This window comes from Streptomyces sp. NPDC039430 (genome assembly GCF_055639435.1).
The window spans coordinates 395,314-452,320 of record NZ_JBVKAK010000004.1 but is presented as its reverse complement, the minus strand read 5'-3'; the positions used below and the strand labels follow the sequence as shown (position 1 = coordinate 452,320).

The 57,007-nt window shown below is 71.7% G+C and carries 51 protein-coding genes (2 of these 51 running past the window's edge); 29 read left to right on the top strand and 22 right to left on the bottom strand.

All coding sequences use genetic code 11. The features are described 5' to 3' along the window. The 5 genes from ACZ7LS_RS13825 to ACZ7LS_RS13805 all read right to left on the bottom strand — a co-directional run. A protein-coding gene (locus ACZ7LS_RS13825; RefSeq protein ID WP_382530044.1) for an APC family permease crosses the window boundary here: on the bottom strand, positions 1-1,180 show its 5' portion. It extends 428 nt beyond the left edge of the window; only the first 1,180 of its 1,608 coding nucleotides appear in the window; it begins with the start codon at positions 1,178-1,180; its stop codon lies off the left edge, out of view. Continuing rightward, on the bottom strand, positions 1,168-2,637 hold the full coding sequence (locus ACZ7LS_RS13820) for an aldehyde dehydrogenase family protein (protein ID WP_382672627.1): 1,470 nt from the start codon (positions 2,635-2,637) through the stop codon (positions 1,168-1,170). The genes ACZ7LS_RS13825 and ACZ7LS_RS13820 overlap by 13 nt, the downstream gene beginning before the upstream one ends. 190 nt (positions 2,638-2,827) lie before the next feature. After that, positions 2,828-4,087, bottom strand: a complete 1,260-nt coding sequence (locus ACZ7LS_RS13815; RefSeq protein ID WP_385134402.1) for a GAF domain-containing protein — start codon at positions 4,085-4,087, stop codon at positions 2,828-2,830. A 100-nt stretch (positions 4,088-4,187) separates the two neighbouring features. Beyond that, a complete protein-coding gene (locus ACZ7LS_RS13810) occupies positions 4,188-5,552 on the bottom strand; it encodes an SWIM zinc finger family protein (RefSeq protein ID WP_385134399.1) in 1,365 nt (454 codons plus the stop codon). Then, positions 5,549-8,470 (bottom strand): DEAD/DEAH box helicase, encoded by a 2,922-nt coding sequence (locus ACZ7LS_RS13805; RefSeq protein WP_385134396.1) that lies wholly within the window; start codon positions 8,468-8,470, stop codon positions 5,549-5,551. The genes ACZ7LS_RS13810 and ACZ7LS_RS13805 overlap by 4 nt, the downstream gene beginning before the upstream one ends. Before the next feature lie 280 nt (positions 8,471-8,750). Here ACZ7LS_RS13805 and ACZ7LS_RS13800 point away from each other — a divergent pair, with 280 nt between their 5' ends. Continuing rightward, positions 8,751-9,830, top strand: coding sequence for a fatty acid desaturase family protein (locus tag ACZ7LS_RS13800; protein WP_382530034.1), 1,080 nt, complete (start codon positions 8,751-8,753; stop codon positions 9,828-9,830). A gap of 68 nt (positions 9,831-9,898) precedes the next feature. Further along, a complete protein-coding gene (locus ACZ7LS_RS13795) occupies positions 9,899-10,081 on the top strand; it encodes a hypothetical protein (protein WP_129766350.1) in 183 nt (60 codons plus the stop codon). Positions 10,082-10,230: 149 nt separating this feature from the next. On the opposite strand, the gene ACZ7LS_RS13790 is transcribed toward ACZ7LS_RS13795, so the two are convergent. From ACZ7LS_RS13790 to ACZ7LS_RS13780, 3 genes are all read right to left on the bottom strand, one after another. Beyond that, positions 10,231-11,061, bottom strand: coding sequence for a hypothetical protein (locus tag ACZ7LS_RS13790; protein ID WP_382672815.1), 831 nt, complete (start codon positions 11,059-11,061; stop codon positions 10,231-10,233). A 70-nt stretch (positions 11,062-11,131) separates the two neighbouring features. Further along, complete coding sequence (locus tag ACZ7LS_RS13785; RefSeq protein ID WP_382530031.1) at positions 11,132-11,428, bottom strand: hypothetical protein; 297 nt, start codon at positions 11,426-11,428, stop codon at positions 11,132-11,134. A 175-nt stretch (positions 11,429-11,603) separates the two neighbouring features. Continuing rightward, the gene (locus tag ACZ7LS_RS13780) at positions 11,604-12,203 is read right to left on the bottom strand and encodes a class I SAM-dependent methyltransferase (RefSeq protein WP_382968402.1); all 600 of its coding nucleotides are present in this window, start codon (positions 12,201-12,203) and stop codon (positions 11,604-11,606) included. Positions 12,204-12,467: 264 nt separating this feature from the next. On the opposite strand from ACZ7LS_RS13780, the gene ACZ7LS_RS13775 reads away from it, so the two are divergent. Together ACZ7LS_RS13775 and ACZ7LS_RS13770 are read left to right on the top strand one after the other, a co-directional pair. Beyond that, a complete protein-coding gene (locus ACZ7LS_RS13775) occupies positions 12,468-12,869 on the top strand; it encodes a YciI family protein (RefSeq protein WP_382672611.1) in 402 nt (133 codons plus the stop codon). Between the two features lie 27 nt (positions 12,870-12,896). Further along, entirely contained in the window at positions 12,897-14,183 is a 1,287-nt protein-coding gene (locus ACZ7LS_RS13770; RefSeq protein WP_385134390.1) for an RNA polymerase sigma factor, read from the top strand. Here the strand turns inward: ACZ7LS_RS13770 and ACZ7LS_RS13765 are convergent. Next, positions 14,146-14,832, bottom strand: a complete 687-nt coding sequence (locus ACZ7LS_RS13765; protein ID WP_385134387.1) for a CGNR zinc finger domain-containing protein — start codon at positions 14,830-14,832, stop codon at positions 14,146-14,148. The genes ACZ7LS_RS13770 and ACZ7LS_RS13765 overlap by 38 nt on opposite strands. 108 nt (positions 14,833-14,940) lie before the next feature. Between ACZ7LS_RS13765 and ACZ7LS_RS13760 the strand changes: the two genes are divergently transcribed. After that, positions 14,941-15,642 (top strand): SDR family oxidoreductase, encoded by a 702-nt coding sequence (locus tag ACZ7LS_RS13760; protein WP_385134384.1) that lies wholly within the window; start codon positions 14,941-14,943, stop codon positions 15,640-15,642. A 115-nt stretch (positions 15,643-15,757) separates the two neighbouring features. Here ACZ7LS_RS13760 and ACZ7LS_RS13755 read toward each other — a convergent pair whose 3' ends face one another. Next, positions 15,758-16,186, bottom strand: a complete 429-nt coding sequence (locus tag ACZ7LS_RS13755; protein ID WP_382968395.1) for a PPOX class F420-dependent oxidoreductase — start codon at positions 16,184-16,186, stop codon at positions 15,758-15,760. Positions 16,187-16,319: 133 nt separating this feature from the next. Between ACZ7LS_RS13755 and ACZ7LS_RS13750 the strand changes: the two genes are divergently transcribed. Both ACZ7LS_RS13750 and ACZ7LS_RS13745 read left to right on the top strand, forming a co-directional pair. Then, complete coding sequence (locus ACZ7LS_RS13750) at positions 16,320-16,733, top strand: roadblock/LC7 domain-containing protein (protein ID WP_030354287.1); 414 nt, start codon at positions 16,320-16,322, stop codon at positions 16,731-16,733. Positions 16,734-16,913: 180 nt separating this feature from the next. Beyond that, positions 16,914-18,119, top strand: coding sequence for a DUF6397 family protein (locus ACZ7LS_RS13745; protein WP_385129840.1), 1,206 nt, complete (start codon positions 16,914-16,916; stop codon positions 18,117-18,119). 61 nt (positions 18,120-18,180) lie between these two features. Here ACZ7LS_RS13745 and ACZ7LS_RS13740 read toward each other — a convergent pair whose 3' ends face one another. Then, complete coding sequence (locus tag ACZ7LS_RS13740; RefSeq protein ID WP_385129838.1) at positions 18,181-19,155, bottom strand: NADP-dependent oxidoreductase; 975 nt, start codon at positions 19,153-19,155, stop codon at positions 18,181-18,183. A gap of 154 nt (positions 19,156-19,309) precedes the next feature. On the opposite strand from ACZ7LS_RS13740, the gene ACZ7LS_RS13735 reads away from it, so the two are divergent. Then, complete coding sequence (locus ACZ7LS_RS13735; RefSeq protein ID WP_382529339.1) at positions 19,310-19,720, top strand: winged helix-turn-helix transcriptional regulator; 411 nt, start codon at positions 19,310-19,312, stop codon at positions 19,718-19,720. On the opposite strand, the gene ACZ7LS_RS13730 is transcribed toward ACZ7LS_RS13735, so the two are convergent. Both ACZ7LS_RS13730 and ACZ7LS_RS13725 read right to left on the bottom strand, forming a co-directional pair. Next, positions 19,692-20,045 carry a VOC family protein gene (locus tag ACZ7LS_RS13730; RefSeq protein WP_129766339.1) on the bottom strand — a complete coding sequence of 118 codons (354 nt, stop codon included), beginning with the start codon at positions 20,043-20,045 and terminating at the stop codon, positions 19,692-19,694. The genes ACZ7LS_RS13735 and ACZ7LS_RS13730 overlap by 29 nt on opposite strands. A gap of 74 nt (positions 20,046-20,119) precedes the next feature. Next, positions 20,120-21,094, bottom strand: a complete 975-nt coding sequence (locus ACZ7LS_RS13725) for a fibronectin type III domain-containing protein (RefSeq protein ID WP_385129836.1) — start codon at positions 21,092-21,094, stop codon at positions 20,120-20,122. A 220-nt stretch (positions 21,095-21,314) separates the two neighbouring features. Between ACZ7LS_RS13725 and ACZ7LS_RS13720 the strand changes: the two genes are divergently transcribed. Then, positions 21,315-22,109 (top strand): SDR family NAD(P)-dependent oxidoreductase, encoded by a 795-nt coding sequence (locus ACZ7LS_RS13720; RefSeq protein WP_385129834.1) that lies wholly within the window; start codon positions 21,315-21,317, stop codon positions 22,107-22,109. 57 nt (positions 22,110-22,166) lie between these two features. Here the strand turns inward: ACZ7LS_RS13720 and ACZ7LS_RS13715 are convergent, their stop codons facing one another. Continuing rightward, positions 22,167-22,877 (bottom strand): carbonic anhydrase, encoded by a 711-nt coding sequence (locus tag ACZ7LS_RS13715; protein ID WP_382665703.1) that lies wholly within the window; start codon positions 22,875-22,877, stop codon positions 22,167-22,169. A gap of 227 nt (positions 22,878-23,104) precedes the next feature. Here ACZ7LS_RS13715 and ACZ7LS_RS13710 point away from each other — a divergent pair, with 227 nt between their 5' ends. Further along, the gene (locus tag ACZ7LS_RS13710) at positions 23,105-23,635 is read left to right on the top strand and encodes a GNAT family N-acetyltransferase (protein WP_382877620.1); all 531 of its coding nucleotides are present in this window, start codon (positions 23,105-23,107) and stop codon (positions 23,633-23,635) included. 198 nt (positions 23,636-23,833) lie between these two features. On the opposite strand, the gene ACZ7LS_RS13705 is transcribed toward ACZ7LS_RS13710, so the two are convergent. The 4 genes from ACZ7LS_RS13705 to rhaI all read right to left on the bottom strand — a co-directional run bounded on the left by ACZ7LS_RS13705 (position 23,834) and on the right by rhaI (position 29,925). Continuing rightward, positions 23,834-24,856, bottom strand: a complete 1,023-nt coding sequence (locus tag ACZ7LS_RS13705; protein ID WP_382529325.1) for a LacI family DNA-binding transcriptional regulator — start codon at positions 24,854-24,856, stop codon at positions 23,834-23,836. A gap of 143 nt (positions 24,857-24,999) precedes the next feature. Further along, a complete protein-coding gene (locus ACZ7LS_RS13700) occupies positions 25,000-26,502 on the bottom strand; it encodes a rhamnulokinase (RefSeq protein WP_385129831.1) in 1,503 nt (500 codons plus the stop codon). 147 nt (positions 26,503-26,649) lie between these two features. Beyond that, positions 26,650-28,701, bottom strand: a complete 2,052-nt coding sequence (locus ACZ7LS_RS13695) for a bifunctional aldolase/short-chain dehydrogenase (RefSeq protein WP_382665737.1) — start codon at positions 28,699-28,701, stop codon at positions 26,650-26,652. Between the two features lie 54 nt (positions 28,702-28,755). Continuing rightward, positions 28,756-29,925: an L-rhamnose isomerase gene (rhaI, locus tag ACZ7LS_RS13690; protein ID WP_382529321.1), complete on the bottom strand. Its 1,170-nt coding sequence runs from the start codon at positions 29,923-29,925 to the stop codon at positions 28,756-28,758. Between the two features lie 274 nt (positions 29,926-30,199). Between rhaI and ACZ7LS_RS13685 the strand changes: the two genes are divergently transcribed. The 10 genes from ACZ7LS_RS13685 (at position 30,200) to ACZ7LS_RS13640 (ending at position 40,827) form a co-directional block, all read left to right on the top strand. After that, complete coding sequence (locus ACZ7LS_RS13685) at positions 30,200-31,723, top strand: sugar ABC transporter ATP-binding protein (RefSeq protein ID WP_385129829.1); 1,524 nt, start codon at positions 30,200-30,202, stop codon at positions 31,721-31,723. Then, positions 31,720-32,769, top strand: coding sequence for an ABC transporter permease (locus tag ACZ7LS_RS13680; protein WP_382665694.1), 1,050 nt, complete (start codon positions 31,720-31,722; stop codon positions 32,767-32,769). Before ACZ7LS_RS13685 ends, ACZ7LS_RS13680 begins: the two co-directional genes overlap by 4 nt. Further along, positions 32,753-33,823 (top strand): ABC transporter permease, encoded by a 1,071-nt coding sequence (locus ACZ7LS_RS13675; RefSeq protein WP_385129827.1) that lies wholly within the window; start codon positions 32,753-32,755, stop codon positions 33,821-33,823. Before ACZ7LS_RS13680 ends, ACZ7LS_RS13675 begins: the two co-directional genes overlap by 17 nt. 84 nt (positions 33,824-33,907) lie before the next feature. Further along, positions 33,908-34,993 (top strand): rhamnose ABC transporter substrate-binding protein, encoded by a 1,086-nt coding sequence (rhaS, locus tag ACZ7LS_RS13670; protein ID WP_382529351.1) that lies wholly within the window; start codon positions 33,908-33,910, stop codon positions 34,991-34,993. 14 nt (positions 34,994-35,007) lie between these two features. Then, positions 35,008-35,304 (top strand): L-rhamnose mutarotase, encoded by a 297-nt coding sequence (locus ACZ7LS_RS13665; RefSeq protein WP_385129825.1) that lies wholly within the window; start codon positions 35,008-35,010, stop codon positions 35,302-35,304. Between the two features lie 34 nt (positions 35,305-35,338). Next, positions 35,339-36,763 carry an arabinose isomerase gene (locus ACZ7LS_RS13660; RefSeq protein ID WP_382529306.1) on the top strand — a complete coding sequence of 475 codons (1,425 nt, stop codon included), beginning with the start codon at positions 35,339-35,341 and terminating at the stop codon, positions 36,761-36,763. Beyond that, complete coding sequence (locus ACZ7LS_RS13655) at positions 36,763-37,788, top strand: LacI family DNA-binding transcriptional regulator (protein ID WP_385129823.1); 1,026 nt, start codon at positions 36,763-36,765, stop codon at positions 37,786-37,788. The genes ACZ7LS_RS13660 and ACZ7LS_RS13655 overlap by 1 nt, the downstream gene beginning before the upstream one ends. A gap of 210 nt (positions 37,789-37,998) precedes the next feature. Beyond that, the gene (locus tag ACZ7LS_RS13650; RefSeq protein WP_382968385.1) at positions 37,999-39,063 is read left to right on the top strand and encodes a glycoside hydrolase family 19 protein; all 1,065 of its coding nucleotides are present in this window, start codon (positions 37,999-38,001) and stop codon (positions 39,061-39,063) included. 234 nt (positions 39,064-39,297) lie between these two features. Beyond that, on the top strand, positions 39,298-39,912 hold the full coding sequence (locus ACZ7LS_RS13645) for a tyrosinase family oxidase copper chaperone (RefSeq protein ID WP_385129821.1): 615 nt from the start codon (positions 39,298-39,300) through the stop codon (positions 39,910-39,912). A 51-nt stretch (positions 39,913-39,963) separates the two neighbouring features. Continuing rightward, a complete protein-coding gene (locus ACZ7LS_RS13640; protein ID WP_382529294.1) occupies positions 39,964-40,827 on the top strand; it encodes a tyrosinase family protein in 864 nt (287 codons plus the stop codon). Between the two features lie 98 nt (positions 40,828-40,925). Here the strand turns inward: ACZ7LS_RS13640 and ACZ7LS_RS13635 are convergent, their stop codons facing one another. After that, positions 40,926-41,201 (bottom strand): chaplin, encoded by a 276-nt coding sequence (locus ACZ7LS_RS13635; RefSeq protein ID WP_382529291.1) that lies wholly within the window; start codon positions 41,199-41,201, stop codon positions 40,926-40,928. 129 nt (positions 41,202-41,330) lie between these two features. After that, positions 41,331-41,825, bottom strand: coding sequence for a DUF2000 domain-containing protein (locus ACZ7LS_RS13630; protein WP_382529288.1), 495 nt, complete (start codon positions 41,823-41,825; stop codon positions 41,331-41,333). A gap of 94 nt (positions 41,826-41,919) precedes the next feature. Between ACZ7LS_RS13630 and ACZ7LS_RS13625 the strand changes: the two genes are divergently transcribed. Beyond that, entirely contained in the window at positions 41,920-42,414 is a 495-nt protein-coding gene (locus ACZ7LS_RS13625) for an Lrp/AsnC family transcriptional regulator (RefSeq protein WP_382529285.1), read from the top strand. 9 nt (positions 42,415-42,423) lie between these two features. Here the strand turns inward: ACZ7LS_RS13625 and ACZ7LS_RS13620 are convergent, their stop codons facing one another. Next, complete coding sequence (locus ACZ7LS_RS13620) at positions 42,424-44,211, bottom strand: ABC transporter ATP-binding protein (protein ID WP_382665679.1); 1,788 nt, start codon at positions 44,209-44,211, stop codon at positions 42,424-42,426. A gap of 199 nt (positions 44,212-44,410) precedes the next feature. Between ACZ7LS_RS13620 and ACZ7LS_RS13615 the strand changes: the two genes are divergently transcribed. The 3 genes from ACZ7LS_RS13615 (at position 44,411) to ACZ7LS_RS13605 (ending at position 50,322) form a co-directional block, all read left to right on the top strand. After that, positions 44,411-46,087, top strand: coding sequence for a SpoIIE family protein phosphatase (locus ACZ7LS_RS13615; protein ID WP_385129818.1), 1,677 nt, complete (start codon positions 44,411-44,413; stop codon positions 46,085-46,087). Between the two features lie 340 nt (positions 46,088-46,427). Further along, entirely contained in the window at positions 46,428-49,946 is a 3,519-nt protein-coding gene (locus tag ACZ7LS_RS13610; RefSeq protein WP_385129816.1) for a phosphodiester glycosidase family protein, read from the top strand. Between the two features lie 208 nt (positions 49,947-50,154). After that, positions 50,155-50,322, top strand: a complete 168-nt coding sequence (locus ACZ7LS_RS13605) for a hypothetical protein (RefSeq protein ID WP_240045241.1) — start codon at positions 50,155-50,157, stop codon at positions 50,320-50,322. Here the strand turns inward: ACZ7LS_RS13605 and ACZ7LS_RS13600 are convergent. Further along, the gene (locus ACZ7LS_RS13600) at positions 50,319-50,975 is read right to left on the bottom strand and encodes a carboxylesterase family protein (RefSeq protein WP_385129814.1); all 657 of its coding nucleotides are present in this window, start codon (positions 50,973-50,975) and stop codon (positions 50,319-50,321) included. The two genes, ACZ7LS_RS13605 and ACZ7LS_RS13600, sit on opposite strands and share 4 nt — an antisense overlap. A gap of 544 nt (positions 50,976-51,519) precedes the next feature. On the opposite strand from ACZ7LS_RS13600, the gene ACZ7LS_RS13595 reads away from it, so the two are divergent. The 5 genes from ACZ7LS_RS13595 to ACZ7LS_RS13575 all read left to right on the top strand — a co-directional run. Beyond that, positions 51,520-52,713: a M20 family metallopeptidase gene (locus tag ACZ7LS_RS13595; RefSeq protein ID WP_385129812.1), complete on the top strand. Its 1,194-nt coding sequence runs from the start codon at positions 51,520-51,522 to the stop codon at positions 52,711-52,713. Positions 52,714-52,796: 83 nt separating this feature from the next. Then, positions 52,797-53,717, top strand: coding sequence for a GNAT family N-acetyltransferase (locus tag ACZ7LS_RS13590; protein ID WP_385129810.1), 921 nt, complete (start codon positions 52,797-52,799; stop codon positions 53,715-53,717). Further along, positions 53,714-54,820, top strand: a complete 1,107-nt coding sequence (menC, locus tag ACZ7LS_RS13585; RefSeq protein ID WP_385129808.1) for an o-succinylbenzoate synthase — start codon at positions 53,714-53,716, stop codon at positions 54,818-54,820. The genes ACZ7LS_RS13590 and menC overlap by 4 nt, the downstream gene beginning before the upstream one ends. 76 nt (positions 54,821-54,896) lie before the next feature. Continuing rightward, positions 54,897-56,576, top strand: coding sequence for a PucR family transcriptional regulator (locus ACZ7LS_RS13580; protein ID WP_385129806.1), 1,680 nt, complete (start codon positions 54,897-54,899; stop codon positions 56,574-56,576). 303 nt (positions 56,577-56,879) lie between these two features. Beyond that, a protein-coding gene (locus ACZ7LS_RS13575; protein ID WP_382880935.1) for an ABC transporter substrate-binding protein crosses the window boundary here: on the top strand, positions 56,880-57,007 show its beginning. It continues 1,528 nt past the right edge of the window; the window shows 128 of its 1,656 coding nt (coding positions 1-128); it begins with the start codon at positions 56,880-56,882; the stop codon falls past the right edge of the window.

The following is a 57,007-nucleotide window of genomic DNA, read 5'->3' as shown; positions in this document are numbered from 1 at the left end:
CGACGAACCCGATGAAGATGGCGGGCACCACCGGGGTCCCGAACCGCGGGCTGACCCGGGCCACCAGCGAGGACGCGGGCAGGCAGTTGTCGCGCGCCATCGCGAACGCCAGCCGGATACCGGCCGCGTGCACCGCGAGCGCGCATACGGTGATGGCGACGACCACGCACCACAGCACGATCTGGCCGACGGTCGAACCGAGCGTGGAGAGCACCACGTACTGGAGTCCGTCCGCGGCCAGCGCCTTGTTGTGCAGATCGGGCACGGCGAGCAGCGCGAACAGCAGGATGAGCCCGCCGATGAGGAAGGACGCGATGAGGGCCCGCAGGATCGCGCGTGGCGCGTTGCGACGGGGGTTGAGCGACTCCTCGCCCAGCGAGGACGCCGTGTCGAACCCGTACATCACATACGCGGAGGCGAGCGACGCGGTCAGGAAGGCCCCGAAGTAGCCGAGCGGCTGACCGGCGCCGAAACCGCCGGTCGTGACGATCGCGCCGGGGCCGCGGGTGATGTGCGCGGCCAGCAGCCCGATCAGTACGATCGCGGCGATCAGTTCCACCATCACCCCGGCGGAGTTGATGGTGGCCATCAGTTTGACGCCGAAGGCGTTGACCAGCGTGGTGAAGACGATCAGTACCGAGCCGAGCAGTACGGCGTTCTTCGCGGCGTCGGTGGGTCCGCTGCCGTTCCCGACGAACTGGAAGACGCCGGAGATCTGCGGCAGTGTGATCTGGTAGGCGAGGGCGACCGCCGCGAGGGAGACCATGGTGGCGGTCACCATCATCCAGCCGCCCAGCCAGCCGAGATGCGGTCCGCCCAGCTTCTTGGACCAGTTGTAGATCGAACCGGCGACCGGATAGCTGGCGGCCAGCTCGCAGAAGCACAGGGCCACCATCAGCTGGCCGAGGAACACCATCGGCCACGACCACCAGTAGCCGGGCCCGGCGAACTTGACGCCGAAGTAGAAGAGCTGGAAGGTTCCGGTGAGGATCGAGATGTAGCTGATTCCGGCGGCGAAGGTGTGGAAGGTGCCGAGAGTGCGCTTCAGTTCGGGTTTGTAACCGAACGCCTTCAGGGAGTCGTCGTCGTCCTGGCTCTGGATGTCATGGGCGCTGCGGGCATCAGGCGCGGGCTCAGGACCCGACGGTACGCGGCCGGGGCCCGGCGTCACTCGAACCATCCCAGGGGCCGCGGTGCGAGATTGCGCCACACATGTTTCGCCTCCTGGTACTCGGCGAGTCCGGCGGGCCCCAGCTCACGGCCGAAGCCGGACTGTTTCATCCCGCCCCACTCCGCCTGCGGCACATACGGCTGGAAGTCATTGATCCACACGGTGCCCGCGCGCAGCCGGGAGGCCACCCGGTGCGCGCGGCCCACGTCCTGCGACCAGACGGCCCCCGTGAGCCCGTAGACCGTGTCGTTGGCGAGCGCGAGCGCCTCCGTCTCGTCGCGGAACCGCTCGACGGTGAGGACCGGTCCGAACGACTCGTCGCGCACCACGGACATCCCCGGCGTGCACTCGTCCAGCACGGTCGGCAGATAGTAGAAGCCGTCGCGCAGCGCGGGGTCGTCCGGCCGCGCGCCCCCGCACCGCAGCACCGCGCCCTCGGCCAGCCCCGCCGCCACATACGCCTCGACCTTGGCGCGGTGCGCGGCGGAGATCAGCGGTCCGGTACGGGCGTTCTCGTCGAACGGTCCGCCCAGCGGGATCGCGCGCGCCCGCGCCACCACGTCGTCGACGAACGCGTCGTGCAGCTCGTCCTGGACGAGCAGCCGGGCCCCGGCCGAACAGACCTGCCCCGAATGCAGGAACACCGCGGTCAGCGCGTAGTCGACGGCCGCCTCGTACGCGGCGTCGGCGAAGACGATATTGGGGTTCTTGCCGCCCAGCTCCAGAGCGATCCTCTTCACGGTCGGCGCCGCGGCGGCCATGATGCGCCGGCCGGTGACCAGACCGCCGGTGAACGACACCATGTCGACCCGCGGGTCCTCGCTGAGCGGTGCGCCCGCGGTCGGTCCCGCGCCCAGGACGAGATTCGCGACCCCGGCGGGCAGCCCGGCCTCGGTCAGCAGACTCATCAGCATGATGGCGGTGTGCGGGGTCAGTTCGCTGGGCTTGAGGACGAACGTGTTGCCCGCGCCGAGCGCCGGGGCGACCTTCCAGGCGGTCTGGAGCAGCGGATAGTTCCACGGGGTGATCAACGCGCACACACCGACCGGCTCATGCACCACCCGGCTGTCCACGCCGGGGTTGCCGGTGTCGACGATCCTGTCGGTGCCGCCCGCCGCCGTCAGATTGCCGAAGTAGCGGAAGCAGTTGGCGATGTCGTCGATGTCGTAGGCGCTCTCGACGAGCCGCTTCCCGGTGTCCAGGGACTCGGCTCTGGCGAGTGCCGCCTTGTCGCGCTCCAGCAGATCCGCGACGCGCAGCAGCAGCGCGCCGCGCTCGGCGGCCGGGGTGGCGGGCCAGGGACCCCGGTCGAAGGCGTCACGGGCCGCGGCGATCGCCGCGGCGGCGTCCTTCGGCCCGGCCTCGTCGACGGTCGCGACCAGCGTGCCGTCGGCGGGACAGCGGATCTCGCGCGTCTGCCCGCTGACGGCCGCCGTCCATCTGCCGCCGATGAACAGCTCCGGCATGAAGGCTCCTCCGGTTCCGGTCGGGACACCCGGCGGAGTGCGGCCCGTCGCACGGGCGGGTGCCGTGGTGCTCTGTGAACCGACAGTAAGGAGCGAGGAGCGGCTCCGCAGCGCGGGAGGCGCCGAGCGTGGTCAGCCGGCGGAGCGGTTCATCGTATGTACGTTCGCCCGCATGGCCGGGGCGCAGCCGTCACCTCCGCTGCCACGCGTCGAGTTCGCGTACGCGCGCGAGTGCGGCGGGGCGCTGCTGTCCGGGGAGCACGGACGCGAGCGCCCGCCACGCCGGAAGGTCGTCCTCGCCCCAGGGGCTGTACGCCCAGTCCGCCAGCAGCCCCGGGTCACCGCGGGCGATCAGCGCGGCCCGCAGCTGGTCCGCGAGACGCCGGCGCAGCCGTACCACCCTGGGCGCCCGCGAGGCGGGCAGCAGCGGCCCGGCGTACGCGCTCATCGCGGAGGTCACGGATCCGGAGGCCAGCCGCCGCCGCACGGTGTCGTAGTCCGACTCGACGGGCGCGGCCAGCCGGTAGGGCCGCGAACGCAGCAGACCGGGGCCGAGCAGCCCGCGCAGCCGGGAGAGTTCCGCGCGCAGCGTGACCGGCGTGACCGACTCGTCCTCGTACAGCTCGATGAGCAGTTCGTCCCCCGTGACGCCGTCGGGACGGCGCGCGAGGAGTGTCAGGATCTCGCTGTGCCGGGGGCTCAGCCGCAGCTTGCGGCCGGCCGCCACCAGCAGCGCCTCGTCACGTCCCAGCGCGGTCAGCCGTACGGCCCCGGCGTCGGCGTCGGGCGCCGGCGCGAGCAGCGCGAGCTGTGACTCCGCGGCCCGCGCGACCGCGCCCACGAAGGCCAGACTGTGCGGATGGGCCAGCCGGTCACCACCGGTGATGTCCACGGCGCCCAGCAGCCGTCCGCTGAACGGATCGTGGACGGGCGCCGCCGCGCAGGTCCATGGGTGCGCGGGCCGCTGGAAGTGCTCGGCCGCGAAGACCTGTACGGGCCGGTCCACGGCGATCGCGGTGCCGGGCGCGTTCGTTCCGGTGACGGCCTCCGACCAGCGCGCGCCCGGCACGAAGTTCATCCGGCCCGCCAGCAGCCGGGTCGCCCGGTGCCCCTCGACCCAGAGCAGTCTGCCGTGCGCGTCGCACACGGCCATCAGATGCTCGCCGTCCATCGCGTACGCGCCCATCAGTTCACGGAAGAGCGGCATCACCCGGGCCAGCGGGTGGGCGTCGCGGTATCCGGCCAGCTCGTCGTCGGACAGCTCCACGCGCGCCGTGCCCTCCGGGCTGACATGGGCACGGGCGGAGCGCCGCCAGGAGGCCGCCACCACCGACCGCACCGGATGCTCGACCCGTCCCGCGGTCGCGTACGACTCGTACGCGCGGCGCAGCGCCCCCCGGCGCTTCACCGGGTCGGCGCCCGCTTCCAGAGCCACCCAGGTGTCGGTCAACACGGCCTCCCCGGTCGGACGTCACCGGACGTGACCATCGTCGCTCCGGCGGCCCGGCCGGACAAGCGTCCCACCGGGCCACCGTGCCGTACAGATCACCTCATTCCCCGGTGGGCACGTCCCCGGCGAGCGCGTCCGCGAGGGCCGCCGCGGGATCGGGGCCGCCCGGACCGGCCGGGGCCCAGCGGCCGCGCTCCTTGCGGTACGGCCACCAGCGTCCGTCGCGGCCGTACCGCAACTGCGCCGGAGTCCCGGCCACCGTCCAGCGACCGCCGCCGCCCGCCCGCAGCGGAGGCCGGTCCCCGTCCTCCCAGGCGGCGTCGAGAGCCGCCGTGGCCCGTGCGAGGGCCTCGGGCTCCGGGGTCCAGGCGTCCTCCAGTACGGCGAGGGCCGCCGCGCCGCCGTACCTCCAGGCGCGTACCGCGAGATCCAGCTCGGCCGGCCGCCGGCCGGAGCCCGAGGCGAGCCGCGCCACCAGCCGCTGGCCGGACGCCGTCGCGGCCAGCCGTACCGCGTCCTGCGCGGGCGTCAGCTCCGGCTCCTCCGGCTGCTGTTGATGGCCGGGCAGCAGGGCCTCCGACAGCAGCCGCAGCGCCCGCGCCGCCGCGTCCGCGGCGAGGAACTCCAGGGCGTCCGCGTCGATCCCGGCGGGCGGCGCGCCCTCCGTGTCCAGGGCCGGGGGCTGTCCCGGCTCCGGCTCCGGCGGCAGCGGCGGGGGAGCGGGCAGCGGGGGCAGGAGGCCGCGCGCCGCGAAGGCGGCCACGGCCGGTACGCCCGGCTCCTCGCCGCCGGCGCCGTCACGCGTACCGTCTCCCGGCTCCTCCTTCGTACGGGCGGCGCGCGCGACGCTGCGTACCTGAAGCTCGTCGAGGAGCCGGCGCTCGCTCCTGCCCCGCATCAGCAGCAGGACGAACGGATCCTGGTCCAGCAGCCTGGCCATCTGGTAGCAGAGCGCGGCGGAGTGCGGGCAGTGGTCCCAGGCCTCGCAGCCGCACTCCGGCTCCAGGTCGCCTATACCGGGGAGGAGTTCGACCCCGGCGCCCGCGGCGTCCTCCACCAGATGCGGCGGCATCTCCCGGTCCAGCAGGGCCGCGATATGCCCCGCCCGGTCGACCGCCATGTCCAGGAAGCGGTCCCACTCCTCCTCGCTCAGCTGCTGCAACAGCACATCGCTGCGCTGGGCGGTGCCGTCCCGGTCCTGGACGACCGCGGTGATCCGTCCCGGCCGTACGGACACGGCGCCGACGGCGCCCTCGCGGGCCTGTCTGCGCCCTCGCTTCAGCTGCTGGCCGTCGAGCGCGGTGTCCTCCAGCGCCTTCAGCCAGGCCCGGCCCCACCAGGTCTGCGCGAAGGCCCGGCCCTGGGCGGGCGCCAGGGCGGCGAAGGTGCGCTCGTCGCCGTCCTGCGAGCCGCCGGGCGAATCCAGCGAACCGTCCTCGGAACCGCCGTCGTACGCACCACTCATCGGGCGCTCCCTCGCAGCTCCACCAGATCCGCCAGCTCGGCGTCGGTCAGTTCGGTCAGGGCCGCCTCGCCGGAGCCCAGTACGGCGTCGGCCAGACCTTGCTTGCGCGCCAGCATCTCGGCGATCCGGTCCTCGATCGTGCCTTCGGTGATCATCCGGTGCACCTGTACGGGCCGGAGCTGTCCGATGCGGTACGCGCGGTCCGTCGCCTGCGCCTCGACGGCGGGGTTCCACCAGCGGTCGAAGTGCACGACATGCTCGGCGCGGGTCAGATTGAGCCCGGTGCCCGCCGCCTTCAACGACAGCAGGAAGACCGGCACCTCGCCGTTCTGGAAGCGGTCCACCATCGCCTCGCGCTCGGCGATCGGCGTACCGCCGTGCAGGAACTGGGTCGGCACACCGCGCGCCGCGAGATGCCGCTCCAGCAGCCGCGCCATCTGTACGTACTGGGTGAAGACCAGCACGCTCGCGTCCTCCGCGAGGATCGTGTCCAGCAACTCGTCCAGCAGCTCCAGCTTCCCGGAGCGGTCCGTGAGGCGCGGCCGCTCCTCCTTCAGATACTGCGCCGGGTGATTGCAGATCTGCTTGAGCGCGGTCAGCAGTTTGACGACGAGCCCGCGGCGTTCCATGCCGCCCGCCTCCGCGATCGCGGCGAGGGTCTCCCGTACCACCGCCTCGTACAGGCCGGCCTGTTCCCTCGTGAGGGAGACGGCGCGGTCGGTCTCGGTCTTGGGCGGCAGCTCGGGCGCGATCCCCGGATCGGACTTCCTGCGGCGCAGCAGGAACGGGCGGACCAGCGCGGCGAGCCGTTCGGCCGCCGCCGGGTCGTTGCCGCTCTCGACGGATTCCGCGTAGCGGGTGCGGAACGTGCCGAGGCGGCCGAGGAGCCCGGGGGTCGTCCAGTCGAGGATCGCCCACAGCTCGGAGAGGTTGTTCTCCACGGGCGTGCCGGAAAGGGCGACCCTGGCCCTGGCGCCGATCGTGCGCAGCTGCCGCGCGGTGGCGGAGTACGGGTTCTTGACGTGCTGCGCCTCGTCGGCCACGACCATGCCCCAGTCCGTCCCGCCGAGCCGCTCCGCGTCCAGCCGCATGGTGCCGTACGTGGTGAGGACGAACTCGCCGTCACCCAGCTCCTCCAGACCGCGCGAGGCACCGTGGAAGCGGCGCACCGGTGTGCCGGGACCGAACCGTTCGATCTCCCGCTGCCAGTTGCCCATCAGGGAGGCCGGGCAGACGACCAGGGTCGGGCCGGCCGCCGCCGGGTCGGTCTGCCGGTGCAGATGGAGCGCGATGAGGGTGATGGTCTTGCCGAGCCCCATGTCGTCGGCGAGACAGCCGCCGAGTCCGAGCGAGGTCATGCGGTGGAGCCAGTTGAGCCCGCGGAGCTGGTAGTCACGGAGCGTCGCGGCGAGCGCGGCCGGCTGGCCGATCTCCTGTTCCGCGCGCTCCGGATCGGCGAGCCGGTCGCGCAGGGTGGCGAGCCAGCCCGTCGCCCGAACCTCGACCCGGCGGCCCTCGACCTCGGTGGAGCCGGTGAGTACGGCTTCGAGCGCGTCGACCGGGCTGAGCTTGCGGTCCTGGCTCTCGCGGGCACGCCTGGCCTCCGCCGGGTCGATCAGGACCCACTGGTCACGCAGCCGGACGACGGGACGGCTCGCCTCGGCGAGCCGGTCCAGCTCGGCGCGGGTGAGCCGCTGATCGCCCAGCGCGAAGTGCCAGTTGAAGGAGAGGAGCGCGTCGGCCGACAGGAAGGCGGGCAGATCCGTCCCCCGCCGCGGGGATCCGCCGGTTCCGGCGGAATCGGCACCGTCTGTCGCGGCGGCCGCGTCGGAGCCGGCCCCTTCCTCCGGGGGGCCGATCACCGCGCGGGCCGTCAGTGTGCGCGCCGGCTCCCGTGGCCAGTGCACCTGGACGCCGGTCGCGGCGAGCGCTCCGGCCGCCTCCCCGAGCAGTTCGGTGACCTCCTCGTCCGCCAGCTCGATGGAGTCCGGCACGGCGGCCGAGAGCAGCGGGGCGAGCGGCGGCCAGGCGCGGGCGGCGCGGCGCAGCGCGAGCAGGGCGTCCAGCCGGGCGCGCGGCCCGAAGGCCGCCGCCGAACCCGACCACACGTCGGCGGCGTCGGCGACCGCCGAGGGATCGCTGACGCTGTGCATCTGGAGGACGGCGCGGAAGACCGGCCCCGGTGTGCCCGACGCGTCGTCGGCCAGGCCCGGCAGTTCGACGCGCAGCGAGAGCCGTACGCCCGCGTCGTGCCCCGCCGCCACATCCCCGGCCCAGTCACGCAGTTCGGGAAAGCGCCGCGGCGGGGTGGCGGCGAAGGCGGGCCCCGCCGCGACGAGCGTGGCCGCCGGCGTACGCGGCAGCCCGTCGGCGACGGCGTCGAGGAAAGCCCTCAAGAGCCCTTCGGGCCGGGGGAGAAGGAGCGTGTCCACCGGGCCGGCCGGTGGGCCGGCGGCGGTGCCGAGCGGTACGGCGTGCGCGCTGGGCGGCATGGACGCGGCCAGCGCGCGGATCCGCTCCAGATCCTCGGCGCTCAGCGGTCCGGCCCGCCACGCGTCGTGATCCGTACCGGTGAGGCCGGGCAACAGCCGCCCACGGGCGGCGAGTTGCAGGGCCAGCAGCGCCGCGGCGCCCCAGAAGGCGGCGGACGGCGATGTGTTCGCCGCGGCGCGGGCCCTGGTGAGCACCGGGAGAGCGGCGGATACGGGAGTCAACAGCGCCCGGACCGTGAGAAGGTGGCCTTCGGTGTCGACGACGGCCAGTTCCTCCGGGGAGCCCGGTCCGGACGGCGGCTCCGCGCCGTCGGATCGCCAGAAGGCGATCCGTCCGGTGCGAGCCGGATCCGCGGGGAGAAAGACGGTGGAACACGTTGGGAGTTCGGCGGTTCGGGAGAGCGTTGCCGCAGGGAGCCTGTGCACAGCGAAGACGCATTCCTCAAGTTTGACTAATGCGGGTCGGAGCCGCCGAGGGTACCCCACCGCGAAGCCACGCGGCGACGGCACCGCCGTGACCCGGCTCACTCCCGCGACACCCCAGGTGTAGCCAGCACCACCCCCACCCCCCCGGTCAGCACCCACCCGTTCCGGGTGGTGGCCTCATGGCTGCCAGGTAGCACACACCCCTACGTTTCACAGGGGCCGACGCAGTCCGCGCGGCCCTCTCTCAGCGCCCACCTCGGCCTACAGACCGGAGACCGACATGCCCCAAGCCGCCGCCAGCCCCCTCGCGGAGCCCATACCCGACCCCGCAGTCGGCCGCGCCGGCGGCAGCGACTTCACCCCTCTCCTGCGTACGGTCAAGGAACAGGGCCTCCTGGAGCGACGGGTCGCCTGGTACGCCCGGGGCATCACCGTCAACTTCCTCTTCCTGGCCGCGATCGTCGCCGGAATGGTGCTCCTCGGATCCTCCTGGTGGACGCTGCTCCTCGCGCCCCCGCTGGCCGTCGTATCGGCGCGTATGGCGTTCGTCGGCCATGACGCGGGGCACGCCCAGATCACCGCCGACCGGGGCAGAGGCCGTGTCATCCAGCTCGTCCACGCCAACCTGATGCTCGGAATGAGCCAGGAGTGGTGGAACGACAAGCACAACCGGCACCACGCCAACCCCAATCACATCGACAAGGACCCGGACGTCGCCGCCGACATCCTCGTCTTCACCCAGCACCAGACGGCGGGCCGGACGGGACTGCGCCGCTGGCTCACCCGCCACCAGGCATGGCTGTTCTTCCCGCTGACCACGCTGGAGGGCATCGCCCTCAAGGTGTACGGCTTCCAGGCCGTCTTCTCCCGCGGCGACGACCGGATGCCCGCCCGCCGGCGGGTGACCGAGGGGGCGCTGCTCGCCGCGCATGTCGTGGCGTACGTGACCCTGCTGCTGACCACGATGAGCGTCGGCCAGGCCGTTGTCTTCGCCGTGATCAACCAGATGCTCCTCGGTCTCCATCTGGGCATGGCCTTCGCGCCCAACCACAAGGGCATGGAGATGCCCGATCCGGAGAACAGCGAGGGCTGGGGCCATCTCCGCCGTCAGGTCCTGACCTCGCGGAACGTCCGCGGCGGACTTCTGACCGACTGGTTCCTCGGCGGGCTGAACTACCAGATCGAGCACCACCTCTTCCCCAGCATGCCGCGCCCCCATCTGCGGCTCGCCCAGCCGATGGTGCGCGCCCACTGCCTCGCGCTGGGGCTCCCGTACACGGAGACCGGACTGATCGAGTCGTACCGCCAGGCGCTCGGCCATATGCATGAGGTCGGCGAACCGCTGCGCGCGGGCGCATAGTGGAACTGGCGGACGCCCGTGCGCGTTCACTGGGCAGGAAGCGGCTTGGCCGCGAAGGAGGCGTCGGGATGTCGACACGTACGAAGATCGCCATCGGGGGAGTGGCCGTTGGCCTTCTTCTGATACCGCTGATCGGATTCTGGTTCTCGCTACTGGTGGTGCTCGGCGTGCCGGCGGCCGCGTATCTGATGCTGGACCCGTCGCAGCGCCGCAGGCTGCGGAGGATCAGCCGGAAGGAACTCGGCCGCTGACCCGGCCGGGGTGAGTCACCCGCGTGCGGGGTCCTGGGCCGGACGGCCCGGGGGCCCCGCACGCGCACGCCGTAGGTCCCGCGACCGGAAGCCGGCCGTCCGGGTGGGGCGCCGCTCGTGGGGCGCCGTCCGCGCGGGTGTCGCGGGTGTCAGGCCGGCCGTACGGCCATGTCGTCGAGCGCCTTCAGCAGGTGAGGCAGTTCCGCGCCCCGGCCGACCGGCAGCACTTCCCCCGGCTCCTCGTCCAGCAGGACGAACGCCATGTCGTCGGTCCTGGCGACGAAGGACCAGCCGGGACCGTCGGCGCGCAGGGTCCGCGCCTCGCCGGGGGCGAAGCCGGAGCGGACCCGGCCGGGTGGCGGTGGCGTGTCCAGATAGCCGCGCAGCTCCTTCAGCACGCGCCGCACCCCTTCGTGGGCGGGCGCCGGTGCTCCGTCGCCGTCGGCGGCCTCCGGTTCCCTGCCGTGCAGCTGTTCCCGCCACGCCGTCCACTGGAGCGCGATTCCGTCCGCGCCGAGGCGCCGCTGAGCCGGGCCCCATGTCTCCGTGTCGGGCGGCGCGAGAGGCGGCCGGAGGCGATCCTCCCCGGCGCCGGGTTCCGGTTCCGGGTCGTGCGGGGCGGGTACGCCGGGCGCCGCGACCGCCAGGGCGACCGGCCAGCCGGGCAGGGCGCACACCACGGTCCGTTCCCCCGGGGACAGGTCGTGCTCCATGCCGCAGTCCCAGGCCGCGATCGCGACCGCGACCAGCGACACGTCGTCCACCACCACGGTCCAGCGGGCCCCGTCGCCGTCCTGGCCCATGACCAGCCCATACCCCCGGTCGTACGGATCGAGACCGAGGGCGGCACAGGCCTCCGGGTAGTCGTCGCCGAGTACGGCAGGGAATCCCGCCGGTGTGAGCAGCGCGGCGGTGAGCACATACAGTGCGTCGTCGTCCACGGAGTCTTCCGTTCCGGTCACCGCGCCTCCCGAACCCATCGGTTGTCGGCGCACCCTAACCAGTGGGTAACCCGGACGTCGAGAGCGCGGTACGAGCAGGCTTTCCCGCTCAGGGCCCGGCCACGGGCAGGCCGAGCAGGCCGCGGGCCACGGTCTGCGGCGACTCGTCGCGCTCGCGGGCGAGCGCGATGACCGCGCGGCAGGCGAGTTCGCTGACACCGAAGGAGAGCGCCTCCGGTGAGACCCAGCCCGCCGCCTCGTCGATCCGCTGCTGATCGTCCTCCGCGCACGCCGACACATAGGTGGCGGCGGCCTCGAATATGTTGTGCGGCCGGGCCGGGGACCGTTCCGCGGCCGGGGCGGTGGCACGGTCCGACACGAGGATCCTGCGCAGTCTGCTGAACACGGGGTCCACCTTCCCTGCTGCCTGGCGCTGCTCGGGGCCGCGCGGCCGTCGGGGCCGCCCTTCCAACGTACGGTCGACCGGGCTCCGGCAGAAGAGGCCCTTCCCCGGTGCGCGCCGGGAGCAGCCGGGACGGGGCCCGGCCGTGGCGCTGCCGCGAAGGGCCGGGACGCGGGGATCAGCCGTGGCGTACGGCCAGGGCCAGGAAGCGGGAGTCCTCGTCGGTGTACGACTCCAGCCGCCAGCCCGAACCGGCCAGCAGCGGGCGGAGGTTGGGCTCGGCGCGCAGATCCCCGTCCGTGATCCGCCGGCCCTGCCGGGCCGCCAGCGCCGCCCGGCCGACGGGATGGAACAGCGCCAGCCGGCCCCCCGGCCGTACGACGCGGGCCAGCTCCCGCAGATTGTCGCCGGGGTGCGGGAGGTGCGCGATCAGCCCCGCACCGAACACCGCGTCCAGCGCCGCGGAACGCACCGGCAGCCGGCTCACATCCGCGAGCAGCAGCTGTCCGGCGGCGCGACGGCCGGCCCGTACGGCCGCGGCGAGCATCTCCGGGGTCAGATCCACGCCCAGGACCGTGCCCCGCGCGCCCACCGCGTCCCGCAGGGGAGGCAGCGCGCGGCCCGTCCCGCAGCCCGCGTCCAGCACGGCGTCACCGGGACGCAGCCCCAGTTCGGCGACGGCGGCGGCATAGGCCGGACCGTCGTCGGGGAAACGCGCGTCCCACTCCGCCGCCCGGGAGCCGAAGAATTCCTGCACATGTGTGTGGTCATGGGCCATGTGGCTATGATCCACGGCGCGGCCGTCACACCGCTCGGGCCGCCCCACTTCCCGTCGGCTTTTCCCGGGGGTAGCTTGTCCCAGAGGTTCCGGACATCCGGGATGTCCGGGATGTTCCGGGATCTCGGAGGTCGCCAGGGGGCTTCGCGTGGAGATTCTCTTGAGAAAACTTCGCTCGTCCCCGTCGAGGATGTCGAAATCACGGCGCGTGCTTCTACCTGTCAGTGAGAGCGCCGAGAAGGGCGCGACAGTGAGGAGAACGTCATGAAGTACATGCTGCTGATGCAGTTCAGTGAGAAGACCGTGGACTTCCCGCCGATCACGGAGTGGACCCAGGACGAACTCAGGGCCCATATCGCCTTCATGCGCGACACGAACCAGAAGCTCTCCGAGGCGGGGGAGCTGGTCTCGGCGGAGGGGCTGGCGGGTCCCGGCCAGGCCAGGATCGTACGGGCGGGCGGCGACGGCTCCGCCGTCATCACCGAGGGGCCGTTTCCCGAGACCAAGGAATTCCTGGCCGGTTACTGGATCGTGGACTGCGACAGCGCGGAGCGCGCGGTGGAACTGGCGGCGCACGTGTCGACAGCGCCAGGCCCGGGCGGAAAGCCGCTGAACATGCCGGTCGAGGTGCACCAGGTGATGGCGGGACCGCCCGAGGAGATGTGAGCGCTGACTGATACGACCCCCCGTCCGGTGGAGCCCGAGCCCGATCCGGGCAGGGATCCGCGCATCGACGGGGAGACGACGGCCGAGGACCTGCTGCGCACGCTGGCGCCGCAGGTCGTCGGCGTGCTCACCCGGCGGTTCGGGGACTTCGACTGGGCCGAGGACGCCGTGCAGGAAGCGCTGCTCGCGGCGGCGACGCAGTGGCCCGACGAGGGGGTGCCCGGCAACCCACGAGGCTGGCTGATCCAGGTCGCGAGCCGCCGGATGACCGAGCGGGTACGTGGCGAGCAGGCGCGCCGCCGCCGCGAGGACCTGGCGGCGAGACAACTGCCCGCGGACCGGTGGACGGCGCCGGCGGCGGACCGCGAGGACCCGGCGGACCGGGACGACTCGCTGGTCCTGCTGTTCCTGTGCTGCCATCCCGCGCTGTCGCCCACGGCCGCGATCGCGCTGACCCTGCGCTGCGTCGGGGGTCTGACCACGAGCCAGATCGCGCGCGCCTTCATGGTGCCGGAGACGACGATGGGGCAGCGGATCAGCCGGGCCAAGCAGCGGATCAGGACGTCCGAGGTCCCGTTCCAGATGCCGGAGGACGAGGAGCGGGCCGGCCGGCTCGACGCCGTGCTGCATGTCCTCTATCTGATCTTCAACGAGGGATACGCCACCAGCGAGGGCCCCGATCTGCAACGGGTCGAGCTGTCCCGGGAAGCGATCCGGCTGACCAGAGCCGCCCATCAACTGCTCCCCGATGACAGCGAGGTGGCCGGTCTGCTGGCACTGATGCTGCTCACCCACGCCAGAAGCGCGGCGCGCACCGGCCCGGACGGGGAGCTGATCCCGCTCGCGGAGCAGGACCGGGGGCTCTGGGACGCGCGGGCCATCGACGAGGGGACCGCGCTCCTCACGGCCACCCTGCCGAAGGGGCCTCTCGGTCCGTATCAGGTCCAGGCGGCGGTCGCCGCCGTCCACGACGAGGCGGCGACGGTCGAGGAGACGGACTGGCCGCAGATCCTCGCCCTGTACGGAGTGCTGGAGCAGCTGTCCGCCAATCCGGTCGTGTCGCTGAACCGGGCGGTGGCCGTCGCGATGGTGCGCGGCGCGGACGCCGGGCTCGCCATCCTTGATGACCTCGACGCCGACGGCCGTCTCGCGGGCAGCCACCGGCTGTATGTGGCGCGGGCCCACCTCCTCGAAATGGCCGGTGACCCGCAGGGCGCGCTGGCGAACTACCGGGAGGCGGCGCGCCGTACGACCAGCCTTCCGGAACGGCGCTACCTCACGCTCCGGGCCGCCCGGGTCGCCGCGCGGGACTGAGGGGCGTCTCCTCGGCGGCGGCCCGTATCCGCTTGCGCTGCCGCGAGGCGCGCAGATTGACGGCGTTGCCGCAGATACGTACGTCGTGCCAGACGCCGCTGTTGTTGCGTGACGTGTCGTAGAAGGCCGATCCGCACTCGCCGTTGCGGCAGATCTTGAGCCGGGGCCACGTTCCGGCCCGCTGGGCGAGCAGTGTCTCCGACCAGAGGGCCGACTCCAGCCAGCCGCGCCCCCGGCCGACCGGGAGCAGCTGTACCTGCCCCTGCTCGTCGGGGGCGAGCCGCACCGTCACGCCGCGAACGGGACGCGGCGCCGTCCCGGGAACGAGTACGGGACGGGGCGCCGCGCCGGGTGCGGGATCCGTATCCGGCGCCGGGGGCGGGGTGGTGAGCAGCCGCTCGAAGGACTCCCGCAGGTCGCGCAGGGCGCGGGGATCCGACGGGGACAGCGTGCAGTCGGGGGAGCCGAGGCCGTGGATACGGGTCCACTCCCCGGCGGCGCCGGCCAGCCATCGCTCGGCGGTCTCGCGATCGGCCAGCAGATCGGGCGCGTAGTCGCTGATCGCGCGGGTGTTGATCAGCTCCTGCACCAGCGCGAGTCCGGCAGGAGCCTGGCGTACGCGATATCGCTCACTGGCTACCCATGACATAACCGAATCCTACTTGACTATGTCGCGACGGGCGAGCACCGTGGAGACAGAGGCTAATGGATTACGCCTCTGTCTACTCCATTGTCCGTTCCATGAGGAGAGAGCGACATGACCACCGTCAACGGAGCGACCGCCCTGGTCACCGGCGGGCAGCGCGGCCTCGGCCGGGCCTTCGTACAGGAACTGCTGGAGGCGGGAGCCGCCAAGGTCTATGCGACGGCCCGTACACCCGTCGCCGAGAGCGACCCGCGGATCGTCCCCCTGCCGCTGGAGGTGACCGACGGGGACTCGGTCGGGGAACTGGCGCGCAGGGCCGGCGACGTCTCCATCGTCATCAACAACGCCGGGGTCTTCGCCGGAGGGGCGCTGACCGAGGTCGATATCGACGAGGTCAGGGCCCTCTTCGAGGCGAATGTGTTCGGCGCGCTGCGCGTCGCCCAGGCGTTCGCCCCTGTACTCGCGGCCCGTGGTGGCGGCGCGCTGGTCGATATTCACTCGGCGCTGTCCTGGGCGGCGGGAGCCGGTGTCTACGGTGCGACGAAGGCCGCTCTGTGGTCGCTCACCAACTCGCTCCGGCTGGAACTGGCGCCCCAGGGAACACAGGTGGTGGGGGTTCATCTCGGGTACACGGACACCGACATGATCCGTGGGCTGGACGTCGTCAAGAACGATCCGCGGCATGTGGCCCGCGATGTGATCACCGCGCTGGAGAAGGGCGAGAGCGAGGTCCTCGCCGACGATGTGAGCCGTGCCGTCAAGGCCGCGCTCTCCGGACCGGTCGAGGGGCTGAGCATGGGGTCGGCCGCCTGACGCCCGAGATCGCGCGCGGCCCGTCGCGGCGCCGACCAGGCGGGCGGGGCGGGGCGGGCTGGGCGGCTGGGCGGGGCGCCCGACACGGAGTCGTGTCGGGCGCCCCGCCCGCACGTCAGTCGGCGACCCCCGCGTAGGCCAGCACCTTGTCGATCTTCACCCGCACCACCAGTTCCCCCGGCACGCCGTTGCGCTCCCCGAACTCCCGCGCCCGGTCCTCCCCCATGTAGCGCGCGGCGATCCGGGTCGCCCAGTCGCGCAGTTGGTCCGGCTCCTCGTGGATCTCGGCCCGGCCGTTGATCACCACGAAGGCGAACGGCGGACGTTCGTCGTCCACGCACAGCGCGAGCCGGCCGTCGCGCAGCAGATTGCGGCCCTTCACGGTGTCCTTGCCGGTGTTGAAGACGAGATCGTCACCGTCCAGTACGAACCAGACGGGCGCGATGTGCGGGCTCCCGTCGGCCCGTACGGTGGACAGCTTGCCGGTGCGCGTACCTTCCGAGACGAAGGCGTGCCACTGCTCCTTGCTCATGTTTGTCGCCATGTCCGCATTTTCCGCCGCCGGAGCGGCCGACGCGACGCGACGCCCCGGGGACCCGCTTGCCCGCGAGCGGCCGGTGAGGAAGGCTACGGGCGTTGCGGAACCATGGGGAACACCTGAACGGGGAGGAACGACAATGCCGTTGGAAAAGGGACTCGACTGGTTGCTCGACGACCTGACCGAACGAGTCGAGCACATCAAGCACGCGCTGGTGCTGTCCAACGACGGCCTGGTGACGGGGGCCAGCAGCGGACTGGAGCGCGAGGACGCGGAACATCTCGCGGCGGTCTCCTCGGGGCTGCACAGCCTCGCGCGGGGATCGGGGCGGCATTTCCGGGCCGGCCAGGCGCGGCAGACGATGGTCGAGTTCGACGAGGCGCTGCTGTTCGTCACCGCCGCCGGTGACGGCAGCTGTCTGTGCGTCCTGACGGCGGCCGAGGCCGATGTCGGTCAGGTCGCCTACGAGATGACGCTGCTCGTCAACCGGGTCGGTGAGCACCTCGGCGTCGCGGCGCGGCAGCCGGGAGGCACCAGTCTGAGCGGTCTCTGACGTCCCCGGGGCTTAGACGTCCTCAAGGTCTCGGACATCTCGGAGGTTCCCGGAGAAGACCCTGAGCCGGAGGCCGGATTTCGGCCCGGTCCGGGAGTTATCCACAGGCTCGGCGAGAAACGCCGCTGTCGCGCTACGGTCGTCACCGAGAGTAGTTACGCCTCACGGGGGAGGACCACCATGTCCGTCAGCGATGCTCAGTCACAGACCCGGAACGACGACGCCGGGGAAACGAACACGATCGCCGTGGCCGCGACGGCCGCGACGGCGGAGACCGCGGGGAAAGAGCCACGGTCCGTCGGCGCCGACCGGGCCGCGCGGGAACTGGAGCTGCGACGCGGCGAGTTCGAGCTCGCCGCGCAGCTCGGACACATCCGTACCATCACCATCGCCGGCGCGACGACCGCGGGCTCGGTCACCGGGATGACCCTGGGCCGACGGCAGGTCACGCGCCTGGAGATCGACCGTCTGCGGGCGGCGGAGGGATTCCCGGACACCCTGCGCGAGCGGGTGCGGACCGTGGGCACGGCCGAGGGGGCGGCGCTGATGCCCGTCAGCCCGGGGCGCTTCACGCAGCTGGCCCGATCGGGGTTCATCGTGCCGGTGAGGTTCTATCTCAATCGCTATCGCGCGGTCGTATGGCTCTATCTGGCCGAGGAGCTGCGGTCCTTCGCCATCAGAGAACCGGCCCTGCTGGCCGGAAGGTTCCCACGGCCGCTGCGGGCCGGGCTGGGGGCGGGGGAGGACTGGCGTCCGCGCAACTGGCGGGGTCGGCGCATCGGTCAGTTGCTGCATGAGAGCGGGGACCCCTGGGAGCGGGCCGCCATCGCGGGCTGTGTGCTCGATCCGGTCCAGCTGGCCGAGCTGGTGGCCGATCCGTACGAACGGGCCTATCTGGAGCGGCTGCGGCCGGACCTCGGCCGGGGCCGGCCCGAGTCGGAGGCCGCGCGGACGGCGGTTCAGCGTCTGCTGGTGGCGGATCACCCGGACGAGATCCAGTGGCACCAGGCCAGTCTTGACACGTTGCTCACGGCGGCCCGGCGCGTGCGCCCCGCGCCGCGCCCCGGCAGCTCTCTTCCGCACGCCGGGGACGCTGCCCGGGGGCACGAGGGGACAGGACGAGCGCCAGCGCCGGCACCGGCGCGAGCACCCGGACACGGAATCGCGTCCAGGCACCGACTGCGGCAGCGACACGAACCCGTACCCGCACCCGGAGCGACAGGACCGGCAGGACCTGGACGAGCAGGACCAGCGGCACCGGCATCCGGGTCGACGGCCGTGGCGCACGAACCTCCACGCGCGGGCGGCCGCCGGGGGCTCCTGACCCGGTTGCGGGTCAGGAGCAGGCGGGAGGGAGACCGCCCGCGTGCCTCGGTCCGAAGCTGAGGCGGGTGGTGTACGAGCCGGAGCCCAGCCCCTGGCCGCTGCCCGGGGCCTGCGGCGGATGTCAGGAGGTGACGCGCAGGACGAGCTTGCCGCGGGTCCGTCCCCGCTCGCCCCGGCGGTGCGCCTCGGCCGCGTCGGACAGCGGAAGGACGTCCTCGACCTCGACCTTCGTGACGCCCTCGTCGATCAGCCCCGCGATCCGGGTCAGGGAAACGCCGTCGGGCTCCACCAGAAAGGCGGTCGCGCGCACGCCCCTGGCGAGGGCCGCGTCGTACAGCCCGGGGGAGATGCCGGAGGGCACGGCGACGAGGACGCCGCCCGGCCGCAGGGTCCTGAGCGAGCGGGTGCTTGTCGCGTCGTGCCCGTCCCCGACGAGATCGATCACCACATCGACGTCGCGTACGGCGTCCTCGAACCGGACCGCGGTGTAGTCGACGAGCTCATCGGCGCCGAGCGAGCGCAGCCAGTCGTGCTTGGCGGCGCTGGCGGTGCCGATGACATGAGCGCCGAGGTGCTTGGCGAACTGCACCGCGAAGTGGCCCACACCGCCCGCGGCGGCGTGGATGAGGACACGCTGTCCCGGCTCGACCCGCGCGGCGTCGGTGAGCGACTGCCACGCGGTGAGCGCGGCCAGCGGTACCGCGGCGGCCAGTTCATGGCTGACCGACTCGGGCTTCCGGGCGAACTGGCGGGAGGGCGCGGTCACATACTCGGCATAGGCGCCTGCCTGCCGGGGGAACCACGGCATCCCGTACACCTCGTCGCCCGCCTGAAGGGTGTGGACACCGAAACCGACCGCCGACACGACGCCGGAGACATCCCAGCCCAGCACGAAAGGAGGTTCCCCCAGGACGCCGGACATACCGCCGCCCTCGCGGGTCTTCCAGTCGACGGGGTTCACCCCCGCCGCGTGGACTCGTACCTGTACCTCGGTCGGCAGAGGTTCCGGCCGTGCCAGTTCGGTGAGCCGGAGTACCTCGGGGCCGCCCAAGGTGTCCTGGGTGATCGCGCGCATCGTTGTCGCGTTGTCGCTCATCGCGGTTCTCCTGTGGTGCGTGCGGGGGCACCTGCATACCCCCGGCGGCTGCTGTCCGACGTCCGCAAGCTATCCCCGGGGTATTGGTTTCCCGCAAGGGCAATTACTATCTCTGGGGAAGTATGCAGCTCAGGGCAGTATGGAGGGACGCGCGATGGCCATCACCTGTACGACGGGCCGACACGCCGAGCACGACGTCTACGCGGCCCAGTGCCCGTGCCGGGATGTGCTCGATCTGCTGGCCAACAAGTGGGCCGCGCTGGCGATCGGCGCGCTGGAGGAGGGGCCGCAGCGGTTCGGCGCGCTGCAGCGACGGCTGCAGGGCGTCAGCCCCAAGGTGCTGACGAGCACCCTGCGCCGGCTGGAGGACCACGGCTTCGTCGACCGCACGGTCTACCCGGCCGTACCTCTCCATGTGGAGTACGCGCTCACGGCGCTCGGCGTGAGCGTCGCCGAACCGCTCGGGCAGGTACGCGCCTGGGTGGAGAACCATCTCGACGAAATCGGGTCGCCCGGCCCGGAGGAGGCCGCCTGTGTCACTGCCGGAGGTGACTCACCACATTGACCACCCGGCCGTTGGGATCGGTGACGAAGAACCGCCGCACCCCCCACGCCTCGTCGCGCAGCGGGTAGACGATCTCGGCTCCGCTCGCGACGACCGCCGCGTACACCGTGTCCACGTCGTCCACCTCGATGCTCAGATCGGGGACGACGGCGACGGACTCGTCGTGCCGCATGAGCGTCAGCTGCGCGCTGGGCTGGGAAGGGGAGGCGAGCGTCATGACCCAGCCCAGGTTCATGACTTCCTCCAGTCCGAGGAGTCCGTAGAAGTCCCGGCTCTCCTTCATGGCCTCGGACCGGATGTCGGGTACGACTCTGCGGACGGACATCGGTGGCTCCTGTCGTGAATGCGGGCGGTCCCGCGTGCCCCATCCTTCCCCGAAGCGGGGCCCGTTGTCCGTCGTCAGGGCCGGGCGTCGCCGGTGACGATGGTCCGTTCCGCGGAGAACTTGCCCCAGTTGCCGTCGGGCAGCTTGGCACGGATCTTCACCCGGTAGGTCTCGCCTGCCTTCTTGCTCGCGTACACGCTGTACGTGGCCCTGCCCGTCGGGGGCTCGCCACCCCAGATCAGGGTCGTCGCGAACTTCCCGTCGAGATAGATCTGATAGGAGGGGACCTTGCCGCCGGTCTTCGGCGCCAGCCAGGACAGATCCACGTAGTGAGCGCCGTCGGCGGCGTGTGTCGCGGCCCGGAAGTCGATCGGCGCGGTGTCGGGATCGTCGCCGGGGCCGCGCGGGGTCGTGATCTCCACCGCCCGGCTGGCGGGCGAGGTGTTGTCGGCCGCGTCGCGCGCGGTGACGGTGAAGCTGTAGCGGGTCCCTGGCCGCAGCTGGGTGAGCCGCGCGCCGGTCGCCTCCCCGTCGACGCTATGGATCTTGGAGCCGCCCTGGTAGATGTCGTACGAGGTGACGCCCTGGTCGCCCGCCGCCGCGGCCCAGTTGAGCCTGGCGCCCCGGGCGCCGTCGCTCTTGCCGGTCACTCCGGTCGGCCGGGCCGGAGCCTTCTTGTCCTCGGCGACCGCGGCCGGTGTGGTGACGGCCAGTTCACCGCTGGGCGGGGAGACGGTGCCCTCGGCGCCCCGGGCCCGGACGCTGAAGGTGTAGGCGGTAGCCGGCTTCAGCCCGGTGACGTCGATCATGCTCTGGCCGGCCGGGACGTCCTTGATCTTCGTCTTGCCCCGGTAGACCTCATATCCGCTGACTCCGTCCTTGCCGGCGGCCGGCTTCCACATGACATGGACGGAAGTGGCGCTCCCGGCCTGGGCCGTGACGCCGGTGGGTGCCGAAGGCGCCTTCGCGGCCTCGTCGCCGGTGCCGCACGCGCCCAGCACGAGGACGGCGGCGGACGCGAGGGCGGCAAGGCTGAGGGTCCTTCTCATGGCCGTGTCCTCCACCTGGGGGGCAATGGTCTAGACATATATGACACAGGTGTCGGGTTCACATCAAGGGGCAGGCGGCATCCGATGACGGATCATCACGACACCCGCGCGCGACGGCGCCCGGCCCGACACGCCGCCCGGCACGTCGGGCCGGGACCTGGTGCGTCCCTCGCACACCATGGGCGTGACGCAATGAAGGCACCGGAAAGGGAGCTGAATCGTGCAGATCGACCTCGCCGGAAAGACCGCACTGGTGACGGGCTCGACGCAGGGGATCGGCGCGGCCATCGCGGCGGGACTCGCCCGCGCCGGGGCCCGCGTCGCCGTCAACGGGCGCGGCGCCGACTCGGTGGACGCGGCGCTGGAGCGCCTGGGCGGGCAGGTGCCCGACGGTGAATTCCTCGCCGTGCCCGGTGACGTCGCCTCGGACGAGGGGACCCGGCAGGTGCTCGACGCACTGCCCCGGGCGGACATCCTCGTCAACAATCTGGGTATCTTCGGCGCCCGGCCCGCGCTGGAGATCAGCGATGACGAGTGGCGGCGGTACTTCGAGGTCAATGTCCTGACCGCGGTCCGGCTCACCCGGGCCTATCTGGGAGGGATGACCGAACGGTCCTGGGGACGCGTCCAGTACATCGCCAGTGACTCCGCGATCGCCATCCCCGCCGAGATGATCCACTACGGAGTGTCCAAGACCTCGCTGCTCGCGGTCGCCCGGGGATTCGCCAAGGCCGCGGCGGGCAGCGGTGTGACCGTCAATTCCGTACTCGCGGGGCCGACCCACACGCCCGGCGTGGAGGAGTTCGTGTACGGGCTGATGGGCTCGTCGCTGCCCTGGGACGAGGCGCAGCGCGCCTTCATGCTCGAACACCGCCCGCAGTCCCTGCTCCAGCGGCTGATCGAGCCCGAGGAGATCGCGAACATGGTGGTCTATCTCAGCTCGCCCCTCGCCTCGGCCACCACGGGGGCGGCGATCAGGGTCGACGGCGGACTCATCGACTCGATCGTTCCCTGACCGGGACACCTTCCAGCCCCGGTCAGGGAACGATCGAGTGGCGGCGCGGGGAGCCGGTCAGGCGATCTGGTGGACCAACTGGTTGGAAAGCTCGTAGCGGGCACCGACGATGGCCAGCTTGCCCGCGGACACCTTGGCCGCGAGGTCGGGCTCGGCGGCGAGGCGGGAGCGGATCATCCTGACGTTGGCACTGACGGTGGCGTCTACGCGTGCGTCGCCCTGCTGGGTGTGATCGATGGCGGGCTTGATCTGGTCGGCCAGATACTGTATGTGGGACGGCAGCCGCTCGCCGGTCTCGTCCGCCTCGACCGCCGCGGCGACGGCGCCGCACGACTGGTGGCCCAGGACAAGGACCAGCGGGATCTCCAGCTCCAGCACGCCGTAGGCGATGCTGCCGAGAACGGCCTCGTCCAGGACCTCGCCGGCCGACCGTACGGTCATCAGGTCGCCCAGGCCCTGGTCGAAGGCGAGTTCCGGGGCCACCCGGGAGTCGATGCACCCGAGCACGACGGCGAAGGGATGCTGGCTCGCCACCAGGGACTGCCGCACGGTCGCGTTCTCGTGCGGGTGCTGCTGGCGGAAGGTTCGCCAGCGCTTGTTGCCCTCGGACAGCTCATGGAGCGCCTGCTCGGGGGTTGCCGGGCGGGCGTTCCTCGTACGGGTGACGGACGCGCCCGCGGCGGGCGCGGCGAGCGTCACGCCCGCGGTGGCGGCGGTTCCCGCGAGGGCCGCGCGAAGCAGCGTCCTGCGAGGTGTTCCCGTGGACATGGGGGGTCTCTGTGTGTGTCTGCTCAATATCACGGCCGGAGACTATCCGTGACAGCCTTGGCCAACGATTTCACTTGGTGATCTGTTGACCATGTCTTGAGCCAACTGTGGCTTAAACAGAGCGGTTTCGGAGCCCGTTCCCTGCCCGTTCCACTGTCGTTCGGCCGTTGGACCCGAGGAGGAAAGCCACCGGTCTGTGGTTGCATGGTTCGGTGAATCGACAGACTATGCCTACGGCCGATGACATCCCCATGTGTGATGTCCGGCGTCGCGGCAGGGATGACCTCGACGCGTGTGTGCGGGTCCTGGCCGAGGTGCACAAGAGCGACGGATACCCGGTGAACTGGCCCGAGCACCCCATGGGCTGGCTCGCCCAGCCCGTCCAACTCGACGCCTGGGTAGCCGAATTGGACGGCCGGATCGTCGGCCATCTCGCTCTCTGCCCGGCGGGCGAGGGCGATGTGGCCCCCGCGCTCTGGAGCAACCGCGCCGGCACCACCATCCATGAAACCGCCGTGGTGAGCCGCCTGTTCGTCGACCCCTCGGTGCGCGGTCACGGGATCGGCGCCCTGCTCATGGCCCAGGCGGCGAGGGAGGCCAGACAGCGCGGTCTGCACCCCGTACTGGACGTGGTGTCAACCGACGCCGCCGCGGCGGCACTTTACGAACGCATGGGCTGGAGCCTGCTCGCCGTCGTCGAACAGCGCTGGGCTCCGGGGCAGACGGTCACCGTCCGCTGCTACGCCGCGCCCGCCTGATCCCACCGCCGCAGGCCCGATTCGAGGTGCGGGGCCACAGGGCGCCATGCCCAGGACTGTTGTCCGGCCCCGTAACCACGCGGTACTCCTTCCGCGGCGTGATCAGAGGGAGACGGCCCGTACCCAAGGCCCGGCCGTGACACGGACGGGGGAATTCTCACCCCGCACCCTCACCACCCGCCGACGGCCGTCACGTGCTCAGCGCCCCAGGCGCCGCGTCGAACTGCGCACCACCAGTTCCGGCTGGAGGACGACGGAACGATGCGTGTGACGCTCCGCGTCCGGGCCCGTCTCGTCCATCAGCATCTCCGCCGCCGCCCGTCCCATCGCGGCGGCCGGCTGCCGTACGGACGTGAGCGGTACGACGGCCGCCGCCGCGAACTCGATGTCGTCGTAGCCGACGATCGACACATCGCCCGGCACATCCACCCCGGCCCCATACATCGCCTGCAACACGCCCAGCGCCAGCAGGTCGTTGGCGCAGAAGACGGCGGTGGGGCGGTCGGCGAGACCCAGCAGCCGCGCCCCCGCGTCGATACCGGACGCCACGTCGAGCCGCGCCGACTCGACCTGCCGCAGGGCCTGTTCGGGCAGACCCGCCTCGCGCAGGGCGGCCAGCGCGCCCGTACGGCGGTCCCGGCACTGGGGGAGCGACATCGGGCCGCTGATGTACGTCACGGACCGGTGCCCGGCCGCCAGCAGATGCCGGACGGCGAGCGCGCCGCCGGCCACGTCGTCCACCGATACGGAGCACCCCTCGGCGGCGGGCACCGCCCGGTCGACATGGACGAACGGAATGCCCCGGCGCGCGAAGTCCCGTACGTTGGCGCCGGTCGCGTCGGCCGGGGTGAGCAGCACCCCCCGCACCCGCTGCTCGGCGAAGAGCGCCAGATACTCCGCCTCCTCGGCCGTGCTGCCCGCGCTGTTGCAGAGCATCACCCCGAGCCCCGCCTCCCGCGCCGCGCGCTCCGCGCCCTTGGCGACGGCGACGAAGAACGGGTTCGCCATGTCGAGCACCAGGATGGCGAGAATGCGGCTGGTACCGACCCTGAGCTGCCGCGCCGTCTCGCTCCGCACGAATCCCAGCTGGTCTATCACCGCCCGTACCCGCACGCGGGTGTGCTCCGACACCTTTTCGGGCCGGTTGAGCACATTCGAGACGGTGCCGACCGAGACCCCCGCCAGCCGGGCCACGTCCTTGATACCGACCGTCTGCGCCACGCGTCCTGCCCGTTCTGTCACATCTCGTTGGTTCCCCTGACCGAGTGGACCATCCTAACGGGGGACGGGGCCCCGCCGGATATATCACCCAGAGGCATGTCACCACAGGTATGTCCCCTCAGGCAGGTCCACCCGGAGACATATCAGCGCCGCGCGCCCTCCCCGGCGAGCAGCGCGGCGGCCCGGTCCCAGCCTGCCCGGTCCCCGGTGGGCTCGTACCGGCGCGGCTCCAGCGTGGCGCGGAGCAGGGCGCGCAGTTCGGTGAGACCGCCCCGGACGACGCCCGCGGCACGCGCCTGGACGAGTACGTTGCCGAGCGCGGCGGCCTCGGCGGGACCCGCGACGACGGGCAGCCCGCAGGCGTCCGCGGTGAGCCGGCACAGCAGTTCGTTGTGGGCGCCGCCGCCGACGACATGCACGGTGTCCACGGCGCGGCCCGACAGCCGCTGGGCGTCCTCGATCGCCCCGCGGTGCGCGAGCGCCAGGGAGTCGAGGACACAGCGGGTGACCTCGGCCGGAGTCCGCGGCGCCGGTCCTCCGACACGGCGGCAGGCGTCCCGGATACGGTCCGGCATACCGCCGGGCGCGAGGAACGCCGGATCGTCGGCGTCCACGAACGACCGCAGCCCCGGCACCTGCGCGGCCTCGCCCAGCAGCCGGTCGAGCCGCTGCGGCGCGCCCTCGGCCTCCCAGGTCCGCAGACACTCCTGGAGCAGCCACAGGCCCATGATGTTGCGCAGATAGCGGACCGTGCCGTCGACGCCCAGCTCATTGGTGAAGTTGGCGCGCCTGCTCTCCTCGGTGACGACCGGGGCGTCCAGCTCCAGGCCCGCCAGGGACCAGGTGCCGGTGGCGACATAGGCGAACCGGTCGCCGGAGGCGGGCACCGCGGCGACCGCCGAGGCCGTGTCGTGGGAGCCGACGGCCGTCACCGGCACCGGGCCGGTCAGCCCGGTCTCGGCGAGCACCTCCGGGAGCAGCCGTCCCGCCGGATCGCCCGGACCGCGCAGCGGCGCGAAGAGTGTCAGATCGATGCCGAGCGCCTCGGCGACGGACCGTGACCACTCCCGGGTCCTGGGGTCGATGAGCTGGGTGGTGGAGGCGTTGGTGAGTTCGGTCCCCTCCTCCCCGGTGAGCCAGTACGCGATCAGATCGGGGATCAGCAGCAGCCGGCGCGCGGCGCCGAGCGCCGGGCTGCCGTGCGCGGCGGTGAGCTGGTACAGCGTGTTGAACGGCAGATGCTGGAGGCCCGTGGCCTCGTACAGCGCGGACGGCGACAGCACCGCGCCGACCTTCGCCGCCTCGCCCTCGGTACGGGTGTCCCGGTAGTGCACCGGGTTGCCGAGCAGCGCGCCGGAGGCGTCCAGCAGCCCGTAGTCGACGGCCCAGGTGTCGATCCCGATGCTCGCGGGCGCGCGCCCCGCCGCCGCGCCGGCCGCCCGCAGTCCGTCCAGCACGCCTCCGTACAGCGACAGGATGTCCCAGTGCAGCGTGCCTCTGGTCCGTACCGGCCGGTTGGGGAAGCGGTGGACCTCCGCCAGGCGCAGCGCCCCGGTGCCCCGGCCGGAGACATGCCCGACCATGACACGGCCGCTGGACGCGCCGAGGTCGACGGCGGCGAAGGGGAGCGGTTCGGTGGGCGGCACGGCTGACCTCGTCGGAACTCGTCGAACAGCGGGGGGAGACGAACAGCGGGAGCTGAGGACGTCGGGGAGCGGGAGCGGCGGGGAGGGGGTACGGGCGGCGCGGCGGGCCGGACCGATGCCCGCGGCCCGGCCCGCTCCGCCGTGACGTCAGCGCAGGAACGCCGCCGCGACCCCCGCGTCCACCGGCACGTGCAGCCCCGTCGTATGGCTCAGCTCACCGCCGGTGAGGGCGAACACCGCGTTGGCCACATGCTCGGGCAGCACCTCCCGTTTGAGGATCGTCCGCTGCGCGTAGAACTCGCCGAGCTTCTCCTCCGCCACGCCGTACACCGCGGCGCGCTGCGCGCCCCAGCCGCCCGCGAAGATCCCGGAGCCGCGCACCACCCCGTCGGGGTTGACGCCGTTGACGCGGATGCCGAGGCCGCCCAGCTCGGCCGCGAGCAGCCGTACCTGATGGGCCTGGTCGGCCTTGGTCGCGGAGTAGGCGATGTTGTTCGGGCCCGCGAACACCGCGTTCTTGGAGGCGATATAGACGAGATCACCGCCGAAGCCCTGGTCCGTCATCACCCGGGCCGCCTCGCGCGACACCAGGAACGAGCCGCGCGCCATGATGGAGTGCTGGAGGTCCCAGTCCCGGGCCGTGGTCTCCAGCAGCGGTTTGGAGATCGAGATACCGGCGTTGTTGACGACGAGGTCCACCCCGCCGAAGGCGAGCGCCGCCGCGTCGAACGCGGCCTTGATCTGCTCCTCGTCGGTCACATCGACGCTCACCGCGACGGCCTTGTCCGCGCCGCCCAGTTCGTCGGCGACCGCCGTCGCGCTCCCGGTGTTGAGATCGGCGACCACCACACAGGCGCCCTCGGCGACCAGCCGGTGCGCGATGGCCCGGCCGATCCCGGAGCCCGCGCCCGTCACCAGCGCCACCCGGGAGGCCAGCGCCTTCGGGGCCGGCATCCGGCGCAGTTTGGCCTCCTCCAGCTCCCAGTACTCGATCCGGAACTTCTCGGACTCCTCGATCGGCGCGTACGACGAGACGGCCTCGGCGCCGCGCATCACATTGATGGCGTTGAGGTAGAACTCCCCGGCGACCCGGGCGGTCTGCTTGTCCTTGCCGAACGAGAACATGCCCACGCCCGGCACCAGCACGATCGCCGGGTCCGCGCCGCGCATCGGCGGCGAGTCGGGCGACGCGTGCCGCTCGTAGTACGCCCGGTACTCCTCGCGGTACGCGGTGTGCAGCTCCGCGAGCCGCTCCCGTACCCGCTCCAGCGGCGCGCCGGCCGGCAGATCGAGGACCAGCGGGCGGACCTTGGTACGCAGGAAGTGGTCCGGGCAGGAGGTGCCCAGGGCCGCCAGCCGCGGATGCTCCGCGCGGGAGAGGAAGTCGAGGACCGGTTCGGTGGCCGTGTAGTGGCCCACCTGGGGCCGGTCGGTGGAGGCGAGACCGCGGATCAGCGGGGCGAGCGCCGCGGCCCTGGCCCGCCGCTCGTCCTCCGGCAGCGGTTCGTACCCCTGCTGTACGGGGCCGAACGGCTCGGGCGTGCCCCGCTCGGCGAGAAACGTCTCGGCCGTACGGATGATGTGCAGGGAGTTGCGTTCGCACTCCTCGGAAGAGGCGCCCCAGGCGGTGATGCCATGGCCGCCCAGCACACAGCCGATCGCCCGCGGATGGGCCTCCTTGACCGCGGCGATGTCCAGGCCCAGCTGGAAGCCGGGGCGGCGCCAGGGCACCCAGACCACGGTGTCGCCGAAACACTCGGCCGTCAGCTTCTCGCCGTCGGCCGCGCAGGCCAGGGCGATCCCCGAGTCGGGGTGGAGATGGTCCACATGCGGCGCGTCGACCAGCCCGTGCATCGCGGTGTCGATGGACGGGGCGGCCCCGCCCTTGCCGTGCAGGCAGTAGTCGAACGCGGCGACCATCTCGTCCTCGCGCGCCACACCCGGGTAGACCCCGGTCAGCGCGCGCAGCCGGTCGACGCGCAGCGCTGCCAGCCCACCGGCGGTGAGCGTGCCCAGGTCGCCACCGGACCCCTTGACCCACATCAGTTCGACCTCGTCGCCCGTCACCGGATCGGTGGCGGATCCCTTGGCCGAGGTGTTGCCGCCCGCGTAGTTGGTGTTGCGTGGATCGGCGCCGAGACGGTGCGAACGGTCGAGCAACTGAGCTGCCACAGGATGGATATGGGGCTGGTCGGTCATCATGTCCCTCTGTGAGGTGCGGTCTTCGCAAGGGCGGGGGTACGGGGTGAGCGCTCAGGCTCCCCAGCCGGCCTGGGTGCCGCCGATCCGCTCGGCGACGATCTTCTCGCCGTAGCCGGAGGCGTGGTAGGCGGCGACGGGGTCGGCGTCCGCGCCCAGTTCGGCACGGACCTCGGCGACCAGCGGGCGCACATCGGTGTTGAAGGCGTCCATCAGCGCCGCGTTCGCCGCCAGGACGTCGCCGGAGCGCTGCGCCGCGTCCAGCGCGTCCGCGTCCACCAGCAGCGCCTTGGCCGTGGCCTCCTGGACGTTCATCACCGACCGGATGATCGCGGGGATCTTCTCCTCGATGTTGTGGCACTGGTCGAGCATGAACGCGGTCCGCGCGGTGAACCCACCGCCCTTGATCACCTCGTACATGATCCGGAACAGCTGGAAGGGGTCCGCGGCCCCCGCCATCAGATCGTCGTCCGCGTAGAAGCGGGAGTTGAAGTCGAAGCCGCCGAGCCTTCCCTCGCGCAGCAGCAGCGCGACGATGAACTCGATGTTGGTGCCCGGCGCGTGGTGTCCGGTGTCGACGACGACCTGGGCCTTCTCGCCCAGCTTGAGGCAGTGCGCGTACGCCGTGCCCCAGTCCGGGACGTCCGTGGCGTAGAAGGCGGGTTCGAACAGCTTGTACTCCAGCAGCATCCGCTGCCCCTCGCCGAGCCGCTCGTACACCGCGGCGAGGGCTTCGGCCAGCCGGCCCTGGCGGGCGGAGATGTCGTCCTGGCCCGGGTAGTTGGTGCCGTCGGAGAACCACAGCTTCAGATCGCGGGAGCCGGTGGCGTCCATGACGTCCACGCACTCCAGCAGATGCCCCAGGGCCTTGCGCCGGACCGCGGCGTCCGGATGGGTCACGGACCCCAGCTTGTAGTCGTCGTCCTGGAACACATTGGAGTTGATCGCCCCGATACGCAGGCCCAGTTCGCGCGCCTCGGCGGCGAGCGCGCCGTAATCGTCCACGCGGTCCCAGGGGATGTGCAGGGCGACCGTGGGAGCCACGCCCGTGTGCGCGTGCACCCGGGCGGCGTCCGCCAGTTTCTCCTGTGGAGTCCGCGGCACGCCCTGCTGCGCGAACACCTTGAAGCGGGTGCCCGAGTTCCCGAACGCCCACGACGGCGTCTCGACAGCCTGTGACTTCAGCGCGTTCTTCACAGCGGACACGGCGGATCGACCCGTCATCTCTCAGCGCTCCCGTGGTGCGGACTCGGCGGGCGAGTCGGTGCAGCGATTCCTTATGAATCGTTTCATCGCGGTGAAGTTATGGGAGTCCCCGGTGCGTGTCAACCCTTTCCGCACCGCCTTGACCGACACCAGCGTGCCCCTCGGATTCAACGGAAAATGTCGCGCACAGCCCATTGACGCCGTCGGTAGTGGCCGTTTAGCTTCCGTGCAACCTCATTGAAACCTTTCACGGCGGGTCGTGCCCCGAGTCCCCACCGCTGAGGAGCCCCTCATGAACCAGCCCGCCACGGGCCCCGCCCCGGTCCTGGCCCTCAAGGATGTGAGCAAGTCCTTCGGCGCCGTACGGGCCCTGCGGGACGTCTCCCTGCAGCTGTTCCCCGGTGAGGCACACGCCCTCGCGGGGGAGAACGGCGCGGGCAAGTCGACCCTCATCAAGACGCTCGCCGGGGTGCACAGGCCCGACGCCGGCGAGGTGGTGCTCGACGGCGAGGCCGTCGTCTTCCACGGCCCGGCCGACGCCAGGGACGCCGGTATCGCCGTCATCTACCAGGAGCCGACGCTCTTCCCCGATCTGTCGATCGCCGAGAACATCTTCATGGGCCGTCAGCCGCGGCGCGCGCTCGGCCGTATCGACCACAGGGCCGTACGGGACACCACCGCGGCCCTGATGAAGCGCCTCGGCGTGGAGCTCGACCCGGACCGGCCCGCCCGCGGACTCTCCATCGCCGACCAGCAGATCGTCGAGATCGCCAAGGCGCTCTCCTTCGACGCGCGCGTCCTCATCATGGACGAGCCCACCGCCGCCCTGACGGGCAGTGAGACCGCCCGGCTGTTCTCCGTCGTACGGACCCTGCGGGCCGAGGGCGCCGCGATCCTGTTCATCTCCCACCGCCTGGAGGAGATCTTCGCGCTCTGCCAGCGGGTCACCACCTTGCGCGACGGCCGCTGGATCTCCTCCGAACCGCTGGCCGGACTGAGCGAGGACGATCTCGTGCGCTCCATGGTCGGCAGGGATCTGGGTGAGCTGTACCCCAAACAGTCCGCCGACGTCGGGGAGATCGCCCTGTCCGTGCGCCGGCTGACCCGGGAGGGGGTGTTCCGCGACATCTCCTTCGAGGTGCGCAGGGGCGAGATCGTCGCCCTGGCCGGACTCGTCGGCGCGGGCCGCAGCGAGGTGGCCCAGGCCGTCTTCGGCGTCGACCGGGCGGACGCCGGGGAGGTGGTGGTCGACGGACAGTCGCTTCCGGCCGGTTCACCGACCGCCGCGATGGACGCCGGACTCGCGCTCGTCCCCGAGGACCGCAGACAGCGCGGACTGGTGATGGACATGTCCATCGAACGGAACATCGCGCTCACCGGACTCGGCCGGCTCGGCAGGGGCGGCATGGTGCGCCGGGTCCTGGAGCGCGGCCGGGCCGCGGACTGGGCCGTACGGCTCCAGCTCAAGTACAACCGCCTGGCCGACCCCGTCGGCGTACTCTCCGGCGGCAATCAGCAGAAGGTCGTCCTCGCCAAATGGCTGGCGACGGAACCGGCCGTACTCATCGTCGACGAACCCACCCGCGGGATCGACGTCGGCACCAAGGCGGAGGTGCACCGGCTCCTCTCCTCCCTGGCCGCGGAGGGGCTCGCCGTCCTCATGATCTCCTCGGACCTGCCCGAGGTGCTCGGCATGGCCGACCGGGTGCTGGTGATGCACGAGGGCCGGCTCACCGCCGAGATCCCGCGCGCCGAAGCCACCGAGGAAGCCGTGATGGCCGCCGCCACCGGCCGCAACGAGAGGGCGGCGGCATGACCACCCTGATGGACAAACCCACCACGAGCACCAAGGACGACGGCTCGGCGCGCTCGCTCGTCGACGCCGTGTTCCGGGCCCGCGAGATCAGCATCGCGGGAGCGCTGGCGCTGCTCGTCCTCGGCACCTGGATCGCCAACCCGCGCTTCCTCGACGACCAGGGCGTCAAGGACCTTCTCCTCAACGCCTCCATTCTGGTCCTGCTCGCCGTCGGCCAGTCCGTGGTCGTCGTCACCCGCAACATCGACCTCTCGGTCGGCTCGGTCGTCGGACTCTCCGCCTTCGCCTGCGGCAAGTTCGTGGCCGGCACCGATCACGGCGTACTCACCGTCATGCTGCTGGGCATCGCCCTCGGTGTCGTCTGCGGACTGGTCAGCGGCGCCCTGGTCAGCTTCGGCAGGGTGCCGGCGCTCGTGGTCACCCTCGGCATGCTCTACATCATTCAGGGCCTCGACTACTGGTGGGCGCAGGGCGAGCAGATCAGCGCCAACGACGTCCCCGACCCGATACTCGGCCTGGGCAGCGGCAGTGTCCTCGGCGTCCCCTATCTGCCGCTGATCGCCCTCGCCCTGCTCGCCGCCACCGCGTACTACCTGCGGGGCTACCGGTCGGGACGCGAGCTGTACGCGATCGGCTCCAACCCCGAGGCCGCCCGGCTGGCCGGCGTACCGATCCGCCGCCGGATCCTCGGCGCGTACGCCTTCTCCGGCGCCGTGGCCGGATTCGCCGGCGCCCTGTGGCTCGCACGCTTCGGCACCGTCGTCGCCGACAACGCGCACGGCTGGGAACTGACCGTCGTCAGCGCCGTGGTCGTCGGCGGCGTCGCCATCACCGGCGGCACCGGCACGGTCTGGGGAGCCGCGCTCGGCGCGCTGCTGCTCACCACCATCGGCAGCGCGCTGGTCGTCCTGAAGGTCGACTCGTTCTGGCAGGGCGCCATCACCGGCGCACTGCTCCTCGCGGCCATCACCGTCGACCGGATCGTGTCCCTGCGCATGACAGCCGCCCTGAGGAAGAGGAGCGCCCGACATGGGAATGGCGCCTGACACACAGACCGCGCCGCGGCCACCGGCCACGACGCACGCGCCCCGCGCCACGACGGCGGGCGAGCTCGTCAAGTCCGCCGGGCTGCGCTGGGACACGGCGGTCGGCGCCCTGCTGGTGGCGGTCTTCGTCGTCGGCCTCGGCACCACCGACGGCTTCGCGTCCGGTGAGAACCTCGCCTTCGCCTTCAACGACATCGCGGAAGTCGCCCTGATCGCACTGCCCATGACCCTGCTGGTGGTGGCGGGACAGGTCGATCTGTCCGTCGCCTCGATGCTCGGTCTCGGCAGCGCGCTGACCGGCGCCCTGTGGAACGCGGGCTGGGCGTTCGAGCTGATCGTGCCCGTCGTCCTGCTGGCCGGAGTCGCCGGCGGGCTCCTCAACGGCTGGCTGGTCACCCGCGTCGGCCTGCCCTCGCTCGCCGTCACCATCGGTACCCTCGCCCTCTACCGGGGGCTCGCCTCGGTCGCGCTGGGCAGCGACGCCGTCACCGACTTCCCCCAGACGTACGCCAGTTGGGCCGTGGACACCACCACGATCCCCGGCACCTTCATCACCTATCCCATCGCCCTGTTCATCACGCTGGCCGTGGCCACCGCCGTACTGCTGCACTCCACCGCCTTCGGACGGTCGCTGTTCGCGATCGGCGCGCAGGAAGAGGCCGCCTACTTCGCCGGGATCAGGGTCAAGCGCTTCAAGCTGATCCTCTTCGTGGTCACCGGGGTCTTCTCGGCCTTCGCCGGGATCGTCTTCACCCTCCGCTACGGCAGCGCCCGCGCCGACAACGGTCTCGGTTTCGAGATGCTCGTCATCGCCTCCGTCCTGCTCGGCGGCGTCGACTTCGACGGCGGCAAGGGCACGCTCTTCGGCGCGGTCGCCGGGGTGCTGCTCATCGGAGTCCTCAAGAACCTGCTGACGCTGAACGATGTGCCGAACGAGGTCCAGGTGATCGTGACCGGACTGCTGCTCGTCGCCTCCGTCCTCACCCCGCGCGTCATCGCCACCGTGATCGAACGACGGCACCGGCGCGCGGCGGGCGCCGCGCCCGAGTCCTGAGCCGCCTCATCCCGCCACATCCCGTACCCCTCGCCCCCCGTACCTCCCCGAGCCCGTCGTACTCCCGAAAGGCACGTGCCCGCCATGATCATCCGTACCGCTGTCCGACGCCGCGCGGCCGCCACCGCCGCCACCGCCTGCGCCCTCGCCGTCGCGCTGACCGCCTGCTCCGGCACCACCAAGGACAGCGCCAAGAAGGACACCACGAACGCGGGCACCGCGGCGAAGGCCGACCCGAACGCGCCCCTGAAGAAGGGGCTCAAGCTCGCGTTCCTGCCGAAGCAGATCAACAACCCGTACGAGAAGATCGTGGACGAGGCGGGCATCGCCGCGGCCGAGGAGTACGGCGCCACCGGCAAGGAGGTCGGCCCCTCCGACGCCAGCGCCTCTTCCCAGGTCTCGTACATCAACACCCTCATCCAGCAGCGCCAGGACGCCATCCTGATCGCGGCCAACGACCCCAACGCGGTGTGCGGCCCGCTCAAACAGGCCATGAAGAAGGACATCAAGGTCGTCGCGTACGACTCGGACACCGCCAAGGACTGCCGCCAGCTCTTCATCAACCAGGCCAGCTCCGAGGAGATAGGCCGGAGCCTCGTCCAGCACCTGGGCGAACAGATCGGATACCAGGGCAAGATCGCGATCCTCTCGGCCACCCAGAACGCCACGAACCAGAACACCTGGATCGAGTTCATGAAGGACGAGCTGAAGCTGCCCAAGTACAAGAACATGCGGCTCGTGAAGGTCGCGTACGGCGACGACGCGGACCAGAAGTCCTTCCAGCAGACCCAGGGCCTGCTCCAGGCGTACCCCGACCTCAAGGGCATCATCTCGCCCACCACCGTCGGTATCGCCGCCGCGGCCCGCTACCTCGGCGACTCCTCGTACAAGGGCAAGGTCGTGCTCAACGGTCTGGGCACCCCGAACCAGATGCGCAAATACGTCAAGGACGGCACCGTCGAACAGTTCTCGCTCTGGAACCCGGAAGAGCTCGGCTATCTGGGCTCGTACGCCGCCGCGGCCCTCGCCTCCGGCCAGATCACCGGCGCCGAGGGCGAGAAGTTCAAGGCGGGCAAGCTCGGTGAGTACACCATCGGCAAGGACGGCGAGATCATCCTCGGCGAGCCGACCGTCTTCGACAAGCGGAACATCGACAGGTTCGACTTCTGAGCGGGCGGTATTCCGTGCGACGCGTCTGTTCTCCGCTGAAGGTCCGCGAGGACCGCGCGGCCGAGTACCGCGAGCGGCACGCCGCCGTCCGGCCGGCCATGCTCCGGGCCCTGACGGAGTGCGGCCGGCGGAGCACCGCCGGTACCACCGGCGGCTCCGGGTCCGCCGCGGCGCCGAACGCCTTCGGCGAGGTCGTCGTGGACGGCACCCGCGTCGCCCAGGACGGCGTTCTCTCGTTCATGTATCAGCGGAAGCCGGCCGGCACCACGCCCTCGCCCCTCCGGGTCATCGACTTCCGGCTCCCGTCCTGAAGCACCACCCGTCCAGAGGCACGAAGGAATCGCCATGAACGCACGCACTCCCGCCGTCGCCCGCAAACCCAGGATCGGCCTCGTCGCCGGGGGACTCGGCGCCTACTGGCCGCAGTTCCCCGACCTGCTCCCGCAACTCCAGCGCTCCGCGGACCGTGTCACCGTACGGATGAGGGAGTTCGACGCCGAGGTCATCGACGTCGGCTTCATCTCCGACGCCCAGGAGGGCGCCGAGGCCGCCGGGAAACTGCGCGCCGCCGACTGCGACCTGATCGTCGGCTTCCTCACCACCTATATGACGGCCACGATGCTCGTGCCCATCGCACAGCGCAGCGGTGCGCCCGTCCTGCTGATCAACCTCCAGCCCAGCCCGGCCATGGACCACGCCTCGTTCGACACCGGACAGTGGCTGGCGTACTGCGGTGCCTGTCCCCTGCCGGAGATGGCCAACGCCTTCGAACGCGTCGGCGTGCCGTTCCGCTCGGTCTCCGGCCATCTGGAGGACGAGCGCGCCTGGCAGCGCATCGGCCGCTGGATCCGGGCCGCCGGGGTCCGCTCGGTGCTGCGCAACGGCCGGCACGGTCTGATGGGCCATCTCTACCCCGGGATGTACGACGTCTCCACCGACCTCACCATGGTCCCGAGCCGGCTCGGCGGCCATGTCGAGGTCGTCGAATTCGATGATCTGCGGGTACGGGTGGAGCAGGTCAAGGACGCCGACCTCACCGCGAAACTGGACGAGACCCGCGAGGTGTTCACACTCGCCGACTCCGTGGTCGAGGAAGACCTCCGCTGGGCGGCCCGCGTCGCCGTCGGCCTCGACCGGCTGGTCGAGGACTTCGACCTGGACTCGCTCGCGTACTACCACCGCGGACTCGACGCCGAGGTCCACGAACGGCTCGGCGCGGGCATGATCCTCGGCTCCTCGCTGCTCACCGCACGCTCCATCCCGGCCTGTGGCGAGTACGAACTGCGCACCTCCCTGGCCATGCTGATCGCGGACCGGCTCGGCGCCGGCGGCTCGTTCACCGAACTCCAGGCGCTGGACTTCACGGCCGGAGTGGTCGAGATGGGCCACGACGGACCCGGACATCTCGCCATCAGCGCGCGCAAGCCCCTGCTGCGCGGGCTCGGCGTCTACCACGGCAAGCGCGGCTGGGGAGTCTCCGTCGAGTTCGACGTACGGCATGGACCCGTCACGCTGGTCGGGCTCGGACAGAGCCGCGACGGCCGCTACCGGCTGGTCGCCGCCGAGGGCGAGGTCGTCCCCGGCCCGCATCTGGAGATCGGCAACACCACCTCGCGTGTCGATTTCGGCTGCGACCCGGGGGAGTGGACCGACGCCTGGAGCGCCAGCGGGGTCGGCCATCACTGGGCGCTGGCCACCGGCGCACTGCTGCCGGACCTGCGCGCGCTGTCCGGGCTGACCGGCCTGGAGCTCGTGGAGGTCTCCGTCTGATGCGCCGTCCGGTGGGAATCAAGGACGTGGCCGGCGCGGCCGGTGTCTCGGTGGGCACCGTCTCGAATGTGATCAACCGCCCCGAGTCCGTGACCGAGGAGACCCGCCGGCGTGTCCTGTCCACCATCGAACGGCTCGGCTACGTGCGCAGTGAGTCCGCGCGCCAGCTGCGCGCGGGCCGCAGCCGCATTCTGGCCATGCTCGTACTCGACATGGCCAACCCGTTCTTCGTCGCGGTCGCCTCGGGCGCGGAGCGCTCCGCCCGCGCCGCCGGGCTCGGCGTGATGCTGTGCAACAGCGCGGAGAGCCCGGCGGAGGAGGCCACCTATCTCCATCTCTTCTCCGAGCAGCAGGTACGGGGCGTGCTGGTCACCCCGGCCGATATGAGCGGACGCAATCTCGACGCGTTCCGGCGCCACGGCATCCCGTTCGTCCTCGTCGACCGCATCGTGCCGAGCGCGGACGGCTGTTCGGTCTCCGTCGACGACGTGGCCGGCGGCGCCCTGGCGGTACGCCATCTGCTGCGGCGCGGCTGCCGGGAGATCGTGTACGTCAGCGGGCCGATGCATCTGGCGCAGTGCCGGAACCGCCGCGAGGGCGCGCTGCTCGCCCTCGCGGCGGCGGGACTGCCGCCCGAGGCGCTCCGCCATGTCGAGGCCGCGCGGCTCGATGTCGTGGCGGGACGGGACGCCGGGGCACGGCTGCTCGGTATGGAGTCCCGGCCGAGCGCGGTGTTCTGTGCCAACGACCTGCTCGCGCTGGGCGTGCTCCAGACGCTGTACCACGCCGGAATACGGGTGCCCGAGGACATCGCCCTCGTCGGCTACGACGACATAGAGTTCGCGTCGGCCGCGGCCGTACCGCTGACGTCGGTACGTCAGCCGGCCTTCCGGCTGGGCGGGGCCGCGGCGGATCTGCTCATCGAGGAGACCGGCGAGGACGCCGCGCGCCACGAGCACCGGCGCATCGTCCTCCAGCCCGAACTCGTGGTGCGGGCCTCCACGCTCGCCCGGTCGCATCCCTGAACGGCCGGAAACAGACGGCCTGTTGGACGGCCGTCAGCGGAACGCCGGTTGAACGTCCGGGGACGAACCGCCGTGAACGAAAGGGAACGGACGGCCCGTCAGTCACTGACTTGGTCTAGACCTTGACAGGGCCCGCACAATTCCGCTTTGGTTCCCTCACCCCCCATGGCGAGTGCCGGCAGCGGCCGCTCGCGCGAAGGAGTGAGTCGTTTGAGACAGCGAGTTCTTGCCCTGCTCACGGCGATGGTTTCGGCCCTCGCCCTCGCGGTGTTCCTGCCCGCGTCATCCGCCTCCGCCGCCGCGGCCTGCGGCCCCGGCTGGAGCGCCTCCGCCGTCTACACCGGCGGAGGTGTCGCCTCGTACAACGGTCACAACTGGTCGGCGAAGTGGTGGACCCAGGGGGAGACCCCCGGTACCTCCGACGTCTGGGCCGACCAGGGCAGTTGTGACGGCTCCAGCCCCGGTGGCGGATCCGGTGGCAGCTGTGACTACCCGGCCTGGGTCGCGGGCCGCGCGTATGTCGCCGGCGACATCGTCAAGTACACCGACGGCAAGTTCTACCGAGCCGAGCACGACAACCCGGGCTACGACCCGGTCATCAGCACCTGGTACTGGGAGCCGTACACCTGCGGCGGCACCACCCCGCCGCCACAGGGCGGATTCGTGGTCAGCGAGAGCCAGTTCAACCAGATGTTCCCGAGCCGGAACTCCTTCTACTCCTACAGCGGCCTGACCGCCGCCCTGAGCGCCTACCCCGGCTTCGCGAACACCGGCAGTGACACGGTCAAGCGCCAGGAGGCCGCCGCGTTCCTGGCCAATGTCAGCCACGAGACCGGTGGGCTCGTCCATATCGTCGAGCAGAACACCGCCAACTACCCGCACTACTGCGACACTTCGCAGTCCTACGGGTGCCCCGCGGGCCAGGCCGCGTACTACGGCCGCGGGCCGATCCAGCTGAGCTGGAACTTCAACTACAAGGCGGCCGGTGACGCGCTGGGCATCGACCTGCTCAACAACCCCTGGCTCGTGCAGAACGACTCGGCCGTGGCCTGGAAGACCGCCCTCTGGTACTGGAACACCCAGACCGGCCCCGGCACGATGACCCCGCACAACGCCATGGTCAACCAGCGCGGCTTCGGTGAGACCATCCGCAGCATCAACGGCAGCATCGAGTGCAACGGGGGCAACCCCGGACAGGTGCAGAGCCGTATCAACAACTACCAGCGCTTCGTGCAGATCCTCGGGACCACCCCCGGGTCCAATCTGAGCTGCTGAGCGGCATCCGGGCAGAGGCCGGTCCGACGGGTTCACCACCGTCGGACCGGCTTTCGCGTACCGACCGGCTCACCCGGTCACGGCGAGGCCGGTTCACCCGGCGGTTCACCCGCCGGAGAACTGATCGGCCGCCGTGTCGTTGTGCCGGTCGGGGTCACGGTCCGTCTCCGCGCGCCCGCCGCGCGGCCGGAGCCGCCGCCCCGACCGAGCAGCGCGCGACGAGCGGAGGCCTATATGCCGGCGGAAATCCACGCGGAACCGGACCGTACGAGGACGCTTCCCGAGGCCGAGGACGCCCCGTGGACCAACGGGGCGGTGTCCGTCGGCAATACGGTGTCCGCCGGGAGCGCCGCCGGTGATCCGGGCGCCGCCGCGACCGGGCCGTCCGGACGCGGCAGGCCGCGGCGCGAGCTGCTGCGCGGGCTCTTCACACTGGGCGTGGTCGCGGGCACCGCGGCGGCGCCGGCCCCCGTCCTCAGGGCGGGCCGCGAGTCCGTCGGCGCGGCGGCCGGCAGCGGTGCGCGGAGCGCGGAGGCCGGAGCCGGCGGGGTCCTCGACGAGATGTACCGCGGACGGCATATCCAGATCGGCCGCTCCGGCACCGCGTACCCCGGCTCCCTCGCCGCGGTCTCGGCCGGCCCGGACGTCTCCGCGCTGTCTCCCCCCTCTCCGCCCGACATCCGGATCGACGGCCGGCCGCTCCAGGTGATGCGGCGGGCCGACGGCAGCTATCTGAGCATGGTCAACCACTACGAGTCGTACCCGACGCCGCTCGCGGCGGCCCGTGCGGCGGTCAGGGACCTCCGGGGCGCGCAACTGGCCCTCGACGGGCCGGTCCACCACATCTGACCCGTCCGACCACCCCGTCTCCTCGCATCCGACGGCTGGAGGGCCTCACCGGTGTACATCAGAAAGAACCAGCGGAATCTCACCGGCGCCGAGAAGAAGCGCTTCGTCGGCGCCGTCCTGGAGCTCAAACGGCGTGGTGAGTACGACGAGTTCGTCCGGCTGCATGTCCAGTACTACGTCTCCGACGCGGAGGGCGGACCGCGCGCCGGACACATGGCCCCGTCGTTCTTCCCCTGGCACCGGCGCTTCCTGCTGGAGTTCGAGCGAGCGCTCCAGCGGGTGGACCCGAAGGTGACCGTCCCGTACTGGGACTGGACCACCGACAACACCGCCGCCGCCACGCTGTGGTCCGAGGACTTCCTCGGCGGGACCGGGCGGCCGCGCGACCAGCAGGTCGTCACCGGTCCGTTCGCCTACAAGGAAGGCAACTGGACGATCAGGGGCGGGGTGACGGAGGGGAAGTTCCTCACCCGCGATCTCGGCCGCCCCTCCGAGCCGGTCGCGCTGCCCACCAGGAGCGAACTGGACTGGGCGATGAGCGACGGGGTGTACGACGTGGCCCCCTGGGACTCGACGTCGGCCGCGGGCTTCCGGAACAGACTGGAGGGCTGGATCTCTGGAGGCGAGGCGCCCTGGTGCAACCACAACCGCGTACACCGCTGGGTCGGCGGCCATATGCTCGGCGGATCCTCCCCTGCCGACCCCGTCTTCTGGCTGCACCACGCCTTCGTCGATCTGCTCTGGGACCGCTGGCAGAGCCGACACCCGAAGGCGACCTATCTGCCGAGGACGAAGCTGGGCGCCGGAGACCCGCAGCGTGGCCGGGCGATCAGTCTGGTGGAACCGATGCCGCCCTGGAACGTGAAGCCGTCCCAACTCCTCGACCACCGGGACCTCTACCGCTACGAAGGGTGACTCTCCGGCGGATATGCGACGGCCCCCCGCGTGAACACGCGGGGGGCCGTCCTTCACCGGAAGCGCGCGACCCCCGGGCCGCGCGTCCTCATCGGTGATCAGCCGCCGTAGCCGCCGTGCTTGTGGTGCTCGCCCGACAGGTTGGCGCACTTGTTGCCGAACGCCGGGTTGAGTACACCGACCACGTCGATGGTGTTGCCACAGACGTTGATCGGGACGTGCAGGGGCACCTGGATGACATTGCCCGACACGACACCGGGCGAGCCGATGGCGGCGGCCCCGGCGTCGGCGTCGGCAGCGGCCATACCGGCGCCACCGGCCAGCACGGCGCCCGTGCCGACGAGAACAGCTGTTGCCTTCGCGATACGCGACATCAAGAATCTCCTTGAACCGTTTGGAGCACAGCCGCACGATGTGCGGCCTCACGCCCCTTCAACGCCCCGACTCACACTCGGTAACGGATATCCGGCGATCCGATCGCGATCACCGTCATCATCACCTGGTCAGCGGAGCAGACTCAGCCCGCCGACGAGCCGGTCGATCCTGTTGCGCGGGCCCACCAGACTGATGGCGCAGTACCCCAGCTCGTCCTGGCCCGTCCCGGCGAGCACGCCGAGATACTCGTCGTACACCCGTGAGGTCTGGGCCGGTTCGGGCATGTCCACGATCAGCACCTCGTCCTTCGTGGCCGCCTTCGCGCGCAGCACGCGCAGGGTCTCGCCGTCGGCGGCGAGGACCGTACAGCCGGCCCAGGGCAGCCCGGGATGGGTGACGCCGGAGGCGTCCGCGCCGTCGGGCCCGAGGAGAGCGGGCAGCGCCTTTCCCACGGCGGCCGCCATACACGCGGCGGCGTTCGTGATCCGGCCCGCCGGGAGACTCCCGTCCACGACGATCACCCACTTCAGCCTGGCCTGCCGGGTGGAGCGGTCGGTGGTGATGTCCTCGCCTGCCAGCCGGGGGAGGGACGACTGCGGGAGAGACGGGTGGGGGAGGGACATGGAACTCCTTCGTCTGTGGATATCCCGCTACGCTAGGCAGAAGTTCCCGTGCTGTCCCGAGCCGCCGCATGTCATACGGCAATCGAGGTGTTCCGTGAAATTTGATGTGATCGATCAAGCTCTGCTGCGGGAGCTGCAGAACGATGCACGGCAGACCAACCGGGAGCTGGCGGCCAAGACCGGGGTCTCACCCTCCACCTCGCTGGAGCGGGTGCGGCTGCTGCGCCGGAGCGGCGTCATCACGGGCTACCACGCGGCCGTCGACCTCGACGCGATGGGCCGGCCCGTGCAGGCCCTGATCTCGGTCCGTATCCGGCCGCCGGCCCGGCCGGTGATCGAGGGGTTCCGTGAATGGGCGGCACGGCTGCCGGAGGTGATCGGCCTGTTCGTCACCTCCGGCGCCCATGACTTCCTGCTGCACATCGCCGTTCCCGACGTCAACGGCGTCTACGCCTTCGTCATCGACCGCCTCACGGAACGCCGCGAAGTCGCCGATGTGCAGACGACGATGGCGTACGAACACGTCAGAGCGGGCCGGATCGACCCGGTCGCCGACGAGCGGCCCGTACGGTCGCGCCACGAACGCTGAGCGGCGCCGTCAGCCCGAACGCCTCGGCTGGAGCGTGGTCGCGTACGCCCCGCCCCGCGCCAGCAGTTCATGATGGCTGCCCGCCTCGACGATGCGGCCCCGCTCCATCACGATGATGCGGTCCGCGTTCTGGATGGTGGACAGCCGGTGCGCCACGACGAACACGGTCCTGCCCCGGACGAGATGGGACAGCGCGTCCTGGATCAGCCCCTCCGACGTGTTGTCGAGGGCGGAGGTCGCCTCGTCGAGCACCAGGATGCGGGGATCCCTGATCAGCGCCCTGGCGATCGCCAGCCGTTGCTTCTGCCCGCCCGACAGCCGGGCGCCGCGCTGCCCCACCACCGTGTCGAGGCCGTCCGGCAGCCGTTCGACGAACTCCATCGCGTTCGCGGCGAGCAGCGCCCCGCGCAGCGCGTCCTCGTCGGCCCCGCCCTCCAGACCGTAGGTGACGTTCTCCCGGATGGTTCCCTCGAAGAGGATCGACTCCTGCGGCACGACGGACAGGAAGCGGCGGTAGGTGCGCAGATCCAGGGAGGCCATATCGGCGCCGTCGAGAAGTATCCGGCCCTCGGTGGGGCGGATGAAGCCGATCAGCAGATTCAGGATCGTGGACTTGCCCGCCCCGGACGCGCCGACCAGGGCTATGGTCTCGCCGGGCCGTACGGACAGCTCGAACCCGCGCACCGAGTGCTCCGTCGCCTCCGGATAGCGGAAACCCATCCCCTGGAAGTCGATACGCCCGCCGATACGCTCGACGGACGCCTTGCCCTCGTTGCTCTCCAGATCGGGCGCCTGAAGGACCTCACCGATCGACCGCACCGACTCCAGGCCCTTGGAGATGATCGGGGTCAGATTCATCAGCGTCGTCAGCGAGGCGGTCAGCGCCGTGAAGAAAGCGCTGATCATCACGACATCACCGGCCGAGAGCCCCAGCCAGCCGTAGTACGCGACGATCGCCGAGCCCGAGAGACAGCCGACCGCCATCGTGTTGAGCAGGATCCAGGAGAGCGATCCGAAGCGGCCGTTGAGCAGATCGAGCCGGAACCCGGCGGAGAGCACCCGCTCCAGGGTGTGGTCGACGCGGTGCAGCGCCGTCCGCTCCAGCCCGTGGGCACGGGTGATCGGGATCAGTGTGGTCATCTCACCGACACGTGAGGAGAGCTGCTCGATCTCCAGCCGGAATTCCTCGTTGTTGCTGCGGATCCGGGAGCGCAGCCGGCGTACCAGCAGGGCCGCGAGCGGCACGACGACCAGGAACACCGGCAGGACGACGGGGGCACGGTAGCCGATCACCGCCAGTCCGCCGATCAGCGTCATGATGGCGCCGAGCCCCATGTCGGCGCTCTGCTGGGTCATCTGCTCCACGCCCTCGACGTCCCGTACGACCTTGGTCTGCAGGACGCCCGCGCTGACCCGGGCGTGGTAGCCGATGGACAGGTACTGCATCCGGCGGCAGAGCGCCGAGCGCAGCTCACGGCCCATCCGGCGGATGCTGGAGCTCATCAGGCGCGCGTACAGCAGCGCCAGCGGAAAGTTCAGCACGAGGACGAACACCAGAACCCCGGTGTTGTACCAGAGTTCGGCGACCGGACCGTGATCGACCACCACGTCGATGATGTTGGCCGTGATCAGGGGGAGCAGCCAGACCGGAATGTGTTTGACGGCGAACACCACGACCGCCAGGGACAGCCGGTGGCGGTCGGGCCGGAAGAGATAGGCGAGGGTGCGGAGCGGATGCTCCCCGGAGTAGTGATGGTCCAGTGGACTGGGACGCGGGGCGGATTCGGGTTTCTGCATGGAGAGCGGAGTCCTCTTTCGGCAGTGTTGGCGCACGCTCGGTCGCAGGCAACCAGTTTCCTCCGGCACCTGTCCGTGGAGAAACGCTTTCTGGACGCTCCAGGCGCTCCGCGCGCTCTCGCTGTCCGGCGCCGGCTCGGGCAGCGGCCCGGGACGGTCTCAAGGAGTGGGAAGGGCCGATCGGTGAGATGGTGGCTCCATGGCTGATCCGGGCGCCCCTCCGGCTGCCGTGTCGCTGCCGGACGACTGGCCCGCCCATCCGGAACTGAGTCTCGCGCTCAACCGGGTGGGAAGCTTCGACTGGGATCTCGCCGGCGGGCTGCTGCATCTGAACGCGCCCGCCCTCCAGATCCTGGGCCTTCGCCCGGAGGAGTACGACGGCAGTCCGCGCAGCCTCGCCCGCCGTATGCCGCTGTTCGAGGCCGCGCGGCTGAAGAGCCTGCTGGCGCGGGCGCTCAAGGAGGGCACGGCCGGGGTGGCGGCGTACTTCCGGATCGTCCGCCCCGACGGATCACGGCAGTGGACCCGTGCCCAGGGGCATATCGCCTACGACGGCGCGGGACGGCCCCGGCGGATCATCGGCCTCGTACGGAGCGCGGAACACGAACTGGCCGAGGTGGCCGCCAGAAGCGATCTGGACGAGGCACGGCGCAGGCTGACCGGGGTGGTGGAGCGCACCACCGTCCTGCTGGCGCGCGCCGAGACCGTCGAGGACGTCCTCGACGTCCTGCGGGACGAGGAGGCGCTCGGCCATCTCAAGGCCGTGAGCGTCATGCTGGGCGTCGTGGAGGGCGGGCGGATCAGGACGATCGCCGAGGGCCGGTCGGGGTCGTACGTACCGGAGCTGCAGTACACCCGGATCGACGCGCCGTTCCCGATGAGCGAGGTGGTACGCACCCAGCGGCCCCGCTTCATCACCTCGCGTGAGGACTTCCGGTCCTCCTATCCGCTTCTCTGGCCGCATGTCGAGCCGCTGTCGGTACGCTCCGGCGCCTATCTGCCGCTGATCGCCCAGGGCAGGATGATCGGCGCCATGGGGCTGCTCTACCCCCGGCACGGCGGTTTCAGCGCCGAGGAACGCAATCTGCTGGTCGCGCTCTCCAGCGGTATCGCGCAGAGCCTCCAGCGGGCCATCCTCTACGAGCAGGAGCACGACCTCTCCGAGGATCTCCAGCGGGCGATGCTGCCCCGGCACGTTCCCGAGGTCCCCGGCGCGCGGACCGCCTTCCGCTACCGCTCCGCGCGGACCGGCCGGAGCGTCGGCGGTGACTGGTACGACGTGCTTCCGCTGCCCGGCAACCGGGTGGGGCTGACGATCGGTGACGTCCAGGGCCATGACACGGACGCGGCCGTGGTCATGGGCCAGCTGCGCATGACGCTCTGGGCGTACGCCGCCGAGGGGCACCCGCCCGACACCGCGATGGCCCGCGCCTCCGCCCTGCTGCGCGAACTGGGCACCGACCGCTTCGCGACCTGCACCTACGCGGAGGTGAACATGTCGACCGGCGGGCTGCGGATCGTACGGGCAGGCCATCTCAACCCACTGGTCCGGCGCGCAGACGGCAGTTGCCACTGGATCGAGGCGTCCGGCGGGCTGCCCCTCGGACTCTCCGCGGAGTTCGCGGAGCTCGGCGGGATCAGCTACCCGGTGACCACGGGAGTGCTGAAGCCCGGGGAGACGCTGCTGCTCTGCACCGACGGGCTGGTGGAGCAGCCGGGCATCGACCTCGGCGAGAGCCTGGAGGGGCTCAGAGAGACCGTACGGACGGGCCCGGCGGATCTGGAGGCGCTGGCGGACCTGCTGTTCGCGGCGGTGGGGGAGCGGAGCGGCGGGGACGACATGGCCCTGCTGCTCCTGCGGCGTGACGGCGACTGACGCCGGGACAGCCGCGCACGTCCCGGTCGCGCATGTGAGCCGGGCTCGGCCGTGCGTCTCAACCGGCTCGGCCGGACGGGTGAGCCCTGGGCGCCCGGCCGGTGAGCCCGGCCGGAGAGCCCGGCACCCTTTCTGAGGCCGTGAAAGCCTCTGACGCCGGGACAGCTTCCGGCGCCGCGGCGGTGTCCGATTCCGGCCGGACGCGCCGCCTCGTGCTCCCCTGTCACCGCGTGTTCTCCGCGACGTCTCCGCGAACCCCTGGTTCATTGGTGTGTGCACGGCAATGCTGGCGGCCGACATCGCACACGCCATGCGTATCCACCGTCTTCCAGGAGAAGTTGTGGGCCCAGGCATCGCCGGGCGGACCGCCGTGCTCTTCGCGGCCGTGACCGCTCTGACGGTGGGGGCGGTATCCCCGTCCTCCGCCGACTCCACCCCCGACCCCCGACCCCGTACCGCCGCGGACGTGCTGCGGCCGGTCGCGCCGCCACCCGCGAGCGCGGCCACCACGGACCCGAGAGCCACCGGAACCCCGAGATCCGTCGCGGACGCCGACGGCATCGAGACCGCGCGGGCCGCGCGCCCGATCGCCCTCGGCGTCCGGCTCACCTCGTACGACCGGCTCGAAGCCGACAAGTGGCTGCGCGTGGACGCGCTCTCCGTCGACCTCGACGGCACCGGCGCCCAAGCCGACTACCTCTCCTCGGGCAAGGTCTCCGACCGCCGTACGGTCTCGCAACTGGCCGCCGGCCATGACGCGGGACCCGGACGCCGTACCGTCGCCGCGATCAACGCGGACTTCTTCGACATCAACGAGACGGGCGCGCCCCAGGGCCCCGGGATCGCCGACGGAAAGGTCACGCACTCACCCGCGCCCGGAGCCAACCAGGCCCTCGGCATCGGCCCCGGGAGCGCCGGGCGTCTCCTGAAGCTGTACTTCGACGGCACCGTGACACTCCCCTCGGGGCCGCGCGCGCTGGACGCCTACAACGCGGCCAATGTGCCGGCCGGCGGCATCGGCGCGTACACCCCGGGCTGGGGCGTGGCGGACCGCGCGCTCACCGTGGACCGGGCGGCACCCGTCGCCGAGGCAGCCGTACGGGACGGCAGGGTCGTGTCCGTGACGGACCGTCCCGGCACCGGAACGATCGACGGGGGTACGACCGTCCTGGTCGGCCGGGAAGCGGGCGCCGAGGCACTCCGCGCCCTGCGCCCCGGGGACCCGGTCACCGTGGAATACCGGCCGCGCACCGACAGCGGAGCCATCCCGCGGACGGCTGTCGGCGGCCGTGAACTGCTCGTCGTGGACGGCGTGGCGCAGAACCACGACGGCGAGGGCAACAACACCGCCGCCCCGCGCACCGCCGTCGGGTTCTCGCGGGACGGCGGCACCATGCAGGTGATCACCGTCGACGGCCGGCAGGCCGACAGCGGTGGTGTCACCCTCACCGAGCTGGGCGAGATGATGCGGCGCGCCGGCGCCCACAGCGCGCTCAACCTCGACGGCGGCGGCTCGTCCACGCTGGTCGCCCGTGCCCCGGGCAGTGACACGCTGCGCGTGGAGAACAGCCCCTCCGACGGCAGCGAGCGCACGGTCCCCAACGGCCTCGCCCTCACCGCGCCGGACGGCAGCGGACACCTCAAGGGCTTCTGGGTCGAGCCCCATACCCCCGCGAGCGGCGCCCCGGGCGTCGACCCCGTCAAGGGTGGCCACCCCGAGCGGGTCTTCCCCGGACTGACCCGCCCGCTCACCGCGGCCGGATACGACGAGACCTACGGGCCCGCGACGGGCGAGCCGCGCTGGCGGGCCGTACGGCCCTCGGTGGGCCGCGTCGACGCCGACGGCGTGTTCACCGCGCGCGACAGCGGCACCACCGAGGTACGGGCCGAACGCGGCCGGGCCGGCGGCGGCACGGAGCTGACGGTCCTCGACCGGCTCGACCGCATCCAGCCCACCACCCGGCGCGTCGGACTCGCCGACGCCACGGCGACCGGCACCTTCGGCATCGTCGGCCTCGACGCCCACGGGACCAGCGCCCCCATCGAACCCCGCGACGTACGGCTCGGCTACGACCACTCGCTCTTCTCCGTGGCCGACGACGGCCGGGGCTCCTTCACCGTCACATCCCTGACGGGCAGCGGAGCCGGGCGCGTCACGGTCGAGGCGGGCGGCCGCACGACGGTCCTCGCCGTCAGCGTCGGGCTGGACGAGCAGCCGGTCTCCGCCTTCGACGACGCCGCGTCCTGGACCTTCGGCCAGGCCCGCGCGGACGGCTCGGTCTCGGCCACCCCGGACGGCCACACCGGCACCGGGCTCACCCTCGCGTACGACTTCACCCGCTCCACCGCCACCCGCGCCGCCTACGCGAATCCGCCCCGGCCGATCCCGGTGCCCGGCCGGCCGCAGTCCTTCACGCTCTGGATCAAGGGTGACGGCAAGGGCGCCTGGCCCACCCTGCACCTCAAGGACGCGGCGGGCTCCGACCAGTTGCTGCGCGGCCCGTATGTCACCTGGACCGGCTGGCGGCAGGTGACCTTCGCCGTGCCGGCCGGAGCCGCCACGCCGCTCAGCGTGTACCGCTTCTATCTCGCCGAGACCGCCGCCGCCAAGCAGTACACCGGCGAGATCGTGATCGACGGACTGACGGCGCAGGTGCCGCCGGCGGTCGAGCTGCCCGCGCAGCCGCGCCCGGCCGATCCGCTGATCGATTCGGCGGCCGGGACCGGCGCCAGGGACTGGCGGTTCGCGGTGATGTCCGACGCCCAGTTCGTCGCCCGTGACCCCGGCAGCGCGATCGTGGCGCAGGCACGCCGTACCCTGCGCGAGATCAAGGCGGCGAGGCCCGACTTCCTCGTCATCAACGGCGACCTGGTGGACGAGGGATCCCCGGCGGATCTCGCCTTCGCCGGAACACTCCTGACCGAGGAACTGGGCGACGCCCTGCCCTGGTACTACGTACCGGGCAACCACGAGGTCATGGGCGGCACGATCAACGACTTCGTGGACCGGTTCGGCCCCGCCCAGCGGATTTTCGACCACCGGGGGACCCGCTTCCTCACCCTCGACACATCGAGTCTGACGCTGCGCGGCGGAGGCCTGGCGCAGATCAAGGCGGTACGGGAGCAGCTGGACGCGGCCGCGAAGGACGACCGGATCCGCTCGGTGATGGTGATCGAGCACGTACCGCCGCGCGATCCGACCGTCCAGAAGGCCGGCGAGCTGAGCGACCGCAAGGAGGCGGCCCTCCTCGAACAGTGGCTCGCGGACTTCCGCCGGACGACGGGCAAGGGCGCGGGATTCATCGGCGGCCACGTCGGTGTCTTCGACGCGTCGCGGGTGAACGGAGTGCCGTATCTGATCAACGGGAACTCGGGGAAGGCACCCGCGGCCCCGGCGAACGAGGGCGGGTTCACCGGCTGGTCGCTCATCGGGGTCGACCAGGTCTCGCGGGGCGCGCAGTCCGCCGCGCGGCTGGCCCCGTGGAAGGGCGGCCCTGACTGGGTCTCCGTACAGACCCGCGCCCACACCGACGCGCTCACGCTGGAGGCTCCGGCCGCGCTGGCTCCCGGGCAGAGCGCCCGTGCCACGGCGACCGTCACCCAGGGGGCCAGGGCGGTGCCCGTCGGCTTCCCGCTCAGCGCCGACTGGACGGGCTCCCCGAATCTCCGTATCGGCGACCGGAACGGCGCCCGCCCACGCCACGCGGCGGTGTTCGACCCGGCGACGGGCACCCTCACCGCGCTGCGGCCCGGGACGGTCGTTCTCGCCGTGACGGTCAACGGCGTCACACAGCGGGCGGAGATCAGGATCGCGGCGACGGCCTCCGGAGCGTCCGCGCTGCTCGCGCCGGCGGCGTGAGCAGGTGAGCACGGTGGCCCCGCGCCCGCCCGGCGGACGCGGGGCCACCGCGTGCGACGACTTTGGGACGGGCGAGCGGGACCCGCTCGCGACTTTGGTCACCGAGGCCGCTCCTGAAGGCCAGTAGCCGCACTGAGCTCGCTCTTTCTAGCCTTCAGTGGTGAAGACGGTATGCGGAGTCCTGTGTTTCCTCCTGTTGTCCCAAGGCGTGGGAGGACTGCTGCACGAATGGACGGACGGATGGTTCGAACTCTGGTCGCTGGTCGCGCGGATGAGCTACTTCGACGGCTACGAGATCTATGTGTCCCTCGTGCTGATCGTGGCGGGCCTCGGCATGGGCGCGGCCGCGGAGAGCGCGAAGAAGCGCGGTCTCTAACCCTCGATCCGCCGATCTGACTCGGTGCCCACGCTGACCCGGCCGGAGGGACCGTGGCGGCGAAGCGGGTCCATGCCTGCTGGAGTTCGCGGGAGAGCGCGAGGGCCCCGGGGGTGGGCGGGTCGCCGCTGATTTCTGTCCCGGTGAGGTGCCGCCGGCCGCGGCGTTCGCCCCGGCCGACTGCTCATGACGCCGAACAGGGGAAATTCGTCCCGGACATGGCCGACGAGCAGCTCGATCCCGCCCGCACGCCCACCGGCCAGTGCGGGCCAGGGCGCTTCGGGGAGAACCTCGACATCGAGGACGGGGCACACGGCAGTGCCGGTCTCCGTGCGCCCTCCCCAGCTCTTCCTGTGCGCGTGGAGGCCGGCCCGCCGGAACAGGCCGCGCGCCGGCTTCATCGTCGGCAGGACCGCCACCGCCCCGGCGGACTGCCCGACCACGGTGACCCGGCCGGGGTCTCCGCCGAAGGAGGCGATGTTGCGCCGCACCCCTTCCAGCGCCGCGATCCGGTCGAGAAAGCCACGGTTGAGCGGTGCGTCGTCGAGGAGTGCGCAACCCTCCGCACCCACACGGCAGTTGACGCGCACCACGACGAGCCCCGCCCCGGCCAGGGCCGTCGGGTCGTACACCGGGTCGCTCGACCACGCCACGCCTGTGCCGCTTCTCCGAGGTCCATCGGACCGGGATGATCACGGCGAGAGCCGCGAGCAACCGGTTTCGGTGGCCGACCACCCGGTGGGCACCGGCCGCGCTCGCCGGCGCGGCCTTGGCGGGCCCTGACCACGGCGCCCAGTACCCGTTCGAACCACTGCGCCGGACCATCCAGTCGTTCGTCCCGGCGCCCCGACACACTCCCACGGATTCGTCAGGTTGGACGAACAGTGGTCGCCGGTCCCCTCCTAGGGTCTGGGGCGACAGCAGGCGCTCCAGCGCGTCCTTGAGGAGATGAAGGCATGCGGACACTCTTGCGCGGCGGCCGTGTCATCGACCCGGAAACCGGGTTCGTCCGGCATGGCCGGCGTGGTTGTGCCGGGCGGCGTGGCCGAGGCCCTCGGCGCAGGGCTCGTCGCACCGCCGGGGTGTGCGGCCCCCGACATGACGGGGCGGGTCGTCGGTCCGGGGTCCGTCGACCCGCACGGAGCCATATGCACCCGGTCGCGGGGCAGCGGCTCCAGGCCATGGACGGCGTGACGGATGACCGCGACAGGCGTTGACGCGGTGGTACGGGACCTGCTCGCCGACATCGAAACCCTGGTGCGCTGCGAGTCGCCGTCGTCCGACCACGAGGCCGTCGCCCGCAGCGCGGACGTGGTGGCGGCCCTCGGACGCCGGCTGCTCGACGCCGAACCGGACCGCGTCGTGGTCGACGGGAGTACGCATCTGAGATGGCGGCTCGGCGGGACGCCGCGCGTACTGCTGCTCGGGCACCACGACACGGTGTGGCCCATCGGCTCGCTGGAGACCCACCCGTACTCGGTCCGCGACGGCGTGCTGCGCGGGCCGGGCTGCTTCGACATGAAGGCGGGCGTCGTGATGGCGCTGCACGCCGCCGCCTCGGTCCGTGACCGGGCGGGGCTGTCGATCCTGATCACCGGCGACGAGGAGGTGGGCTCGCCGTCGTCGCGGCGCCTGATCGAGGAGGAGGCGCGCGGCTGCGACGCGGTGTTCGTGCTGGAGGCGTCGGCCGACGGGGGCGCGCTGAAGTGTCGTCGCAAGGGCGTCTCCCTGTACCGGATCGACGTGGAGGGACGGGCCGCGCACGCCGGGCTCGAAGCGGAGAAGGGCGTGAACGCCGGAGTGGAGATCGCCCACCAGATTCTCGCCGTGGCCATGCTCACCGACCCGGAACGCGGCACGAGCGTCGTTCCGACGGCCCTCTCCGCCGGTACGACGACCAACACCGTTCCCGCCCGCGCGAGCGTCGCGCTCGACGTGCGGGCGTGGGACCCGGCGGAGCAGCGGCGGGTCGACCGGTCCGTACGCGAACTGAGACCGGTACTGGCGGACGCGCGGATCCGAATCTCCGGCGGCATCAACCGCCCGCCGCTCCACGCGGAGGCGTCGTCGGGGCTGTTCGGCCTCGCCGCGTCGCTCGCCGAGTCACTCGGCCTCGGCGCGCTCACCTCCGCCGCCGTCGGGGGCGCGTCGGACGGGAACCTCACCGCCGGCCTCGGGATTCCCACCCTCGACGGACTGGGCGCCGTGGGTGGCGGGGCGCACGCGGACGACGAACACGTCGTCGTCGCCGAACTGCCCCGCCGTACGGCGCTGTTGGCGGCTCTGATCCAAGCCGTGACCGACGGCGCGAACGCCCACGGGACCGCCCCGGCCACCGACGCCGACACAGCCGACACAGCCGGCGCCACCGGCGCCGCGTCGCCGAGGTGAACTCCGTGCGGCACGACGAACCCGGCGCCCTTCTGGTGCCTCACCTCGGAGACGGGCCCGGCGGGTCCGGAAAGGAGCGTCCCGTGACAGATCTCGCGACGAACGTGCCCAGGCTGGTCTCCCCGGCCGTGCAAGCGGAAGCGGCGGCCGCCGCGACCCTGGCCGCCGCCGCGTCGAGGGTGGTGATCAGGGACCTGTCGGATGTGGCCGAACTGGCCGAGGTCGCCGGACTCTTCGGCTCGATCTGGCAGCGGGGCGCCGGTGCCGAGCCGGTGACGACGGAGCTGCTGCGGGCCATGACCTCCGCGGGCAACCCTGTCGCGGGCGCGTACGAGGACGGTGAACTCCTGGGCGCCTGCGTCGGCTTCTTCGGCAACCCGGCGGAGGCGAGCCTGCACAGTCACATCGCCGGAGTGGCGCCCCGAGGACGCGGCCGGGGGATCGGCTTCGCCCTCAAACTGCATCAGCGCGCCTGGGCGCTGCTCCACGACGTCTCTCTCGTCACCTGGACGTTCGACCCCCTCGTCCGGCGCAACGCACACTTCAACCTGGCCAAGCTCGCCGCCCGCCCCGCGTGTTACCTGCCGGACTTCTACGGGCCGATGCGCGACGGCATCAACGGATCGGGCGAGTCCGACCGGCTGCTGGTCCGGTGGGAGCTGGCCGACCCCGCGGTGTCGACCGCCGCACGCGGTGAGCCTCCGCGCGTCCACATCGACGTCGATGTGGGTGTGGACGCGGACATGAAGGTGAACGGCGCCGCGCTCGCTCTGTCGGTCGGACTCGACGGCGGGCCGCGCACCGGCCCGGCGGACGGGCCGGTCGTCCTCGTCGCCGTACCGCCCGACATCGAGGCGCTCCGGCGCACCGACCCGGGCCGGAGCCGGGCGTGGCGCCACGCGCTGCGGGAGGTGTTGAGCGGTCTGATGGCGGAGGAGGAAACCAAGGTCCTCGGATTCGATGGTGCCGGCAGGTACGTGATCTCAAGGGAGTGGTCCACATGAAGCTCGACGGTCTGGAACTCCTGCGTGTCCGGATGCCGTTGGTGGCACCGTTCCGGACGTCGTTCGGCACGCAGGACGAACGTGATCTGCTGCTCCTGCGCGTCGTGACGCCGTCGGCGGAGGGCTGGGGCGAGTGCGGCGCGATGACGGGGCCGGTCTACTCCTCGGAGTACGTTGACGGAGCCGAGCACGTACTGCGGAACTTCCTGATACCGGAAGTCCTGGCGGCGGACGGCGTCACGGCGCACACGGTCGCGCCCCTCCTCGCCAGGTACAAGGGTCACCGGATGGCGAAGGCCGCCCTGGAGATGGCCGTGCTCGACGCCGAACTCCGCGCGCGTGGCCAGTCCTTCGCCTCGGCCCTCGGCTCCACCCGCGACTCCGTGCCCTGCGGGGTCTCGGTCGGCATCGTGGACTCGGTGCCGCGACTCCTGGATGTCGTCGGCGGCTATCTGAACGACGGCTACGTCCGCATCAAACTGAAGATCGAACCCGGCTGGGACATCGAGCCGGTCCGCGCGGTCCGCGAGTGCTTCGGCGACGACGTACTGCTCCAGGTCGACGCCAACACGGCGTACACCCTGGCCGACGCGCCCCACCTCGCCCGTCTCGACCCCTTCGGACTCCTCCTCATCGAGCAGCCGCTGGAGGAGGAGGACATCCTCGGCCACGCCGAGCTGGCCCGCCGTATCCGAACGCCGATCTGCCTGGACGAGTCGATCGTCTCCGCCCGGTCCGCGGCCGACGCGATCACACTCGGCGCCTGCCGGATCGTGAACATCAAACCCGGCCGCGTCGGCGGGTACCTGGAGGCGCGGCGGGTGCACGACGTCTGCGCGGCCCACGGGGTCCCCGTGTGGTGCGGCGGCATGATCGAAACGGGGCTCGGGCGGGCGGCCAACGTCGCGCTCGCCTCGCTGCCCGGCTTCACGCTCCCCGGCGACACGTCGGCGTCGGACCGGTTCTACCGGACCGACATCACCGAGCCGTTCGTCCTGCGCGACGGGCACCTGCCCGTGCCGTCGGGGCCCGGCCTGGGCGTGGCCCCGGTCCCTGACCTGCTGGCGGCCGTCACCACCTCGAAAGTCTGGATCGGTTCATAACACCGTACGAAATCGGTGGTAACTTCGGTCGGACCGGACCAACGGGACCCGGTACGCCCGGGGTTACCTTCAGGTGGTGCTGACACCGGTGCCCGGCAAACCACATACCAGCCTGGCACGTGTCCTCGACGACCTCGGGGACACGCTGCTGGAGTCCATCGCGGGCGGCCGGAGCGCCCGTCGGCGGCTCGGCGGGGTGGTCATCCACGACCCGCTCGACGCATCGGAGTTCCCCGCCCAGGCCGTCGTCCTCGGCGTCGGGGTCCACGAACCGGGCGACGTCGTACGCCTCCTGCGCGACCTCGGCCACAAGGGCGCGGCGGCGCTCGTCGTCCGGTCCCCGTTCATTCCGACAGCCGAGGTCCGGCGGGCCGCCGACATGTCCGGCGTCGCGCTCCTCGGACTCACCCGGGGCGCCTCGTGGGCACAGGTCGCCGCCATGCTCCGGACCCTGCTCGTGGAGGGTGACGTCGGCGACGTGTCGCCGCAGACGCTCGGCGGCATGCCGTCGGGTGACCTCTTCGCGCTGGCCAACGCGGTCGCCGCGCTGCTGGACGCGCCCGTGACGATTGAGGACCGCAGCTCACGGGTGCTGGCCTTCTCCGGCCGCCAGGACGAGGCCGACCAGTCCCGCGTCGAGACGATCCTGGGCCGTCAGGTGCCGGAACGCTTCACCCGGGGCCTGGAACGCGACGGCATCTTCGAACGGATCTACCGCGATCAGGACCCCGTGTACGTCCCTCTGCTGCGCGATGAGTCGATGACCATCCCACGGGTGGCGCTCGCGGTGCGGGCCGGCGACGAGATCCTGGGGTCGATCTGGGCGGCGGTGCGCGGACCCCTGTCCGAGGAACGGACGCAGGCGCTGATCGACGCCGGCAAAGTCGTCGCGCTCCATATGCTCCGGCTGCGCGCGGGTGCCGACGTTGAACGACGGCTGCGGGCCGACCTGGTGAGCACGGCGCTGGAAGGCGGAACAGGGGCGCCCGAGGCGATCGCGCGGCTCGGCCTCCAGGGTCAGCCCGCGATCGTGCTGGCACTGGGTCTGTTCGGCGGCCCGGAAGGGGATCCCGCGGGTGATCCGTTCGCCGAGGACGATCTGCGCCGGGTCGCGGACCGCCAGCGCATCGCGGACGCGCTGGCCATGCACCTGAGCGCCGTCCAGGCACGCTCAGCCGTGGCACTCCTGGGCGACGTCGCCTACGGCATCGTGCCGATGCCCGGGAACGGGGCGGACTTCGAGGAACGGTCGGTCCGCGTCGCGGCCACGTTCCTGGAGCGCACCGGGCACCGGGTGGCGGCTGCGATCGGCATCGGCCCGCCCGCCCTCGACGGCACCGGCCTCAGCCGCTCGCGCGACGGCGCGGACCGGGCGCTGCGGGTGCTGCTCACCAACCCGGGCGCCCGGCGGGTCACCACCGCCGAAGACGTCCACGTCGACGCGCTCATGCTGGACCTCGCCGATCTGGCCACCTCGCGCGGGGACGTGGCGACCGGTCCCATCGCCCGCCTCCTCGCCTACGACGACCGGCACCAGTCACGGCTCGTCCACACGCTGTGGTGCTGGCTGGACGCTTTCGGCGACGTGGCGGCGGCGTCGGCGGCGGCGTATGTGCACCCCAACACCTTCCGGTACCGCCTGCGCCGGCTCGCAGAGGTCGGCGGGATCAATCTCGACGACCCGGGCGAGCGGTTCGCGGCGATGCTGCAACTGCGGCTGCTGCCCCCCGCGGTCCGGCGCCCCACGGGGGAGTGAGAGCGGGAAACCGCGGCGAAACATCGTTGGCCGGCGCTGCCGGAAAGGCTTCTGAAGGTTCGTGGAACTCCACGAACCCCCGCCACCACCGGATGCTCAGGACGGGACACCGCCGCGACGGCGGCCAGGGCGGCGGCGGGGGACCGCGCGGCTTCGGCGCTGATCACCGCGGCGGCCGTCGAGTTCGTCCGCCGCGATGAATATTCTCCCCGATCTCGTCATTTCTCACGAATCGGTGGCGTCGGCAGCGGCCGTATCATCCCAGAATCGCCTGCTCTCCCTCTCAGAGATCACGAGGTGCGCATGTCGAAACTCAACGAACCGGGCCGCCTCGGCGGCAAGGTCGTCGACGCGGGCTCGACAAGGCGCGCGGCCGTACTCGTCGGCACGGTCACCGCCGTCGCTCTGACGACGAGCGCGTGCGGCGCGGG

Bases quoted from the DNA above. Each gene is read 5' to 3' on its own strand.
- ACZ7LS_RS13820 (WP_382672627.1), bottom strand. From the start codon at position 2,637: ATGCCGGAGCTGTTCATCGGCGGCAGATGGACGGCGGCCGTCAGCGGG.
- ACZ7LS_RS13810 (WP_385134399.1), bottom strand. From the start codon at position 5,552: ATGAGTGGTGCGTACGACGGCGGTTCCGAGGACGGTTCGCTGGATTCG.
- ACZ7LS_RS13800 (WP_382530034.1), top strand. From the start codon at position 8,751: ATGCCCCAAGCCGCCGCCAGCCCCCTCGCGGAGCCCATACCCGACCCC.
- ACZ7LS_RS13795 (WP_129766350.1), top strand. From the start codon at position 9,899: ATGTCGACACGTACGAAGATCGCCATCGGGGGAGTGGCCGTTGGCCTT.
- ACZ7LS_RS13790 (WP_382672815.1), bottom strand. From the start codon at position 11,061: ATGGGTTCGGGAGGCGCGGTGACCGGAACGGAAGACTCCGTGGACGAC.
- ACZ7LS_RS13780 (WP_382968402.1), bottom strand. From the start codon at position 12,203: ATGGCCCATGACCACACACATGTGCAGGAATTCTTCGGCTCCCGGGCG.
- ACZ7LS_RS13775 (WP_382672611.1), top strand. From the start codon at position 12,468: ATGAAGTACATGCTGCTGATGCAGTTCAGTGAGAAGACCGTGGACTTC.
- ACZ7LS_RS13765 (WP_385134387.1), bottom strand. From the start codon at position 14,832: ATGTCATGGGTAGCCAGTGAGCGATATCGCGTACGCCAGGCTCCTGCC.
- ACZ7LS_RS13760 (WP_385134384.1), top strand. From the start codon at position 14,941: ATGACCACCGTCAACGGAGCGACCGCCCTGGTCACCGGCGGGCAGCGC.
- ACZ7LS_RS13755 (WP_382968395.1), bottom strand. From the start codon at position 16,186: ATGGCGACAAACATGAGCAAGGAGCAGTGGCACGCCTTCGTCTCGGAA.
- ACZ7LS_RS13750 (WP_030354287.1), top strand. From the start codon at position 16,320: ATGCCGTTGGAAAAGGGACTCGACTGGTTGCTCGACGACCTGACCGAA.
- ACZ7LS_RS13745 (WP_385129840.1), top strand. From the start codon at position 16,914: ATGTCCGTCAGCGATGCTCAGTCACAGACCCGGAACGACGACGCCGGG.
- ACZ7LS_RS13740 (WP_385129838.1), bottom strand. From the start codon at position 19,155: ATGAGCGACAACGCGACAACGATGCGCGCGATCACCCAGGACACCTTG.
- ACZ7LS_RS13735 (WP_382529339.1), top strand. From the start codon at position 19,310: ATGGCCATCACCTGTACGACGGGCCGACACGCCGAGCACGACGTCTAC.
- ACZ7LS_RS13730 (WP_129766339.1), bottom strand. From the start codon at position 20,045: ATGTCCGTCCGCAGAGTCGTACCCGACATCCGGTCCGAGGCCATGAAG.
- ACZ7LS_RS13725 (WP_385129836.1), bottom strand. From the start codon at position 21,094: ATGAGAAGGACCCTCAGCCTTGCCGCCCTCGCGTCCGCCGCCGTCCTC.
- ACZ7LS_RS13715 (WP_382665703.1), bottom strand. From the start codon at position 22,877: ATGTCCACGGGAACACCTCGCAGGACGCTGCTTCGCGCGGCCCTCGCG.
- ACZ7LS_RS13710 (WP_382877620.1), top strand. From the start codon at position 23,105: ATGCCTACGGCCGATGACATCCCCATGTGTGATGTCCGGCGTCGCGGC.
- ACZ7LS_RS13695 (WP_382665737.1), bottom strand. From the start codon at position 28,701: ATGACCGACCAGCCCCATATCCATCCTGTGGCAGCTCAGTTGCTCGAC.
- rhaI (WP_382529321.1), bottom strand. From the start codon at position 29,925: ATGACGGGTCGATCCGCCGTGTCCGCTGTGAAGAACGCGCTGAAGTCA.
- ACZ7LS_RS13685 (WP_385129829.1), top strand. From the start codon at position 30,200: ATGAACCAGCCCGCCACGGGCCCCGCCCCGGTCCTGGCCCTCAAGGAT.
- ACZ7LS_RS13680 (WP_382665694.1), top strand. From the start codon at position 31,720: ATGACCACCCTGATGGACAAACCCACCACGAGCACCAAGGACGACGGC.
- ACZ7LS_RS13675 (WP_385129827.1), top strand. From the start codon at position 32,753: ATGGGAATGGCGCCTGACACACAGACCGCGCCGCGGCCACCGGCCACG.
- rhaS (WP_382529351.1), top strand. From the start codon at position 33,908: ATGATCATCCGTACCGCTGTCCGACGCCGCGCGGCCGCCACCGCCGCC.
- ACZ7LS_RS13660 (WP_382529306.1), top strand. From the start codon at position 35,339: ATGAACGCACGCACTCCCGCCGTCGCCCGCAAACCCAGGATCGGCCTC.
- ACZ7LS_RS13655 (WP_385129823.1), top strand. From the start codon at position 36,763: ATGCGCCGTCCGGTGGGAATCAAGGACGTGGCCGGCGCGGCCGGTGTC.
- ACZ7LS_RS13645 (WP_385129821.1), top strand. From the start codon at position 39,298: ATGCCGGCGGAAATCCACGCGGAACCGGACCGTACGAGGACGCTTCCC.
- ACZ7LS_RS13635 (WP_382529291.1), bottom strand. From the start codon at position 41,201: ATGTCGCGTATCGCGAAGGCAACAGCTGTTCTCGTCGGCACGGGCGCC.
- ACZ7LS_RS13630 (WP_382529288.1), bottom strand. From the start codon at position 41,825: ATGTCCCTCCCCCACCCGTCTCTCCCGCAGTCGTCCCTCCCCCGGCTG.
- ACZ7LS_RS13620 (WP_382665679.1), bottom strand. From the start codon at position 44,211: ATGCAGAAACCCGAATCCGCCCCGCGTCCCAGTCCACTGGACCATCAC.
- ACZ7LS_RS13615 (WP_385129818.1), top strand. From the start codon at position 44,411: ATGGCTGATCCGGGCGCCCCTCCGGCTGCCGTGTCGCTGCCGGACGAC.
- ACZ7LS_RS13595 (WP_385129812.1), top strand. From the start codon at position 51,520: ATGACCGCGACAGGCGTTGACGCGGTGGTACGGGACCTGCTCGCCGAC.
- menC (WP_385129808.1), top strand. From the start codon at position 53,714: ATGAAGCTCGACGGTCTGGAACTCCTGCGTGTCCGGATGCCGTTGGTG.